Here is a 57,671-nt window from a genome sequence, read left to right on the forward strand (position 1 = left end):
GGCCCGAGCCTTGCTCTTCAGCACGCACCGTCTCGCCGATGGATGGCGTGACCGGCTCGCTGCCGTCGATGACGGCTGCGCAAGGCGCTGATCTGGTGATGGCCGTGGCCAGACAGCGGGACAAGGCTGCCTATGCGGCGCTGTACCGCTATTACGCCCCCCGCATCACCTCGTATCTGATGAAGCAGGGGGCGACGCTGAGTGAGGGCGAGGAGATCACGCAGGAAACGTTTTTGGCCGTCTGGAGCAAGGCCGATCAGTTCGATCCGCACAAGGCGGCGGTGTCCACCTGGCTGTTCACCATCGCCCGCAACAAACGGATTGATGCCTTGCGCAGACAGACCCACATCGAGGTCGATGACGCCGACCCGTTGCTGGTCCCCGAGGCTCCCGCCGATGGCCATGATGTTGTTGATGCAAGGGAGCGTCAGGAGGCCGTGGCCGAAGCCCTTGCCGCGCTGCCTGCCGATCAGGCGACCGTGATGCACCTGTCGTTCTATGAAGATAAAACCCATGCCGAGATTGCATCGGCGTTGAACGTGCCGCTTGGAACCATCAAGTCGCGGCTGCGCCTGGCCTTCAAGCGCGTGCGTGCCGAGATCGCCGGGCGGTATGGCTCTGCAGGAAATGCACCATGACCCATGATGCCCGTCACCATATCAGCGACGAACTGATCGTCTCCTATGCCGCCGGGGCCTTGTCCGAGGCGCAATGTCTGGCGATTGCCTCGCATGCCACCTATTGCCGTCAGTGCCGCCGCAGGATCGAAGACGCCGAGGCCCTCGGCGGGGCCTTGCTCGATGCCTTGCCAATGACCCCGGTTCCGCCGCCGGACGTTGATGCCCTGCTGGCCCGGCTGGAGGAGGGGGATGCCCCCCCACCGGAACGGCGTGATCCTCCTGTCTTGCCCACAGCGTTCGCGGGGCTGGTTGCGCCGCGCCCCTTGCAGGCCTTTCTCGCCAATCGTTCGTGGTCCCGGCTGGCTCCGGGGATTGAACAGGTCGTGCTCGGGACGCAGGGACCGGCCTCGGCGCGCCTGATGCGGTTTGCTCCCGGCATTCAGTTGCCTGCCCATGGACACCGGGGGCTGGAACTGACGCTGGTGCTCACCGGCAGCTATCACGACGTGACCGGAACCTATCGGCCGGGTGATCTGGCAGAGCTGGACCAGCGGGCCCATCACCAGCCGGTCATCGGGGCGGATCAGGACTGCATCGCTCTGGTGGTCACTGAAGCCCCGGCCATCTATGACCGGCTGATCTATCGTCTGTTGCAGCCGTTCATCGGGCTGTGAGTCTTGAATGTGACTCCACAGGACACGACAGTTGGGGGTAGTGCCCCCAAGCCCCTATTTTTCTTCAAAAATCAAATCAATGGGGTCCGGGGCCTGAAGGCCCCGGCGAGGTGTGGAGCAGCGCTCCACGTCCTTGCTTCCTTACTGTCGTGTACAGTGGCGTCAAATTTAACGCTCGCGGCTCTAGAGCGTTTTCACACCGAGCGAAAACGCTCTTCCCTTTGAGTGCCGCATTTTCCGAGCCGTTGACCGGAGACGGTCAACTTGAAAATGCTCTAGAACCTCTGCGGCGCAAACGGGGCGAGGGAAATTTCCGGTGTCCGGCCTGCCGCCAGAGCGGCCACCAGCTCCGCCGTTCCAGCCGATTGGGTCAGGCCCAGATGGCCGTGGCCAAAGGCATAGATCACCCGCTCGGCGGTCGGCGAGCGGCCAATCACCGGCAGGCTGTCGGGCAGCGACGGGCGGAAGCCCATCCACTGGGTGCCGCCTTCGGGGTCAAAGCCGGTCAGGAAGCTCTTGGCCTTGCGCAGCAGGATTTCGGCCCGTTTGTAGTTGGGCGGAAGCTGAAGACCACCCAGCTCGACGGCCCCGCCGATCCGCACGCCCTCACCGATTTTGCTGACCACAAAGCCATGACGGCTGAAGGTGACATGGGTGCGCAGGTCAAAATCACACGAGGCGAAGGTGGTGTTATAGCCGCGCTCGGTTTCCAGCGGGATTTTATCCCCCAGCCCACGGGCCAGATGATGGGACCAGGCCCCGGCGGCCACCACCACCTGCCCGGCCCGCAGGCTGCCTGTGCTGGTCACCACCTCAACCCATGACTCACCGGGGGTCAGGGCGCGCACCTCGGCGGTATCGAGGATGCCGCCTTCGGTGACAAACTGGTGCCCCAGATGCCGGGTCCACTGGGCCGGGTCCACCACATTGATCCAGTCGGGGGTAAAGCCCGCATGGGTAAAGCGGGGGCTGAGGCCGGGCTGAATCTCGGCAATGGCCTGTTGGCCTTCGATCAGGTCAAAGCGGATGCCCTGCTGTCGACGGGCCTCCCATGACGGCAGGCTGGCCTCGAATTCGCTTTTTGATTCAAACAGTTGGAGCTGGCCTTCGCGGCGAATGCGTGTTTCGCCGTCCACCGTCGGCAGCAACCGTTCCAGAGCAGCCCGTGATAGGGTCATCAGTGACGATTGCGCCTTGACGCCGCCCTCGTAGCGATCCGGCCAGCTCGCCCGCCAGAACCGCAGCATCCACGGCGCAATGCGTGCGGCATAGGCCGGGCGGATCGCCAGTGGTCCCAACGGATCGAGCAGCCATTTCGGTGCCTTGCGCATGATGCCCGGCGTGGCCAGCGGTTCGATTTCGGTAAAGGCAAAGGCCCCGGCGTTGCCGCTCGATGTCTCGGCGGCAACACCGGTGCGGTCCAGCAGACGGACGCGGTGTCCTGCGCGCAACAGCGCCAGCGCACTGCTCACGCCGATGATTCCGGCGCCAATAACAATGATTTCCGGTGCTTTTGGCTCTGTCATGCGGACCTCGGGGCTTGGAAGAAGGCGCCCGTCGTGCCAAAGCTGACGGGCGGTTCATTTTTTGCTCTAAAGAACAATGCCGCTTTTGAACGGGTCTTGCGGCAGGAAGAACAGTTTGCTCTCGGCCATCACATAGGCTTGTCCGGTGATCGAAGGAATGACGCCCCCGCTCGGGCCGGTGCGATAGGACAGGCGATAGGTGCTGCCAATGACGCTTTCCTGCACAATTTCCTCGCCTTCGGCCAATCGGCCAGCGGCGGCCAGACAGGCAAGGCGGGCCGAGCTGCCGGTCCCGCAGGGCGAGCGGTCATAGGCATTGTCCGGGCACAGGACAAAATTGCGGCTGTGGCCGGTGGGGGTTTCGGCGGGACCATAAAAGATCACGTGATCCACCGTCAGCCCCGCCTCGGCCCCAAATCCTTGCGCGATCACCGCCTGCCGGACGGCAATGGTGACCTCGGTCAACTGGGCGATATTGGCGGCAGATACCGGGATCGGGCTGGGGTCAACGATAAAGAAGGCATTGCCACCATAGGCCAGATCACCGGTAACGGTCCCGATGCCGTCGATATCGACCGACAGCCCGCTGGCGATGCGACGGCTTTCGACGTTGGTGACCGTCACGGTGTTGGCATCTTGCACGTCAACCGTCACCACCCCGACCGGGGTCTCGATCCGGTGGCTGCCCAGCCCGATGCGGCCCATGTGGAACAGCGTCACCGCCAACCCGATGGTGCCATGGCCGCACATGCCCAGCACCGCTTCGGCATCGAAATAGATGACGCCGGTAACACAGGTCTGATCCACCGGCTCGACCAGCAGGGCGCAGACCATGGCGGGCTGCCCACGGGGTTCGAGGATCACCGAGCGGTAAAAATCGCGGTATTCCGTCGCCAAACGCTGTGCCCGCCCGGCCAGCGGCCCGGACCCAAGGTCCGGACCACCATCGAGAATCACCCGCGTCGGCTCGCCGCCTGTGTGGCTATCGATTACATGCATTCAGAAATCACCCCACCTTGCTTCGACCAGTTGGCAAACCATGCCTTGAACTGCGCAAACTGCGCTTCGCAGAATTTGGCCTGGGACGGAGACAGAACGTCGGTTTCGTTGATGTTCAGCTCATAGCCCTGTTCACCATTCAGCACCATCAGGTGCTTGAAGTAGAGCACCAGATCGACGCCCTCGTCAAATTTGGCAAGAACGGCAAAGGCTTCGGCCAGTTCGCGGGCACGCGTGTCGGCTTCGGGGCAGCCAGCGGCGGCGCGCTTGGACAGGGCGACCTGCAACAGGGATTCTTTCGGCAGCACGGTACCAATGCCGGTGATGGTGCCGACGGCGCCACACTTGACGATGCCGTGATAGACCTCGGTATCGACACCAACCATCAGCAGCACGTCATCATCCTGCGAGGTGATGTGCTCGGCGGCATAGCTGAGGTCGGCCTTGCCGCCGAATTCCTTGAAGCCGATCAGGTTGTTGTGCTCGGCGCGCAGGGCAAAGAACAGGTCGGCCTTGGTCGAATAGCCATAATAGGGGCTGTTGTAGATGATCGCCGGCACGTCCGGGGCGGCATCCAGAATCGCCTTGAAGTGGTTGCGCTGGGCCGCCACCGACAGGCTGCGCGACAACAGACGGGGGATCACCATCAAACCGGCGGCACCGACCTTTTGCGCATGGGCGGCATGGGCGACGGCAGATTTGGTGTTGACCGCACCGGTCCCGACGACGACCGGCACCCCGGCTTTGGTCAGGCGCTCGACGCCTTCCATCCGCTGTTCGTCGGTCAGCAGCGGCCAGTCCCCGCACGACCCGCAATAGACCACGCCCGACATCCCGGCGGCGATCAGCTCTTTGCCCTTGCGCACCAGCGCGTCGAAATCGGGCTGACGGTCAGTGGTCAGCGGTGTCAGCAGGGCGGGGATGGTGCCGAAAAACACGTCTTTGTTCATGGGAGGAGGCTCCATAAGGTGGTCACTGGGGGGTAGGGAAAGCCAACCGGTCGGGACAGCCCTCACCGGGCCGCGCGCAGGATCCAGTCTGGCGGAGAAGACGGGGCAAGGCCGGTGCGGGCCGCCTGGGCGCAATCGGCCAGCGAGCCGAACCGCACGGCCCGACCGCTGAGGCCCGGCGCGTAATGGGCATATTTGCCGGAATTGGTCATCAGGACTTTGGCCTGCGGTGGAAAGACAGGTTCCGAGATCGAGCACCAGCAGAGGTCGGAAACAATCGTCACCCCCGCCGCGCTCAGTTGGGCCGCTACGCCGTTCCGCTCGATCTGTTGCCGGGTTCCCCGGCCCACCGTGACGATCACGGATACCGCTGGCGCACGCTGGCTCCCTGCCATCAGGGCTGCAAAGGTGGCGCACTCGGCGGCGGAAAAATGCGGGCTGCCGAGGGCAACCAGATCAATCTGTGCCGCCCCCCGGTTCAGCCTCTGCCAGGCATCGGCAAAGTCCTGCGCGCTCAGGGGGACGGTATCGGCATCGGGGTCCGCCGGGCGCAGTCCTTCGGGGGTGATCCCGGCGATATGCAGCATGGGTGCAGCCGACGTGGTGCCAAAGGCCGCACACAGGGCTTTCAGGTCATCTTCAGAGGGCTGTGTCTGTTCCAGCCCGCAGACCAGCGGAATGCGGTCGGGCGCGGCCTGCCCGACCAGCCAGCCCAGCAGCGGCCAGAACGACTCATCGGCGTCTGTTGGCATGGTGACCCTGATCACCCGCCGGGCGGCGCGGTTTTCGTCAAGATAAACGCCCGAGTACGCCGCCCGCCCGGTCAGGGCAATGCACAAATCCATGAAATCGGCATGTTTGACCGTGCGCGCACCCAGCACGCTGTTGGCATAGATCACCGCATTGCTTTCAGCCCAGGCAATGGCTTCGTTGGCCGCCGGGCGGTCGGCCAGCAGATAGGGGGCACAGGTAAAGCTCGGCTGCGCTCCCATCTCGACATAGGCATCGGCAAGCTGGGCGGCGGCCGTGCCAAAGTCGATGGGGGTGCCTTGCTGTTGCCAGTTTTCCCGGTCAACCGAGATGGCATTGGTGGTCGTCGGGACGCACACCCGTCCGCCCTTGTCGGCCATGGTCCGGGCAAAGGTCAGCAAAGCCGGGCTGGCATAAATGCAGCCGTCGATATGGACGCGGCTGATATCCATCAGGCGAGGTGCGCCCTGCACTGCGGCCATCGCCACGATGATGTCCATTGCCAGCCGGGCTGCTTCGCCATTCCTGCCCGCCAGACAGTCCTGATCGGTCGGACTGAGGGCGATCCCTGCCGAAGACAGCGGTGCGAGCGGCCATGTCAGATCCCCGGCCCGCAGGTGGGTTGGCGAAATTTCGGCGCCGGGCTGCTGTGCCAGCGCGTCATATTCCGCTGCGGTCAGCCGCAGCACCGCAATCGGGCGGTTAAACATGCGGGCGGCGATCAGTGCCCCCAGGGTCAGAATTTCTTCCGACTCCCGGAAAACCAGCGCGCACGGTGCGGTTCCCTTCAGGGCCAGCCCCAACAGAACACCGCTGCCCGTACACGATCCCCGGCTGGTCGGCATCATCACGATCTGGCTCGCCAGCGACGATCCATGCTGCGGGTGGAGGGCGTCAATAATTTCGCCGGTCGCCGGATGGACGCCGCCCCAGACGCTCAGTCCTTCCTCGCACACGAGGATTGGTCCCTGCACAGAGGCAGGTGTAATCAACGTCGCCATGGTTTCCTCGCGGTGTGTCGGGGGCCAACTGCCAGCCCGGCTGCGCACCAAAAGAGCGGATTCAGCAATTTTGGGCTAAAATGGTCTTTCAGAGCTTTTCAGCGCCGCAGTTGCAGCAGAAAATCTTGCGCTGCCTGCTGAAATATGCTTAAACGATCATAACTGGTAAGAAAAGAAAAATATGATGCGAACGGAAAAAAAAGTGCCTCAGACGGCCGAGATCGAGACGGACGCCGACGACTGGGAAGTGGAGCGCCTGCAACTGCGCGAAACCCTCGGGAACCGGATGAAGGCTGTTCGTCTGGCCTGCGGCTTTACACTGGAAGCGGCGGCGCAAAAAGCCGGGCTGGCACTTTCGACCATCCACAAAATCGAAAATGGCCGGGTTTCGCCCAGCTATGAAAACCTGGTCCGCATGGCCCGTGCCTATGACATCGGGATGGAGCGGTTGTTTTCCGCCGATCACGAGGCACAACAGACCACCCGTCTGGCTGTGACGCGGGCCGGTGCGGGCCGCAAGGTCAGTTCCAAGAACTTTGAATACGAGATTTTGTGTAACGAGCTGGCCGAGAAAAAGATCATTCCGCTGGTGACGGTTGTTTCCCACCGGGCTCCGCTGCGCCCCGACGAGCTGGAAGCCCATGACGGAGAAGAGACATTATACGTCCTGTCCGGTCAGGTTGAGCTGGTGGTGGAACATTATCAGCCGGTGCTGATGAATCCCGGTGACTGCGCCTATTTCGACAGCACCATCAAACACGGGCTCCGGGCGATTGGCGAGGAAGAAGCCAGGATTTTCTGGGCCTGTACCTATGTTGACGTGGACAAGTAACCTCTGCGCGAGGCTTGGCCACCCATCCTGTCCGTCAAGGAGACCCTGTACCAATGGCTGAGCCAAATACCATTCCGTTCGATGTGCTGCTGGCACGCGTCGAAAATATCTTTGTCCGTCATGGCGTGCGCCCGGAAAGCGCAAAGGCGGTGGCGCATGTGATCGTGGCGGGCGAGCGTGACAACTGCAAATCTCACGGCATTTACCGGATTGCCGGGTGCCTGCGCGTGCTGGCAGCGGGGAAGGTGGACCCCTTGGCGGTCCCCGAGATCCACGACAATGGCAAGGCGGTGATCGAGGTTGATGCCAAAGGCGGGTTCTCGAACCCGGCGTTTTATGCCGCCAGGGACCTGTTGGTCAGCCGCGCCCGCGAAATGGGGCTGGCTGCGCTGGTGATCCGCGATTGCCTGCATTTCTCGGCGCTGTGGCACGATGTCGAGGCATTGGCCGAAGACGGTCTGGCCGGATTGTCGATGTGCCCCAGCTATTCCTTTGTTGCCCCGACCGGTGGCAAGGAACCGTTGCTGGGAACCAATCCGCTGGCCTTTGGCTGGCCTCGCCCGGACGGAATACCGCCCTATGTGTTTGACTTTGCGACCAGCGTCGCGGCCCGTGGCGAGATCGAGCTGCACCAGCGGGCGGGCAAGCCGATCCCCGAGGGCTGGGCGGTTGACCGGGATGGCAATCCGACCACCGACCCCGATGTGGCGCTGGACGGGGCGATGCTGACCTTTGGCGGTCACAAGGGCTCGGCGATTTCCACCATGATCGAATTGCTCGCCGGGGCGATGCTGGGCGAGTTCATGAGCAAGGAAGCGCGCGAATTCATGGGCGGAACGACCCTGCTGCCCCGCCATGGAGCCTTGATTCTGGCCCTTGATCCCCGGACTTTCGCCGCCCGCAGTGGCCGCGATCCGATTGCCGAGGGCGAAAAGCTGTTGACCGCCATCGGTGCCCAGGGCGCTCGCCTGCCGTCGCAGCGCCGCTTTGAGGCACGGAAAAAGGCCCTGCGTGACGGGATCGTGCTCAGTGATGCCGAACTGGCACAGCTTGACGAGTTCGAGGGTGTTACGGCCTGCTGACGCAGGGACAGTGCCCTGATCGTTGATGCTTAAAGACAATCCCGGGGAGATAAAAGCATCTCCCCGGGATTTTTCTTGCATGATCAACACAATGGGGTCCGGGGCCTCAAGGCCCCGGCGAGGTGTGGAGCAGCGCTCCACGTCTTTCCTTCCTCACTGCTTTACCGCACGCTGGCAAGGAACTTGCGGGTTTCTTCGTGCTGGGGATCACCGAAAATCTGTTCCGGTGCGCCAATTTCGGCCATCACCCCGCGATGGAAATAGGCCACCCGATGCGAAACGTCACGGGCAAAGGCCATTTCGTGGGTCACGCAAATCATCGTCATGCCTTCTTCGGCCAGCATTTTCAGTGTCTCCAGCACTTCGCCGACCAGCTGCGGGTCGAGGGCCGAGGTCACTTCGTCAAACAGCATGTAATCCGGTGACATGGCCAGCGCACGGGCAATCGCCATCCGTTGTTGTTGCCCGCCCGACAGCATCGTCGGATAGGTTGACAGCTTGGCCCCCAGACCAACGTGCGACAGCTGCTTTTCACCAATCGCTTCGGCTTCGGCCTTGCTCAGCCCCAGCACCTTGCGCGGCGCGAGGGTGACGTTTTCCAGCACGGTCAGGTGCGGAAAAGCGTTCCACTGTTGAAAGACAATGCCGATCTTTTGCCGCAGGGTGTTGAGGTTGGTGGATTTGGCGTGGACCTCGATCCCGTCAACGATCACCTTCCCCGAGGCAATCGGTTCCAGCCCGTTGATGCAGGTCAGCAGGGTGGACTTGCCCGACCCCGACCCGCCGATAATGGTCACCACCTCGCCCTTGTTGACCGTCAGGTCAATGCCTTTAAGCACTTCAAGCGGGCCAAAGGATTTGTGCAGGCTCTGGATCTCGATCATTTGGACCACCGTTTTTCAAGATATCCGCCGAAACGCGCAAGGGGGAAGCTGATGAGAAAGTAAAAGGCACCGCAGACCAGCAGCAGGAACAGCGGTTCTTGCAGGCGCGTAATCAGGATTTGCGTTGATTTCAGAAGCTCGGTCACCTGCACCACATAGACCAGCGCGGAATCTTTCATCACGCCGAGCGCAAGACCGATCCAGGACGGCAGGGCAATCCGGGTCGCCAGTGGTGCAACGATATAGCGCATGTCCTGAAACCAGGTCATGCCCAGCGAGCGCGCCGCCCGGCGGGTGGTGGACGGAACGGCCTGAATGCCGCCGCGGACGATTTCGGCGCAGTACGAGGCGGTATACAGCGACAAAACGATGCAGGCGATGGTAAAGCCCGACGTCTCAAGCTGTAGCACCATCCCGACAAAGGCATTGGCCAGCACCAGCTGGATCAGCAACGGGATCGAGCGGAAAATATCGAGGAAAAAGACCAGCGGCATGGCAAGGATCGTGCCGAGCTGGAGCCTTAGAACCCCGAAGATCACCCCCAGCACGGTCCCGGTTGCCACCGAAAGGGCGGTGACCAGAATGGTCATTCCGGCCCCCTGTGCGAGGAAGACCACGTCCGAGAGTGTGAGCGAAGTGGAAAACATCCGTTATCTCCCTCAGTAACGGAACAGCCGCGCCGCCAGAAGCCGTGCTCCCAGGGTGATCAGCTTGGTGATGAGGTAGAAGATGACACCAGCAATCGCGAACAGCTCGAATGTGCGGAAGGTCAGCGCGTTCAGGTCCTGGGTGACACCGTAAAGGTCCGAATTCATCCCGACCGTAACCCCCAGCGAGGTCATCAGCACCGCCCAGACCATCTGGTTGGTCATCGGCAAAAAGGCAACGCGCAGCATTTGCGGCAGGACGATATGGCGGAACGCCTGCATTTCGGACATGCCGAGTGAGCGACCGGCGCGGATTTGTGTGTCGGGGATTGCTTTCAGCGCCCCGCGGAAATTTTCGGCCAGATAGCCCGCGTTGTTAAAGGTGATACCGATCAGCAGCGAGGTGAACGGAGACAAATGAATCCCGAAACTGGCGATGCCAAAATGCGCCATGTAAATCTGGAACAGGGCCGGAGTGTTGCGGGCAATTTCGACCCACGTTCTGGCAATGGCCCGCAGCGGAGCCACCGGGGACCGGCGCAGGACGGTCAGCACAATGGCGAGCACGATGCCAATCAGCATCGACAGGATGGCCACTTCCATTGTGGTGGCGGCACCGTCCAGCATCTGGGGCAGCCGGGCCATCGCCTGGCTCCATTGGAATGTGTAATCAAACATGGTGGCGTGCCTGCTGGAGCAAAATGAAGAAAGCGGCGCGGGGATACCCCACGCCGCAGCTTTATCGTCGCCCGATCAGCGGTAAATACCGTGAATGGTCAGGTCGGCCGGGTCATTTTTGGAAATCCACTTGTGGTAGAGTTCGGCGTAACGGCCGGTGCGGACCTGCTGGTTGATGAACAGGTTCATGTAGTTCAGCAGGCCGTATTCTTCACGCTTGGCGATCAGGGCGACATAATCCGGCACCATCGGGGTCTTGCCGGCCAGCGACAGGCCGGGGAACTTGCCGGTCTTCATGTTGGCTTCGGCGACTTCGGTGGTGGCGACAGTGGCGTCGATCTGCCCCTGGGACAGGGCGAGGAACACGTCAGCCTGCGACTGATAGGGACGGAACGCCCCGACGCCCCAGCCCTTGACCTGCTTTTCGGCCCAGATGGCTTCGTAGGTTCCGGCGGTGGCGCCGATGGTCTTGCCCTTCATGTCTTCCCAGCTCTTGATGCCTGCCTTTTCGTTGGCAACCACCACGTCTTCGAAGGCGTAGTAGGGAATGGTCATGCCGACGGTCTTGGCCCGTTCCAGCGTGTCCGAGGTCGAGGCAACGCCGACGTCCACCTTGTTGGCCATCAGCGCCGGAATACGTTCCGGGAAGGTCGTTTCCACGATCTTCGCTTCGACGCCCAGCGCCTTGGCCAGATCCTTGCAGTAGTCAACGTCAAAGCCCTGGGGTTCGTTCTTGTCGTCACGCATCCCCATCGGCGGGAAGTCGAGCACGACCGCGCAGCGCAGCTTGCCCGAGGCGATAATGTCGTCGAGCTTGTCGGCCTGAGCGGTGCCGGAAGCGCAGACGGTCGCGATGAACGCAGTGGTCAGAAGGAATTTTTTCATGTCAGGTGCCACTCCTTGGGGTCTTTGGTCAGGATGGATAAATTTTCTCTATAACGCAATAAATTTTCACAAAAGAAAAACTCTGGCGCAATGGGAAAATTTTGTCTAATTGTTACAGGCACTCTTGACACGCGTCCCCGGCGCGTTACCGCATGACACCCTTCGCAGGCCACACGGTGGTTTGCGAACAGAGAATGGGAACAGCACCATGACCTTCGTCCCCCATGGCAAACACCTCATTGCCGGGAACTGGATTCGCACTGGCCAGACCTTCCTGTCCCGTCCGGCCCATGGGCCGGCGCATACCGTTTCGGTTGGAACGGCCGACCTGGTTGATCAGGCGGTGTGCGCTGCCGAAGAGGCCTTTTGGGGTTACAGCGCGCTGACCCGAGCGGAGCGGGCAGCGTTTCTGGAGGCGATTGCCGACGAAATCGAAGCCCGCGCCGCTGACCTGACCGCCATCGGAACGCAGGAAACCGGCCTCCCCGAAGCCCGCCTGAACGGGGAACGCGGGCGGACCACCGGCCAGCTTCGCCTGTTTGCAGAACACATTCGGCAGGGCGATTACCTCGATCGCCGCCATGATCCCGCGCTGCCCCAACGTCAGCCCTTGCCGCGCCCGGACCTGCGGATGATACAGCGCCCGCTTGGCCCGGTGGCGGTGTTCGGGGCATCGAACTTCCCGCTGGCCTTTTCGACGGCGGGCGGTGATACCGCTTCGGCGCTGGCGGCGGGCTGTCCGGTGGTGGTCAAGGGCCACGAAGCCCACCCCGGCACCAGTGAACTGGTTGCCGAAGCAATCCACGCCGCCATTCTCCGCTGCGGGATGCCGCACGGGGTGTTTTCGCTGGTGCAGGGCGGAGCGATCGAGGTCGGGCAGGCGCTGGTTCAGCATCCGCTGATTCAGGCGGTGGGCTTTACCGGCTCCCTGGCTGGCGGGCGGGCGCTGTTTGACCTGTGCGCGCAACGGCCCGAGCCGATTCCGTTCTTTGGTGAACTGGGGGCGGTCAACCCGATGTTCATGCTGCCGTCGGCGGTGGCCACGCGCGGGATCGAGCTGGGCAAGGGCTGGGCTGGCTCGTTGACCATGGGGGCCGGGCAGTTCTGCACCAATCCGGGGATTGCCGTGGTGCTGGACAGCCCCGAGGCGGATGCCTTCGTTGAGTCCGCGCGCGCGGCGCTGGCGGAAATGGCGGCTCAGGTGATGTTGACCGATGGCATCGCGGCGGCCTATCGCGCTGGTGCCGAGGCGATCAGCCAGCAGAGCGGTGTAGACAGCCTGGTGACCTCTGTCGCCGAACCGCGACAGGCAAAGCCGTTCCTGTTCAAGGTCAGCGCCAGCGACTGGCTGAACAACCATATGCTGTCCGAAGAAGTCTTTGGGCCGCTGGGGATCGTGGTGGTCGCCGGTGATGCCGGGCAAATGGAGGAGATTGCCCGCAGCCTTGCCGGGCAGTTGACCGCCACCCTGCACATGGATGACGCCGATGCCGTGCAGGCCCGGCGCCTGATGCCGATCCTGGAGCGCAAGGCAGGGCGGGTTCTGGCCAACGGCTTCCCCACCGGCGTCGAGGTCTGTGACAGCATGGTTCACGGGGGGCCCTATCCGGCCTCGACCAACTTCGGCGCGACCTCGGTCGGGACGATGGCCATCCGCCGCTTTGTGCGTCCGGTTTGCTATCAGAACATCCCGCTGGCGCTTCTTCCCGCCGATCTGCGGGATTGAGCGGTGATGGCCTGCATCCCTGTGGGTGCAGGCCGCTTTTTCTCCTCTGGGACAGGACGTTTTCGCATGCGCTCACGCATCAACATCAGCGTTGTCGGCTGCCATGCCGAAGGTGAAATTGGCGATGTGATTGTCGGCGGGGTGTTGCCGCCCGCCGGGAAGACCATGATGGAACGGATGATCGCGATGGAGCGTGATCACGACCATATCCGTCAACTGCTGATCTGCGAGCCGCGCGGGTCCGTCGCCCGCCATGTCAACCTGATCGTCCCGGCCATCTCGCCCGACTGTGCCGCCGGGGCGATCATCATGGAGCCGACGGAATACGTCCCCATGTCAGGCTCGAACACCATCTGCGTTGCCACCGTGTTGCTGGAAACCGGCATGGTGCCGATGCAAGAGCCGGTCACCCGTTTCAAACTGGATATGCCCGGCGGCATTATCGAGGTCACCGCCCACTGTCAGGACGGCAAATGCCAGTCGGTCACCTTCCGCAACGCCCCTGCCTTTGCGGCTGTTCTGGACGGCGTGCTGGAGGTCGCGGGACACGGGACCATGGCCCTTGATATTGCCTATGGCGGGATGTTCTTTGGCATCGTTGACGCCAAGGCACTGGGCTTTCAGGTGACGGCGGACGAAGCGCGCGATCTGGCCGTTCTGGGGGAAAAGATCAGGAAGGCCGCGCGCGAGCAATTCCCGGTCACCCACCCGGACTTCCCCAATGTGCGCGGGGTGTCGATCGTACAGTTTGCCATGCCGTTCGAAGGCAGCGGCACGGTGACCCGCAACACCTGCATTGTGGCTCCGGGGCGGTCGGACCGCTCGCCGACCGGAACCGGCACCTCGGCCCGGATGGCCGTGCTGCATGCCCGTGGCCAGATGGCTGTCGGGGATGAGCTGATCCACAGCTCGATCATCGGCTCGCGCTTTGTCGGTAAAATCCTCAGCGCGGACCAAACCAATGGCCGGGCGACCATCATTCCCCAAATCACCGGTCGCGCCTGGATTACCGGCACCCATAACTACATGCTCGACCCCGACGACCCGTGGCAGGCGGGCTATATGCTGTCCGACACCTGGGGGGTGACGCCGACCCTGAAGCAATAGGGCAGGGGACACGACACGCAGAAAACGGGTGGATGCGGGCCAGTTTCTCTTCCACCGAAGTCTTGTCTGGAGTGGTTACACCTGACCACGCCAACAGAACGTCTCGCCTGAGAGCATCCGGGCCTGCCGCCCTACTCCCCCAGCGGCTCCAGCCGATAGCGCCCCAGTCCCTGGGCGGAGTGGCTGCCTGCGTGGCACGATTGCCCGGCCAGCAGCAACGGCCAGAACGGGGCCAGATCGCCTGCGATGACCATCGGGCCGACCAGTCCATCCATCTGGATCGGGGTATTGCCCTGTCGGCGGGACCAGCGTTGCCAGCTGACCATCTGTAAATGCCCGTTGTCGATGCTCAGGCTGGCGGCCCGGGCACGCAGTTCGTCCCGGTCGATGGTCACCGCACAGTCCAGCCAGCGGGCCATGCCGCACACCCGGCTGCTCAGGCTGGAAAACAGCGAGGTGATGTCGCTGTGGACCACACCACCCCGGCGCAGGTTGAGTGGGGTGACAAAGCGCAGGATGGCCGCAGGGGGGACCGCTGGCTGGGGCAGGTGCTCGCGGACGGTCAGGCGGCGGTCGATTGGTTCCAGCGCTGCCTGTAGCCCGTCAGGCATGCCGACCCCGTTGCGCAGGCCCTGGGTCCAGGCTTCGGCGGCGTTTTCCAGCCAGTCGGTGGCAAAACCGAACAGGGTCAGGCGCAGGGCGACCGTTCCGTCGGGGCCGGGATCGACGGCGATGGTATAGGGCTTGGGGAATTCCAGTCCACCACGCGGCGGACGTTCGCGGAACAAGGGATCATAGGGGCAGGGCGGAGACCACGGGCAGGGTTCCCCCCGCTGGGCGGGCAGCGAGGCCATGCGCAACAACTGCTGCCCCCAGGCACCGCGCAGCCTGCCGGGCAGGGCAAAGTCCTTCGCCAGATCGGCGGCGGTCCAGCCGCGCGGCGGCTGGCACAGGGTCACAACATCGGCATGGAACCACGAGGCCAGCAGCTCGTCCATGGTTGCCGCGTCGGTAGGGGTCGCCAGACGGTCGAGGACCGGATCGGGGAGGGTGGGGGTCTGGTGGGCGGGCGTGTCGCGCATAACGATTTTACTTCATATGGGTACGTGCATGACGGGTGGTGCCGGAAACTATGCCACAGCAGGGGGCACGAGGCGACGGTGAAAATACGCCAGCCCGGCATACAGGATGGCCCTGTCTGTTTGTCCCTTTTGAGCGTTGATATTTTCCGCCCGCTTGTCGGTCCGTTATGCGTATCACATTCACGACAGGTTTGTTGGGTATGGGTCTATTCTGGAGGGAAAATGGACGTCTTTATTTTCGGGATGCTGCGGTCCGGCACGACGATGCTGACCAATTTGTTGACCAACGCCCCGGAGCAAATTGTTTTGATCGAGCCCGGCATTACCCGTGGCGATATGGGGCTGCATGTTAAAAAGCAAATTGAACGGCTGGGGCCGACCTGTTCCGATCAGGAATGGCTGGCGGTCAGCAATCCGCTGAAACGCTTCCAGCGTCACGCCGTGCCACATCTTCAGGGAGCCAAATGGGGGGTGAAGGAAGTCAATCCCTATGGTATCCCCGAATTGCTGCAAAAATATCCCCCGCGCAAGGTATTGCTGGTTGTCCGTGACATCCGCGACATCGTCGCCAGTGCGGTGGAAAAAGACGAGCGCCTGAACAGCAACATCAGTGACGACTGGATTCTGAAGCGGGCGCGGGATACCTATGACTGCCTGTTGATGCTGGAACGGACCATTCCGTCTTTCATGCTGCGGGTTCTGCATTACGAGCGTTTTGTGCAGGATGCCGACTATCGGCAGGAGCTGTCTGACTGGGTGGGCTTTTCCTTTTCGGGCGATCTGGCCCAGCGGCTGGACATTTATGGCCGCGACTACGAAGCACAGCGGCACGACAGCACCATCGGTGCCCGCAGCCTGCGCCGCTATCAAAAGCCGGGCAGCGAACGGCAGGCGGCGATTGTCGAGACCGCCGCCCGTCTGATGAGCGATTATCAGGCGCATTACGGCTATGGTGGTGACGATGCCGATCAGACCGTCGCGTCGCAGGATGCCGGGCCGGATGCCTTCCTGTCCCAGTTCGGCCTGCGGGCCACCTATACCGACGATGGCCGGGAAACGCGGGTGGTCGGCTTTGTCGGCAACGACGCCTTGGCCGGGCAGTCGGCGCGCTCGGTCCGCGGCACGCTGCCCTCTGGCGGGACCGGCAAATACCGGGTGGTCTGCTTTCACACCACCGACGACCTCTATGCATCGCGCGCGGCCAACCTGATTGCCAGCCTGAACACATATGGCATTGATCACGCGGTGGTGCCGATCGAGGTCTCGGACTCGTGGGAGGCCACCTGCAGCCGCAAGGCAGCCTTTGTGCGCGAACAGTGGGAACAGAGCGATGTGCCGGTGGTCTGGCTGGATGCCGATGCCACCGTCGAGGCCGAACCGTCGCTGTTTGCTGCGCTCGATTGCGACTTTGCGGTGCATAAGGTCAAGGGCTGGGAACTGGCCTCGGGCACGCTGTATTTCGGCAAGACCGAGCTTGCGCGCGCACTGTTGGATCAGTGGGTCACGCGCTGCGACGCCGACCCGCGAGGCTGGGACCAGAACCACCTGCAATCGGCCTGGTGCGATATCAGCGCGACACGCCCGTTGCGCACCATCTGGCTCCCCCAGCCCTATCTGCAAATCTTTGATGCCCCGCGCCGCAAATCGGAAACGCCGGTGATCATGCACTGGCAGGCCTCGCGCGACCTGACCGGCGAGAAGACCAAGGCCACCCCGCTGGAGCTGACCGAGCAGGGCAAGGAACAGCGGCGGGCCAACCATCTGTGGCGGTCCGCCGAAGACCTGTACTGGATCAACAACGGTGGTCGGGCAGAGGACCTGACGCAGCCCTACGCCTTCCCGGAAGGCTTTGATGTCGGTGGCGCACTGGCCGCAGCCATCGACGGCGCTTTTCCGGTGCTGGAGGTCGGCTGTGGCAATGGGCGGATTGCCTCGCTGTTCGAGCCTGACGCCTATCAAGGGGTGGATATCGCTCCGGCAGCGATCAGGGAGGCCCGCCGCCGCTTGCCGGATCATGGTTTCCGCCTGATTGATGACGGCTTTGCCTATCCTGCGGCGGGATGTGTGCTGTTTTATGAGACGCTGCAGCATCTGGACGGCGCCGATGCAGTCAAGGTGCTGGAAACAGCCTGCGCCAGTGCCAAGCGGGTGGTGATCGCCGAAGTGATGGATTCCCGCTGGCGGCGGGGCGGGCTGCCTGCCTTCTTCAACCGCGACCCCGAGCTGTACATTCTGGCAATGCAGAGCTTTGGCCTCCGGCTGGTGAATGCCGCCAAGTATATCCACGCCCGCTACGACAGCCTGCAATGGCGCAATGGCTGTGACTCCCGGATCAGCTTTTTGACCTTTGACCGGGGGTAAGGAGAAGCGCAGGAGATCAGAACAACAGCCGGACCGCCTCCTTGCGCTCGGCGGCGGTCAGCGTGCGGTTGCCGGAGGTCGTCGGGCCATATCCCAGCAGGTAATCAACGGCGCGATAGCCTTTGGTGTCGGCCTGATAGGGGTCGGCTCCGGCTTCCAGCAGCCTTTTGATGGTGGTGAGCGACCCTGATGTTGCGGCATACATCAGCGGCGTGCGGGCATCATGGCCAATGTGCAGGGGCGCGAAGTCGGAAGGATCGAGGGGTTCGTCGGTAATGGCATTGACCTGCGCATGCCGTTGCAGCAACAGCCTGAGGCTGTCTTGCTGGTCGAGTTGGGCGGCAACCATCAGTGGCGTTTTGCCAAAGCTGTTGCCCTGTTCGACATTGCCCCCCTGAGCCAGCAGGGCGGCGAGGGCGGCGGGATGGCCGACCGCCACATGCAGCAGCGGGTCAAGCGGTGCTGTTGCCCCGCAGGCCAGCACCTCGGGGGCTTCTCCCTGATCGGGCAAGGCGAGGGCGGCCTTGATGCTTGCCATCGGGGCCTTGTGGAGCAGCAGGGCGCGGATGGACTGCCGGGGCACCGCCTCGCCGCAGGTGGCGCCATAGGCCAGATTGAACAACCCGATCTTCGCGGCCTCTTCGGCCTCCTGTTGCGACAGGCCGTGGCGAAGGGCGTAGGCGGTCAGCGCCTGATGGGCCTTTTGGTACAGGCGGCGGATCGTCTGGCTGGTCTGGTAGGCGGTGATGCCGGTCATCGCCCATGTTTGATAGGGGTAAGCCATCGCCGGACGGTCGGACGTCAGCAGGCCGCGCGGGTCAACGCGCAGACGGTCAATCTGCCATGATTGCCGCTTCAATGCGCCGAAAACCGCGCTGCCCTGCATGGTGTCGATGAAATTGCCGTCGGCCTTGGTGGTGGCCCGGATGTAGTCTTCCACAATCATGTCGGGGAAAACGGTGATTTCACCCGGCCCCGAGGCGCATCCCGAGTTGGGAAGGGCGTCATCCTTTCTGCTGCCATAGTAACTTCTGGTTGCCTCCAGTAACGCCGGGCGGGCCAGCAGGGCGGCGCAGGGGATGGTGTAGGCACCGGCAATCCCTTGCACCGACACCTGACGCAGGAACGGAACGAGCGAGGCATCACTGCCATCATAGGGGTCTAGCTGTTCGTTATCCTGATCACCTGCACGGGCCTGATCGAGCAGCGGAGCCAGCAGCGCAGCAATCTCGGCGGTTCCGGTGGCCGAGACCGGGCGAAAGGCGTGCAGGGCCAGGGCATAGTCCAGCCGCCCGTCTGTACCCTGCTCTGCGGCTTTTTTCAGGATGGGCCAGGATGTCGCCGGGGAACCGGGCAGCGTGATCATGGCCTGTTCCCTCGCGGCGTGCTGTTCATCGACCTTTGTGGGGGGAAGTGGGGCCGCAGGTTTCGTCTCGGGGGGCGTAAAAAGCCGGTAGGGAACAAAGCCGTCCGGCTGCCGGGCCTGAGCCTCCAGCCGGTCAAAGGCGGTTTCCCGGCTTGGGCAGGACAGCAGTGGGCCTGCCAGATCCTTCATCCCGCTCGCCACCTGCGCAAAGGCGGCGCTGCGCTGGATGATTGTCCGGCAGGGCAGGCGCAGCCAACTCTCGTTGATCGGATTATAGTAATAAGGGGTTAGGACCGGCATCAACCGGCTGGACAGGTTGATGTCGCTGTAATCTTCGGCGAGTTCGAGGATCAGCAAGGCGTCAACCCGCCGTAAACCGGCGACCAGACGCTGCAAGGCCAACGGGGACGCGGCCGCCTTGGTCAGGGCGTCAAAGTATTCTGCTTGTGGCGGGGGGGATGTGGTGCTGCCATGGGCCATGCTGGCTTGCCAGTGGGCCAACCGTTTGCCTGTTGTCCCGTTGATGTCGGCCAGCGCGGCATCCATGCCCTTGATGTCGTCGTGCAGGAACGCGGCATAGGCATCAACGATCCGTTCCATGGCGTCAGCCTGCCGGCCTGCGGGCAGGGCCCAGCGTGGCTTGCCGACCGCCACCCGTTCCATGTCCGACTGGATGCGCGCCAGTGTGATGCGGGAATTGTCAAAGCCGCCCGGCCAGCTTTGCCCGGTGGGGGCGGGGTTGGCTGGGGTGGAGGGGATCAGTGCTGCAGCCATCGCATTGTCTTGCACAAAAAGGATACTCAGGACCGCCAGCAGACTGCCACCCCGACGGATTTTTCTGAAAACGCCTGCCATCATGATCCCCGCCAATGCCGTTTGGCCCGTTTTTCTGGCAAGTGGATTTAAAAATCAAGGAATGACTGTGGGTTGTGCCTGTTTTCTGTCAGCATGCCACGCATATCCCCGCGTGGGATAACTGGCACCTCGTGCCGCCTTGTGGCATAACGGGCTCCTCGTGCCACAGGAAGCCAGTGACCCATGATCCGCTTTGACACCATCACCAAAAAGAACGGCCACCAGATTTTGTTCCTCGAAGCCTCGGCGGCGTTGAACCGGGGGGAAAAGATTGGCCTTGTCGGCCCCAACGGAGCGGGGAAATCGACGCTGTTCCGCATGATTGCCGGGGTCGAAACCCCCGATGACGGACAGGTGGTGTCAGAGAAAAACGTCTCGATTGGCTATTTCAATCAGGACGTGGGCGAAATGTCGGGCCGTACCGCTGTGGCCGAGGTGATGAACGGCGCCGGGCCGGTCAGCACCATTGCCGAAGAACTGGCCGCGCTGGAAGCCGCCATGTGCGATCCCGACCGGATGGACGAAATGGACGCGCTGGTCGAACGCTACGGCGAAGTGCAGGCCCGCTTTGAAGAGCTGGGCGGCTATGAGCTGGAAGGCCGGGCGCGTGAAGTGCTGGCGGGCCTGAGTTTCAGTCAGGAGATGATGGATGGCGACGTCGGGGCGCTGTCCGGTGGCTGGAAAATGCGTGTGGCGCTGGCCCGAATCCTGTTGATGCGGCCTGATGCGATGCTGCTCGACGAACCGAGCAACCACCTTGATCTGGAAAGCCTGATCTGGCTGGAAGGCTTCCTGAAGGGCTATGACGGCGCGCTGCTGATGACCTCGCACGACCGCGAGTTCATGAACCGGATTGTCAGCAAGATCATTGAAATTGATGGCGGCTCGCTGACCAGCTACTCCGGCGATTACGAGTTCTATGAACGCCAGCGCGCCCTCAATGAACAGCAGCAACAGGCCCAGTTTGAACGCCAACAGGCGATGCTGGCCAAGGAACTGAAGTTCATCGAACGGTTCAAGGCCCGCGCCTCGCACGCCAGTCAGGTGCAGAGCCGGGTGAAAAAGCTCGACAAGATCGAACGCTTTGAACCGCCCAAGCGCCGTCAGGTGGTGTCGTTCGACTTCCCGCAGGCACCACGCTCGGGTGATGACGTGGTGGTGATGAAAAACCTGCACAAGGCCTATGGCAGCAAGGTGATTTATCAGGGCCTGGACCTGACCATCCGCCGCAAGGAACGCTGGTGCATCATGGGGGTCAACGGCGCGGGCAAGTCCACGCTGCTGAAACTGGTGGCCGGGACCACCGAGCCGGACAGCGGCTCGGTGGTGGTCGGGGCCAGCGTCAGGATGGGCTATTTCTCGCAGCACGCGATGGAAATTCTCGATGGCGAAAACACTGTGCTTGAGGCTCTGGAAGCCGCTCATCCGCGCGCCAATCAGGGCGGGCTGCGCACGCTGGCGGGCTGTTTCGGCTTTTCCGGCGATGACGTGGAAAAGCGCTGCCATGTGCTGTCCGGCGGGGAAAAGGCCCGGCTGGTGATGGCCTCGATGATGTACAATCCGCCGAATTTTCTGGTGCTCGACGAACCGACCAACCACCTTGACCTCGACACCAAGGAAATGTTGATCAAGGCACTGGCGTCCTATGAAGGCACCATGCTGTTCGTTTCCCACGATCGCCACTTCCTTTCCACCCTGTCCAACCGGGTGCTGGAACTGACGCCCGAGGGAGTCCACCAGTATGGCGGCGGTTATACCGAATACGTCGCCAGCACCGGTCAGGAAGCGCCGGGGTTGCACTGAGCGGTTGCCCCTGCGGGTTCGGCGGGCTGAAAAACCGGGGCATGTTTCCTTTGGCCGCCACGACAGGCTATCGTGGCGGTTGAAAGCATTGTCTGATAAGATCATATGGGCCGCATCATCCGGACAGAACCCGAGCAGGGAGAAAAGGTATGACTGCGATACCAGACAAGGAGCTGCGTCAGCTGCTCAGGAAGAAGTTCCCGTTGTTCACTGTGCTGCGCACCAAGCGCCACCTGCGGATTTCCAATCCGGCCACGGGAGGATTCGTTATAGCCCCGATTTCAGGCTCGGACTGGCGGGGTCTCCGCAATCTGGAACGCGATCTTCGCCGACTGGAAGAAGGCTGCGGGTACGGCGTGCAGTACCACTAGAGCATTGTGCGAAAAGTGGGAACCGGTTTTCGCATAAACAATGCGACAGAACAAAAGCTTAGACCAGCGTGCGTTAACTGTGACGCCACAGTACACGACAGTTGGTGGAAAAGAATGGGCTATCGCCCAAACCCATTCGGGGCCTGAGGCCCCGAACCCCCATTTTCTCTTTTATGATCAAAGGAATGGGGTCTGGGGCCGACTGGCCCCAGCGAGGTGTGGAGCAGCGCTCCACGTCTTTGTTCCCGGACGGTCGTGTACCGTGATGTGACGCAGGCACGCTGGTCTGACCTTTTGTTCTATAGCATTGTTGTTGCGAAAACCGGTTCCCGCTTTTTGCAACAACGCCGGGTCTTTCATGCCGCATTGTTTTTGCGAAAACCGGTGCCCACTTTTCGCACAATGCCGGGTCTTTTATGCCGCATTGTTTTTGCGAAAACCGGTGCCCACTTTTCGCACAATGCTCGAACACCGTAAAACCTCCTCCGCCCCGTTCTGGACGGGATGGGGCGGAGAGGTCTGCCGCGAAAAATAGATTGCATATCATCTATTGGCATGCCATCTATTTTCCATCATGACAGATTCCCCTCCTTTCCGCTTTGACTCCGCTGACGGTGATTTCCGTCAGGAACTGGGGTTTCATCTGGTGCTGCTCGCCCGTCACTGGCGGCAGACCGTTGACCATCACTTGCACGATGCCGGACTGAGTGATGCCACGTGGCGTCCGCTGGTCTACCTGCACCGGCTGGGCGACGGCGTGCGGCAGAAGGATCTGGCGGCGGCGATGGGCATGGATGCCTCCAGTGTGGTGCGCCTGCTGGATATCCTGATCCGGCGCGGGCTGGTGCGGCGCAGCGATGATCCGGTTGATGGCCGGGTCAAACGGCTGTCGCTCAGTTCCGAAGGCCGCACGGTGCTGGCGGAGGTTCAGCGTCTGCTGCTCGCGGTCGAGCATGATCTACTGGCCGACTGTGATGAAGACGACATCACCCGGATGATGAGCATCATGGCTAAAATCGCCAAAAGACTTTCTGACGGGGGGCGCGATGACGCTGGGGTTTGATCGTGCCCGCCTGCCGTTTACCCTGCGCACGGCGCTGGCCAGTTCGCTGGCGCTGCTGGTGGCGACGCTGTTGCATCTCGACAGCCCGCAGTGGGCGGCGATGACCGTCTGGCTGGTGGCCCAGCCAACCCGTGGCCTGTTGCTGGAAAAAAGCCTCTACCGTGCTGCCGGGTCGGTGGTCGGGTCGGCGGTCGGGGTCGGGCTGGTGCTGCTGACCCACGGCCATGTCGGGGCTTTGGTCGTCGGGCTGGTTCTGTGGGTTGGCCTGTGTGCCGGGGTCGGCAACGTGTTGCGCCACTTCCGCGCCTATGGCGTGCTGCTGGCGGGCTATACGGCGGCGCTGGTGGTGCTGGTGGACTTGCCGCATCCCGATCACATCGTCGGCATTGCCGGTGAACGGGTGCTGGCGGTGCTGATCGGGGTGGCAGTGTCGGCGCTGGTCAGCGGTCTGCTGGTCCCCAATGCCAACGAAGACGACATTCGCGCCCGGTTGCGCCAGATCACCAGCGATACCTTGCGCTGGAGTGCGGCTGTGCTGGCCTCGGCCCTGAAGGTGCAAGACGAGCGCTCAGGGCTGACAGAGCAACGGCGGCTGTTGTCCGAACTGGCGATTCTGGAAGAAATGCTTGATCCGCAAACGGCAGGCAAGATCAACAGCCGGATTTCCCTGCGCACCGTGCGGGCGCTGATTGCCGCCCTGCTGTCGCTGATTGCGGCAACCCTCAGCGCCGCCGGACGGGTCCGGCGCGGGGCACGCCATGATCAGGCGGTGCTGCAAACACTGGCGACTGACCTGTCGGTGATTGCCGACCGTCTGGAGGATGCCGATGTGGCGCAATCCCTTGTGCGGTTGCGGGTGGCGCTGGCAGGGAGTGGCGGGGCGGTGCATGTGGCACTGGAGGCCTTGTTGCAGGCGGTCGAAGCTCTGGTCAGCCGCAAAGACACCCCGGCGAGGCATGCGCGCTTTGCTCTGGTGTTTCATCGTGACTGGGTGGGGGCGCGGGCGGCGGCGGTACGGTCGATGGTGGCGGTAGGGGCCGTTGGTGCCCTGTGGTGGCTGACCGGCTGGCCCTATGCGCCGTTCATGATGATCGGCACGGCGGTGATGTCGTCGCTGTTTTCCAGCTTTGATGATCCGTTGAAGATTTTGCGCTTTGTGCTGATTGGCTCCAGCGCCGGGGCGGCGTCGGCGGCGATCTGCCATCTGTGGCTGATCCCGCTGGCCAGTAGCAATGTGCAGGCGGCGTTGCTGGTGGTGCCGTTCCTGCTGCTGACCGGGGTGGCGATGGCCCATCCGCGCACCACCGCGCCGTCACTGGATTATGCGATGGCCTTTTTGCTGCTGGTGGTGCCGGTGGTGCCGGTCCATGGGACGCCGGTGCAGATTGTCAGTGGATCGGTGGCGGCGGTGGCCGGGATTGCGGTGGCGATGCTGGCGTTCCGCTTTGTGCTGCCGGTGGACAGCGCCCAACGGCTGCGCACCCTGATGGAAATGACCATCAACGAACTGGAAGCCCTCGCCGGGCAGGACAGCTTTCCCCATCCGACCCGCTGGCGGGCGCGGCTGTACCATCGCATTCTGCGGCTGGTCCGGCGTCTTGATCTGGTGCAGGGGCAGGGGGTGGCCCAGCCGGTGACGGCAATCGGCGGCGGGGTGGCAACCTTGCCGGTGGGTGAGGCCATCTTGCGGTTGCGGCATCTGTCGGTGCGGCCTGACCTGCCGCGCACCGTCCGGCGGCGGGTGGAGGTCGGGCTGAAACGGCTGTCCATGCTGTCATCCCGCCCGCTGGCGGCGGCGGTGGCGCTGGAAAAGGCAGCGGCCAGTCTGATGCTGGCTGAAGGTGGTGCAACGCTGGACAGTGAAGTCCTGCGCGACGGCGCCGAAGCCCTGCGCGAGCACCAGAGCTTTTTCCATCTGGCACAGCGGTAAACAAGGAAAACGGCGGAGCAGGAGGTGATCCTGTTCCGCCGTTTCAGGCTGATGGTGTTTTACGCAGCCGGACTCAGCGGCTCCGACGGGAAGCTGGGCGGCTGGCTGCTTTCGATGGCCTGGCAGATTTGCATCACCAGCGCATCGTTATATTTGTCAGCCACCACATGCACCCCGGCGGGCAGCCCGGCGGAGGTCAGGCCGCAGGGCACCGAGGCGGCCGGTTGCTGGGTCAGGTTAAACGGGTAGGAGAATGGCGTCCAGTTCATCCAGTGTTCCAGCCCCGAGCCGGGCGGCACGTTGTGACCGGCTTCAAAGGCGACCAGCGGCAGGGTGGGGGTGATCAGGGCATCATAGCGGGCATGGAATTCGGCCATCTGCTGGCCCAGCGCGGCGCGGGCATCCTGTGCTTTCATGTACTCGACGATGCCAATCCGGCTGCCCTGTTCGGCAATCGCCAGAAAGCCGGGATCGACCATCGCCCGCTGGTCCGGGCTGAGCAGGGCGACCACTTTGGCGGCTCCGGCAAACCACAGGGTATTGAACATCTCCAGCGGGTCGCTGAAACCGGGATCGACTTCTTCGATGATGGCCCCCATATCGGCCAGCCGGTTGACCGCCTGCCGGACCAGCGCGGCAATTTCCGGATCAACCGAAACATAGCCCAGCGTCGGGCTGTAGGCGATTTTCAAGCCCTTGACGCCGCGCTCCAGATCCTGCTGCCAATCCCGTTCGGTGATGGCGGCGGCGTACCAGTCGCGCTGGTCGGGGGCCGAGGTAACGGTCATCATCAGCGCCGAATCCCGCACGGTGCGGGTCATCGGCCCCAGATGCGACAGGGTGGTCATGGCGCTGGCCGGCCACTGCGGCACCAGCCCAAAGGTGGACTTCAGCCCGAAGGTGCCGGTAAAGCCACAGGGAATGCGGATCGAGCCACCGGCATCGCTGCCCTGATGCAGCACCCCCATGTTCAGGGCGGCGGCGGCTCCGGCGCCCCCCGACGAGCCGCCCGCCGTGCAGCGGGTGTTCCACGGATTGCGGGTGATGCCATACAGCGGGTTGTCGGTCACACCCTTCCAGCCGAATTCCGGCGAGGTGGTCTTGCCCAGCAGGACCGCCCCGGCAGCCCGCATGCGGGCGCTGTAGGGGGCATCGACATCCCACGGGCCGCTGGCGCTGGTGGTGCGTGATCCCTTGCGGGTCGGCATGCCGATGGTCAGGGTCAAATCCTTGATCGACGACGGCACGCCATCCAGCGGGCCAACCGGCTGGCCTTGCTGCCAGCGCTGTTCCGACTGGCGGGCACTGGCAAGGGCTCCCTGATGGTCGACATGGCAATAGGCGTTCACTGCCGGGTTGAAGCGGTCGATGCGGTCGAGGGCGGCCTGAGTGGCTTCGACTGGCGAGGCCTTGCCGCTGGCATACAGGGCCAACAGCTCGGTGGCGGTGGCTTGCCCCAGATCGGTGACTTTGGTGCAGACAGTCATGATGACAGGTTCCGTGCTCTGGAGGATATCAGGCCGCCGTGGACGAGGCGACGCCCGCCTGAGCGACCATTGCCGACAGCAGGACGCTGGCCCCGGCGGCAAGGTCATCGGGGGCGGCGTTTTCGATTTCGTTATGGCTGATGCCGTTTTCGCACGGCACAAAGATCATCGCCGCCGGAGCCACTTCGGCGAGGAAAATGGCATCGTGACCGGCACCGCTGACGATATCCATGTGCGGCGCTCCCAGCGCGGCGGCTCCGTTGCGGACGGCCTCGACCAGATGCGGCGCAAAGGCCAGCGGCGGGAAGTCGGCGGTCGGCACCATTTCGGACTGCAAGCCGTGTTTGGCGGCGGCGGCGTCAACGGCGGCGCGGACATCGGCAACCATCTGGTCCAGAACTTCGGCGTGCAGGTGGCGCAGATCGACCGAGAATTTCACCTGTCCGGGAATGACGTTGCGCGAATTCGGCGCGACGGTGACAAAGCCGACCGTGCCGCAGGCATAGGGCAGGTGGCCCAGCGCGGTGGCGTTGACCGCCTGAATGACCTCGGCGGCCCCCAGCAGGGCATCGTTGCGCCGCTCCATCGGGGTCGGCCCGGCGTGGGCTTCGACGCCGGTCAGGGTGACGTCAAACCATTTTTGCCCCAGCGCGCCGATCACCACCCCGACCGTTTTCTGTTCGGCTTCGAGGATCGGGCCTTGCTCAATGTGGGCTTCAAAATAGGCCCCGACGGCGTGGCCGGGGACCGGGCGATCACCGGCATAGCCGATGGCGGTCAGCGCCGTGCCGACGGTGGTGCCATGTTCGTCGGTTTTGGCCAGCGTTTCCTCCAGCCCCAGACGGCCGATGAACACGCCCGACCCCATCATGCAGGGGGCAAAGCGCGAGCCTTCTTCGTTGGTCCAGGCGACCACTTCGATCGGGGCCTCGGTTTCGATACCCAGATCGTTGAGCGAGCGCAGCACCTCCAGCCCGGCCATCACGCCAAAACAGCCATCAAACTTGCCGCCGGTCGGCTGGGTGTCGATATGGCTGCCGGTCATGATCGGCGGCAGGTCGGGATTGCGGCCGGGACGGCGGGCAAAGATGTTGCCGATCTGGTCAACGCTGACCGAACAACCCGCGTCCTTGGCCCACGAAATGAACAGGTCGCGGGCCTGCCGGTCGAGGTCGGTCAGCGCCAGACGGCAGACGCCGCCCTTGGGGGTGGCCCCGATCTGGGCCAGATCCATCAGCGACTGCCACAGGCGGTCACCGTTAACGCGCAGGTTGGCGGGAGAAGCAGGGAGAGACATGACAGGAAACCTTTCCGCACTGGGGGGATGCGTAAAAGAAGAAAAGTGTGGGAATTAGGCGCTGAGGGCCAGATAGCGGTCCCGGATGGTCGGGTCGGCATCGAACTCGGCGGCGGTGCCGTGATAGACCACCTGACCCTGTTCCAGCACATAGTGCCGGTCGGCCAGCTTGCGACAGACGTTCAGGTTCTGCTCGACCAGCAACACCGGCACGCCGCTGCGCTTGATCTCGCGCAGGATGTTGACCAGCTCGTCCACGATCACCGGCGCCAGACCTTCGGTTGGCTCGTCCAGCAACAGGATGCGCGGGCCGTTGACCAGCGCGCGGGCAATCGCCAGCATCTGCTGTTCACCACCCGACAGGGCGTTGCCGCCATTCTTGCGCCGTTCCCACAGGCGGGGGAACAGGCCATAGACATCGGCGAGGCTCCACTGGCTGCCGGAGCGGACGGCGATTTCCAGATTTTCGGCCACCGTCAGCATGCGGAAAATGCCGCGATGTTCGGGCACCAGCGCGATGCCCCGGCGGGCAATCTCGAAGGTCTCCATGCCGACCGTTTCGCTGCCGTCAAAGGTGATCGAGCCCTGGCGCGGGGAGACAATGCCGACGATGCTGCGCAGGGTGGTGGTCTTCCCGGCCCCGTTGCGGCCCAGCAGAGTGACCAGCTCGCCCTTGTTGACGGTCAGCGAGACGCCTTCGAGGACGTGGCTCTTGCCATAGTAGGAATGGATGTCGGTAACAGTCAGCATCAGCCTTCCTCCCCCAGATAGGCGGATCGCACCCGCTCGTCCTGCCGGACCACTGCCGGTGGGCCTTCGACCAGAATCTGGCCCCGGCTCATCACGGTGATGGTGTCGCTGATCGACATCACGATGCTCATGTTGTGTTCAATCAGCATGACGGTGTGCTCCTTGCCCAGTTCGGCAATCAGCGAGGTCATCAGCGGGATGTCATCAATGCCCATGCCCGAGGTCGGCTCGTCCAGCAACAGCAGTTTGGGCTTGCCGCACAGGGCCATGCCGACTTCCAGCACCCGCTGAAGACCGTGCGACAGGTCGCCTGCCGGGGTGTTGGCGCGGGCGGTCATGTTCAGGCGTTCGAGAATCTGGTCGGCGATTTCCAGATGCTGGCGGCGGGCTTCGGTCGGGCGCCAGAAGGTCAGGGCGCGGGCGCCGTCGCGGCCCTGTGCCGCCAGCCGCAGGTTTTCGCGCACGCTCAATTCCTGGAACAGGCTGGTGATCTGGAACGACCGCGCCATGCCGATGGAAACCCGCTTGTGCGCCGGGCGGTGGGTGATGTCCTGACCGTCGAACAGGATTTTCCCGCTGGTCGGGCGGCGTTCGCCGGTCAGGCAGTGGAACAGGGTGGTCTTTCCGGCGCCGTTCGGCCCGATCACGGTGTGGATGGTGCCTGCGCGAACGCACAGGTCAACGCCATTGACCGCGTGGAAATTGCCATAGGCTTTGCCGAGGCCGGAGGTTTGCAAAAGAACGGTGCTCATTGGGCGGCATCCTTCTGTCGGGTGTCCGGCTGTGGTGGTTCAGGCGAGCGGATCAGACGGTTTTTCAGGTCCAGCAGGCCGCCCCACAGGCCGCCGCGCAGGAACATCACCACCGCAATCAGCGCCAGCCCCAACAGCATCGGCCAGCGCGGCCACAGGGCGGACAGCACGTCACCCAGCAGCACGATCGAGCCAGCCCCCAGCAGCGAACCGAGCAACGAGCCGGTGCCGCCGATGATGGTCATGATCAGGATGTGTTCCGAGGTCGCCAGTTCGATGTTCGACAGCGGGACAAAGTTCAGCAGCAGGGCATAGAGGGCTCCGGCCAGACCGGTGATCGCCCCGGACAGGACAAAGGCGAGAACCTTGAACTGGCGGGTGTCATAGCCGACCGCCGAGGCGCGGTTTTCGTTTTCGCGGATGGCGACCAGCGTGCTGCCAAAGGGCGAATGGATCACCCGGCGGGCGGCGACAAACACCGCGAGGAACAGCAGGGCGACAAAGCCGTAAAACACCAGTGGCGAGGCCAGCGACAGCAGTTCAAAGCCCAGCACCGACACCGGCGGACGCGGCACGTTCAGCAGGCCGTTGTCACCGCCGGTGACGCTGCTCATGGTATAGGCGACGAAGTAGGCCATCTGGCTGAACGACAGGGTCAGCATGACGAAGTAAATGCCGGTGCGGCGAATGGCCAGCGCCCCGATGACAAAGGCGGTCAAGGCTCCGGCCAGAATGCCGACCAGCAGGGCGGGGAACAGGCCGAAATGCCAGTGGATCATCACCAGCGCCGAGCAATAGGAGCCCGCGCCAAAGAACACGCCCTGCCCAAAGGACAGCAGCCCGGTGTAGCCCAGCAGAAGGTTGGAGGCCAGTGCCGCTAGCGCAAAGATCAGGATTTCGGTCGCCAGTGTCGGCGACGGCAGGATCACCGGCATCAGCACGACAGCGGCAACGGCCAGCAGGGTGGTGCCGCGCCAGATGGAGGAGGTGGGGGTGGTGCTCATCGCGTCAGGACCTCCCGAACAGACCATAGGGGCGCAGCATGATCACTGCTGCCATCGCGCCGTAAATCATCAGGCTGGCACCTTGCGGCCAGATGGTGGTCATCAGGCTTTGCACCAGCCCGACCAGCAGGCCACCGACCAGCGCGCCGGTAAACGACCCCATGCCGCCGATCACCACCACCACAAAGGCGATGCCAAGGACTTCTTCGCCCAGGAACGGGTGCGCGCCACGGATCGGGGCCGACAGCACTCCGGCCACCCCAGCCAGACCGACGCCCAGCGCAAAGGTCAGCGAGAACAGCTTGAAAATGTTGGTGCCGAGCAGGGAAACGGTCTCGGTGTCTTCGCTGCCCGCCCGCACCAGAGCGCCAAAGCGGGTGCGTTCCAGCAGGAACCACAGCAGCAGGCCGATGACGGCGGCAAAGACGATCATGAACAGGCGGTATTCGGGATAGGCAAACGACCCGAGGCGGAACACGCCGTCCAGACCGGCCGGAGTGGGCACCGACTTGCCGATCGGCCCCCAGATCATGATGCTGGCTTCGCGGATGATCAGCGCCATCCCCAGCGTGATCAGGATTTGAAAGGTGTGGGGCAGGTGATAGGCGCGCTTGATCAGCACCTGTTCGGTGATCCACGCCAGCAGCGCCACCCCCAGCGGAGCGACAAACAGCGACAGCCAGAAATTTCCGGTCAGGGTAACGACGGTGTAGCAGAGATAGGACCCCAGCAGGAAAAAGGCGCCGTGGGCAAAATTCACAAAGTTGAGCAGGCCGAAAATGATGGTCAGGCCGACGGAGATCAGAAAATAGATCATCCCTAGGCCCAGCCCGTTGAGCACCTGAAACAGGTACACGTTCAGCATGGCGAGATCTCCTGCAGGACGGAGCCGCGTGCGACAAAACGACAGAAAAGGACGGAGAGGGGGAGGAAAGGCCGGACCCGCTCAGGCCCGGCCTGTGACCCGGGCGTTAGCCCATCTTGCAGCCAACGGCGTCTTCGCTGGGGAACGACCGGCCCGAGCTGATGATCTCGGCCAGATCATCGGCGTCTTTCATCGCCGATGCCGCCTTGCCCTTCAGCAGGTAATAGCTTTTCAGCACCTGATGGTCACCCTTGCGGATGGTTTCGGTGCCGGTCGGGCCTTCATAGGTCAGGCCTTCCAGCGCGCTGATGGTCTTTTCCGACACGCCGCCGCTGGTCTTGACCGCATCCAGCATCACCTTGGTCATGATGTAATCGGCGGCCAGCGGATAGTTCGGGGTGATGCCATAGGCATCCTTGACCGCCTTCACCAGTTCCTTGTTCATCGGGGTGTCAACCTGATGCCAGTACTGCGCCCCCAGATAGACGCCTTCGATCACGTCGGACCCCAGCGTCTGGAACTGGTCCAGACCGGCCGACCATGCCACCAGAATGGTCATCTGCTTGTGCAGGCCAAAGTTGACCGCCTGCCGCAGGGTGCTGGTGCTCTGGCCGCCAAAGTTCAGGATCAGCAGCACATCGGGCTGGGCTGCCATCGCATTGGTCAGATAGCCGGAGAATTCCTGTTCCTGCAGCGAGTGATAGCTGTTGCCGACGTGTTCGATGCCCTTTTCGTCGAAAATGGCCTGGGCATTCGACAGCAGGGCATCACCGAACACATACTGCGGGGTGATGGTGTACCAGCGTTTGGCCTTCGGCAGCAGCTCGATCAGCGGGCGGACGGTCTGGTTGATTGCGCCATAGGTCGCCGCCGACCAGCGGAAGGTCGAGCGGTTGCATTCAACCCCGGTCAGTTCGTCCGCCCCGGCGGGGGTCATGAACACGCCGTTGACCTTGGCGACTTCCTTGCCGACGGCCAGTGCCGACGACGACAGGGTACAGCCCTGAAACAGGCGGGCATTGTCCTGCTGAATGGCTTCCTGCACCTTGCGTACCGCCTTGCCGGCGTTGCCTTCGGTGTCGATGGTGGTATAGCGCACCGGGGCACCCAAAAGGTTCCCGTACTGCTTGATCGCCAGTTCAGACCCCATGTTGGCAAATTTGCCATAGCTGGCAAAGGCCCCGGACATGGATTTCACCCCGTACAGGCTGACGGCATCGGCCGCCCAGGCATTACGGACAAGGGCCGGAGCAGCCAGCAGGGACGAGGAAGCGGCGAGGCTGGCTTTCAGGAAGGTACGACGGTCCATGGAAAACGCTCCTGTTGTGGCGCTGTGGGGTTGTGCGCCTGTTGCCTGACATGTGTTTTTCTGGTCGTGAGCGGATGTGCTTTCTTGGGATGCTTTTGTTATGGGGCGTGGTTTGGTGGGGTGCGGCTGGAACAAAGGCAACAAAGCCCCGTTGGCGGAACGGGCCTGTCCGGCCAGCTGCACCGTGTTACGTGAATAAAAGGCAAAAAAGTCCTGTCTTCTGCCAGCCAGCCCGGTGGGGCGGCCCGCAAAAGGGAAGCAGTCAAAAGAGAGAAAAGGCAGGATCAGTCGTGCGGAAAATCCAGCAGGAATTTCTGTGCGACTTCACCTTCCAAAGCAACCATGTGACTTTCGGCGTCCTGCATGTGCTCGGCCATCAGACTGCGCACCGCCCCGGCATCCTGGCGGCGGAAGGCCTCCATCAGCTGGCGGTGATAGGCCACGTTGGCGTCGCCAAATTGATGGCGTTCGGGGACATAGGCTTTCTTCAGCACCACCAGATCACGCAGGAGGTCATTCAGAAACCGGCCCATGAACGCCAGCAACGGGTTACTGCAGGCATCAGCAAGGATGTTGTGGAACTCCAGTTCGGCGATGCGCTGGTCACGCTGTTCGCTTTCGCTGGTCGGGATTTTGGCGCAAAAGGCAATGTTGTCCTCCAGCGCCTGCAACTGCACCGTGGTCAGCGAGGCCATGGCGGTCACCGCCAGTTCAACCTCGATCACCTTGCGCAACTGGTACACCTGCGCCCCGTCCAGATGGCGGAAATGCAGGAAATTGCGCAACGCCCGCGAGGCGGGCTCGACACTGGCCTCCACCAGATAGGCCCCACCACCGGGGCCGGTCCGTGTGCACACCAGTCCTTCGACCTCCAGCGCCTTCAGGGCCTCGCGCACGGTGCCCTTGGAACACTGGTACAGGTCGATCAGGTCCTTTTCATTCGGCAGCCGGTCCCCGGGCTTCATCTGCTCGGTGACGATGGAACGCTTGACGTCCTCGACGATCACATCGGACAGCTTGGTCCGTTTGCGGCGTGCGGGCTTCAGGGTCATCGGCGGGCTCCGCTGGCTGTGCCCGGCCTGTGGACGAGTGTCCGGCGGGCGAGCCAATTTATCTGGATTAATTGGATAGATTGGGCCACATGCTCAAAATGAAGTCAATGTGATTCTTTGCCCTATTTATCGCCTTATTTTCGTAGGGGTAAGCGCGGATTGGTTGTTAATGCATTGCGGCATAAGGGTTTTTGCTGCGGTGCGGGAAGGGGGTGGGTGGGGCGCTTGACGTTTCGGATAATAGTTGTATTGTACAACTGTATTTCGGGAGATTAGTCATGACAGCCGTATCCTTGATCCAGCAAATCAGGTCAGCATCCCGCACTATGGTTCGTGAATTGGGATTTATGGAGTCAACTCTTGCGGGAACGAACTATTCACCTTCTGCGGTGCATGCTTTGCTTGAGATTGAGGCCTCTGGATCAATGACCTCAGCAAAACTCGTTCAAATCCTGGGTCTGGAGAAATCATCTGTTAGCCGGTTGGTCAATAAATTGATTGATGCGGGTGAAATTTCTGAGATTTCAGATAGTCAAGATGGTCGTGTCAAAAATCTAATATTGACGGAAAATGGAAAAAAGACTGTAGGTGAAATTAATGTTTATGGGGAATTGCAGGTTGAATCTGCATTAAAATATCTCAGTTACACCCAGCAGAAATCAGTAGCGCAAGGTATTGCATATTATGCTCAAGCCCTTAAGAGAAGACGCTTGTGTTGTGATGATGTAAATAAGGATGATATTTACATTGTTGCAGGATATGTTCCCGGGATCGTTGGCAGTGTAACAGAAATGCATGCCAGATTTTACTCTAACCATTCTAATTTCGGTCAGTTTTTTGAGAGTCAGGTTGCCCGTGGCTTGGCTGAATTTGTGGGGCGTTTGAATAATCCATGCAATAATATTTTTTCTGCATTAAAAAGTGACAGGATTGTTGGATCCATATCCGTAGATGGCGAAAATTTGGGAGATGGAAAGGCCCATCTCCGGTGGTTTATCTTGGATGATGGTTGCCGTGGCGGTGGAATTGGTCGCCAATTATTAAGGAGTGCATTGGAGTTTGTAGATAAGAATGGCTTTGATTCTACTCAGCTTTGGACATTCAAAGGATTGGATGTAGCAAGGCGGTTATATGAGTCATCTGGTTTCGTGCTTGTTAATGAACAGCATGGTGATCAATGGGGGAGTCCTGTTGTAGAGCAACACTTTAAAAGAGAATGTTCTGAATCATTTTTGTATTGAGCGAAAACGCTTTGGTTCCGCCTGTCGCGTACCGTGAAGCCTTTCCCGGTCAGATAAGGAAGGCATTCATGGTCTTGCATGAAAACTGCAATCACCCGGATGGAAGTCAATTCCGTTCCTTCATGTGTTCCTCAGCAATAAGGTTGTATAGTTCAAAGAGCTTGCTGAATGCCTCATTTGCAAGTTTGAAACGATCAAAATTCTGATAAATAGAAGGGTGACCCATCAATTCTCTGTCAATAGATTGAAAGAGAAAAGATGTCATATGCAGAGCCTCGTGGTCATGAAACTCTGTCGTTTCAATAATGCCATATTCTTTTTTGCATATTTTCTGCATTTCCAGAATTGCATCTTCATTTTCATTCATGAATATAATTCCTCATGGGAAGCGCACGGATCATTCCGGCCGAAAATACGGCATGCACCACGAACAGGATACGTTTTTTGGTATCTGGGGATGATCTTTTGTCAGGGGGCTAGCCGCTCTGAGTACACGCTGACGCTGTCTCCTTTCCCTGCCATAGTCCGTGCCAACGAGTCAATCTGCTCCGATATGGCAATCTCCCCCCCCCGCAAAAAAAAACGCAAAACTCCCCCCCCGTTCCTGCCGGCATTGGAACCACGCCAATGACCAACGCCAGCGGAACAGAGGGGGAGCTGCTCTGTCCCCGGTGGTGGCACGGGGGACAGGAAAGGCTCAGGCAACCGGGGCTCAGGTCGGGAAGGCGAACGATGCCCCCGAGCGGATGCCGGTCGGCCAGCGCGAGGTAACGGTTTTCAGCTTGGTGTAGAACGCCACGCCTTCGGGTCCATAGATGCCGTGGGCCCCAAACGACGAGCGTTTCCAGCCGCCAAAGCTGTGGAAGGCCACCGGCACCGGGATCGGCACGTTGATGCCGACCATCCCGACGTTAACGTTGGCAGCGAAGTCGCGGGCGCAGTCACCGTCACGGGTGAAGATGGCGGTGCCGTTGCCGTATTCGTGGTCGCGCACCAGCTTCAGGGCGGTGGCATAGTCAGAGGCACGCACCACCGACAGCACCGGGCCGAAGATTTCTTCCTTGTAGATGCTCATGTCGGGGGTGACGTTGTCGAACAGCGTCCCGCCAAGGAAATAGCCGTTTTCGTAGCCCTGCAACGAGAATCCGCGGCCATCGACCACCAGCGACGCGCCTTCGGCAACGCCCGCGTTGATGTAGCCCGCCACCTTGTCCATGTGCTGGCGGGTGACCAGCGGACCCATTTCGGCGTCGGCATCGGTGTGCGGGCCGATCTTCAGGGCGCGGACACGCGGTTCCAGCGCGGCAACCAGACGGTCGGCGGTGTCCTTGCCCACCGGCACGGCGACCGAAACGGCCATGCAGCGTTCACCGGCCGCGCCGTAACCCGCGCCCATCAGGGCATCGGCGGCCTGATCGATGTCGGCGTCGGGCATGATCACCATGTGGTTCTTGGCCCCGCCCAGTGCCTGCACCCGCTTGCCGTGGGCGGTGCCGGTGGCATAGACGTATTCGGCGATCGGGGTCGAGCCAACGAAGGAAATCGCCACCACGTCGGGGTTGGTCAGCAGGGCGTCAACGGCATCCTTGCCGCCATGGACCACCACCAGCGCATCCTTGGGCACCCCGGCTTCGTGGGCCAGCTCGACGATCAGGTTCGAGGCCGACGGGTCACGCTCGGACGGCTTCAGCACAAAGGTGTTGCCGCAGGCCAGCGCCACCGGGAACATCCACAGCGGGACCATCGCCGGGAAGTTGAACGGGGTGATCCCGGCGCACACGCCAAGCGATTCCCGCGACGAGAAGGTATCAATCGCCGGGCCGACATCGCGGGAATAGTCGCCTTTCAGCAGCGACGGAGTGCCGCAGACGAATTCCACCACTTCCAGACCGCGCTGGACTTCACCGAGGGCGTCGGGGTGGGTCTTGCCGTGTTCGCGGCTGATGGTCGAGGCGATCAGGTCGGCATTCTTCATCAGCAGGTCGCGATAGCGGTACATCACCGCTGCCCGCTTGGCCGGGGTCAGGCTGCTCCAGGCCGGATAGGCGGCCTTGGCAATCGCCACCGCTTCGGCGACGGTCGCGGCGCTGGCCGAGCCAACGGTGGCGATCTGTTCGCCGGTGGCGGGGTTGAACACCGGGCTCTTGGCCTCGTCGGCGGGTGGGGTCAGGCCGGGGACGAGGTGGGGAATGTGGCTCATGGGGGCGATCCTCATGGTCGGGAGAGCGGGCAGAAAAAAAAGCGGGGGCAAGCCATTGGGACCTGCTTGCCCCCGCCGGAGGGCTCCCTGCCGGAGGGGGAGCGCGGTCAGGGAGTCTGGTCTGTGGTCCGGGGCATGAAAAATGCCCGCAGAGGATCAGGCGATGGTCGGCAGAACCTCGGCCAGGGTGTTGAAAATCTGGTCGATGTGTTCTTTTTCGATGATCAGCGGCGGCGACAGGGCGATGATGTCGCCGGTGGTGCGGATCATCACACCCTTGTCATAGCACTTCAGGAAGGCTTCGAATGCGCGTTCACCGATGGCACCGGGGCGCGAGGACAGCTCGATACCGGCAATCAGGCCCATGGTGCGGATATCGACCACGTTGCTGATGCCCTTCAGCGAGAAGGCGGCATCTTCCCAGTACTGGGCGAGGCTGTCGGCACGCTCGAACAGCTTGTCATCGCGATAGATGTCAAGCGTGGCCAGCGCCGCCGCACAGGCCAGCGGGTGAGCGGAGTAGGTGTAGCCGTGGAACAGCTCGATGGCGTTCGGCGCACCGTGCATGAAGGCGTCATAGATGCCATCGCGGGCAAATACCGCCCCCATCGGCACCGTGCCGCTGGTGATGCCCTTGGCGGTGGTCACCAGATCGGGGATCACCCCAAAGCGTTCAACGGCGAACGACGAGCCCAGACGGCCAAAGCCGGTGATCACTTCGTCGAAAATCAGCAGGATGCCGTACTTGTCACAAATGCTGCGCAGACGTTCCAGATAGCCCTTCGGCGGCATCAGCACGCCGGTGGAGCCCGCCATCGGCTCGACGATCACCGCCGCGATGGTTTCGGCACCATGCAGGGCGACAATCCGTTCCAGATCGTCGGCCAGTTCGGCGCCATGTTCCGGCTGACCACGGGTAAAGGCGTTCAGCTCGGGTTGATGGGTGTGGCGCATGTGATCAACGCCGTTCAGCAGCGAGCCGAAGAAGCGGCGGTTGTTGACGATGCCGCCAACCGAAATGCCACCGAAACCGACGCCATGATAGCCACGCTCGCGGCCAATCAGACGGGTGCGGGTGGCTTCCCCGCGGACACGATGATAGGCCAGCGCGATTTTCAGCGCGGTATCAACGCTTTCCGAGCCCGAATTGGTGAAGAACACCCGGTTCAGGTCGCCCGGCATCAACTGGGCCAGACGCGAGGCCAGGGTAAAGGCCAGCGGGTGGCCCATCTGGAACGCCGGGGCATAATCCAGCTCGGCAGCCTGGTTCTGGATGGCGCTGACGATGCGCGGGTCGCCGTGACCGGCGTTGCAGCACCACAGACCGGCGGTGCCGTCAAGGACCGGGCGGCCTTCGGAGGTTTCGTAGAACATGCCCTTGGCGCGCGTCAGCATGCGCGGCGCCGACTTGAATTGCCGGTTGGCGGTGAACGGCATCCAGAACGAGGACAGGTCGTTGGTGGCAGTGGCAGAAGCGGTGGTATCGACGCTCATGGAACCTCCTGAATGCTGGCGTCCGGCGATGGGTTCATGATGCTGTTTCGTTGTATCCTCAACAAGACGTTTTCTTGATGCATGATAACATGTTGAAAAGAATGAAAAGTATGTGCAGAGTGTTAAGGATGTCGAAACATTCTTAACAGAAAGGCTCGGGTATGGGGCTGAACATCGGGGCACGTCTGAAAGCCGTTCGCCAGAGCAACGGCCTGTCACAACGCCAGCTCGCCAAGCGGGCGGGGGTGACCAATGCCACCATCTCGCTGATTGAATCCAACCGCCTCAATCCTTCGGTCGGCTCGCTGAAACGGGTGCTGGACGGGGTGCCGATCTCGCTGGCCGATTTCTTTGCGCTGGAGGTCGGCGAGGAGGATTCCCGCCCGCCGGTGTTCTTTACCGCCAACGAGCTGGTGGAAATCGGCCGTGGCGGTATCTCTTACCGGCAGGTGGGGGCCGATTTGACCGGCAAGGCGTTGCAGATGATGTCGGAACGTTATGCGCCGGGGGCGGATACTGGCCGCATCCCGCTGCGCCACGAGGGTGAAGAGGCCGGTCTGATCCTGTCCGGGCGGCTGGAAGTCACCGTCGGCGACCAGATGCAAATCCTCGGGCCGGGCGATGCCTATGCCTTTGACAGCAGCCAGCCGCACCGCTTCCGCACGGTGGGGGACGAGGACTGTGTGGTGGTCAGCGCCTGTACACCGCCCAGTTTCTGAACAAATCCCCCTGAATATTCTTTTTTATTTTTCTGTCAGGGCGAAAACCATCTTTCTCTCATGGAATAGCAGGCGGCGGCATAGTATCCTCGGTTTATAATAAAATATCTCAGGTACACCTGTTCGCGAAACAACATGAGTGCTGTGCCCTGCGGGAACAGGGTCAAAACCGCGAACAGGCTCACCTGCAGGATGTAAGGCAAGGGAGAATGACCATGGCGACACGCGCAGCGTCTCAAGGGGGAGCCGCGTCTCAGGGGGGACTCGGGGCCCGCCTGACCGGAAACATCAAGGTGGCGTCCAAGTTCCGCCTGATGGTGGGGATTACCCTGATCGGACTGGGGTTGTTGGCGGCGCTGAATCTGGTGACGCTGCACACCTCGCTGAAGGATGCCCATGCCCTGCAAACCCGCAGCGTGGTCGAGGCCGCGCAGTCGGTGGTCAGCCATTTCGACGAGATGGCCAAAAAGGGCGAAATCTCGCAGGACGAAGCGCAGAAACGGGCGCTGGAAACCTTGCGTGACATGCGGTTCGCCAACAACGAATACCTGTGGGTCAACGACATGACCGGCGTGATGCTGATGCATCCGATCAAACCGGCGATGAACAACACCAACACCGGCGGCCTGAAAGACCCCACCGGCAAGCTGTTCTTTGCCGAAATGATCCAGGTGGTCAAAGAGAAAAAGGCCGGATACGTCAGCTATATGTGGCCGAAGCCGGGCCATGAACAGCCCGTTGACAAGATTTCCTATGTCAGCGGCTATGCGCCGTGGAACTGGGTGATTGGCTCGGGCGTCTACCTTGATGACGTTGAGTCTGCCTTTTACGCGGCGGCGTCTTCGACCGCGCTGGTGGCGGTGCTGGTGCTGGTGGTGGTGATCGGGGTGTCGATCCTGATGGCCACCGGCATGAGCGGCCCGCTGGCCTCGCTGGTGGCCGGGATTGATGCTCTGGCAGCGGGCGACAGCGACATCACTGTCGGGCACCAGCATCGCAAGGACGAACTGGGGGTGATGGCGCAGCGGCTGGCGGTGCTGCGCGAGGCGGTCGATCAGGCATTCCGCCTGCGCCAGATGGTCGATGTCCAACCGGCGCGGGTGATGATGTGCGACCCGGAAACGCTGAAGATCACCTATATCAATCAGGCAGCGAAGGAGGTGATTCGCCGGATGAATCACCCGATTGCGGCGCAGGTTGATACGCTGGTCGGAACGTCGGTATCCTCGTTCCACAAAAAGCCTGAAATGGTCGAACGTCTGCTGAAAGACCCGAAAAACCTGCCCTATGTCGGCAAGTTCAGCATGGGTGGGCTGACCATCGAGAACTATGTCAACGCCATCTATGACCGCAAGGGCCGCTACATCGGCCCGATGCTGAACTGGGAAGACGTCACCAAATACGTCCAGATGGCCGACCAGTTTGAAAAGAAAGTCCGTTCGGTCAGCCAGCACGTCGGGGCCGGGGCCCGCAAGATGGAAGAGCTGGCGACGATGATGCAAAGCTCGGCGGATGAAACCAGCGCCCGCTCGGGGACAGTCAGCAGTGCAGCAGACATGGCGGCGGGCAGCGTGCAGACGGTGGCCTCGGCAGCCGAGCAACTGGCGGCCTCGATTGCCGAAATCAGCCGTCAGGTCAGCGACGCCACCGCCATCGCCCGCGAGGCGGTGCAGGAGGCCCGGCAGACCAACGAAACGATGAGCGGTCTGGCCGACGCCACCAGCCGGATTGGCGAAGTGGTCAGCCTGATCACCGACATTGCCAACCAGACCAACCTGCTGGCGCTGAATGCCACCATCGAGGCCGCTCGTGCCGGGGATGCGGGCAAGGGCTTTGCGGTGGTGGCCAACGAAGTCAAGACGCTGGCCAACCAGACCGCCAAGGCCACCGAAGACATCAGCCGTCAGATCCAGAACGTTCAGGCGGTATCAGTGCGGGCGGTCGATGCCATCGACATGATTTCCCGCACCATTGGCCGCATTGACCAGATTGCCGCCAGCATTGCAGAATCGGTGGAACAACAGGGCAGTGCGACGCAGGAAATCACCCGCAGCGTTACGCAGGCGGCCACCAGCACGCAGGATGTGACCGACAACATTCTGGCGGTGGCCGACGTTGCCCGCCGTACCGAAGACAGCGCGGAATCGGTGCTGGAGGCGGCGCGTGACCTGAGCATGCAGGCGGAAACGCTGGGGACCGAGGTTGATGGTTTCCTGAAGCAGATGCAGGCGTGATGCGTTTGGAATCATGCGCGTTGCCGCCATCCTGAATGGCAGGTGAAGCCATTGCGGCAACGCGTTTTATCCCGCCTACAAATGACCTTGCTTTTGCCATAATTTCTCCCTGTCTTCACCACACCTCACAGGCACAAAGGGATCAGCACAGAAACAGTTGATCCCGGAGATGCCACCATGTCCCTGAACGCCGCGTCCTTCCCCTTCGATCCTCCGGCTGAGACCGCTGCCCGGGTGCGGCGGTTGTCCAGCCTGCACCGGGTGGTTCTGTTGTCGGCTGGTATCTTTCTGGGACTGGCGGCGGTGTTGTCGGCTCCGCTGCCGGTGCCGCTGGAAATGCCGCTGGCCGGTGGGTCGGCGATGCTGATCCTCAAGGCGTCGCCGCGGGCACGCCGGTTGTACGTCAAGGGCAGCCGCCGCTGGCCGAAGACCTTCAAGGTTTCCGACCGCCTGTTGCGGCGGCGGAAAAAGGCTGAACCCTCGGATGCTGCGGAGGCTTGATGAACAGGCTGCTGGCCTTGTCTTTGGGGGGAGCCTTGATGCTGACCGGGGCAATCCTGGCTCCTCTCCCCGGTCCTCTGGGGACACCGTTCACCTTGGGCGGTCTTGTGCTGCTGCTCAGAAACAGCCTGTGGGTGCGCAAAACCTATGTGCGCTGTGGTCGTCGCTGGCCGTGGGGGAAATCGTTTGTCGATCGTCTGTTGCGGCGGCGGCGGGAAAAGGTCGCAAAAAAAGAGGAATAAAAACCTCTGGACAGACCAAACGTTTCGGCGCACGCTCGCCTCCATGAAAACACAGCAAACGCATATTGGCCTGCGAGGCCTTTGGTGGCGCCGCTCCTGACTGGGCGGCAAAGGCGTTTGACATCCTCGTGACAGACACTTGCAACACCGCCCGGAGCCAGTCGGCCCCCGGTGCGTTTTTGCGTTTGCATCTGATGTGTGGGTCGGCTCTGGGGTCCGGGTAACGGAGCACAAGACAGATGACCCGTATTTCTCCCCGTGACCTTTCCCCGGTTCTGCCCTTTTCCCAACCTGATCGCTGCTTTGAGCTGGCCTGCGGCCTGCGGGTGCAAGCCGCGATCCGCCCCTGTCCGCCAGAGCGGCTCGACCGCCTGATCCCGCAGCTTGATCATCAGCGCGGGGTGCTGTTCTCGTGCGGCGTCGATGCCCCCGGCCGCTATCGGCGGCAACGGCTGGCGATGATCAATCCGCCGCTGATGGTGGTGATCCGCCAGCGGGCGGTCGAGATCAAGGCCCTGAACCAGCGGGGGGAAATCATTCTCTCCGCTTTGCGCCTGGCCTTCCCCGAGGCGGTGGCCGACGCGCAGCAGATTGCCCTGATTGCCCCGCAGCAGGACCATCTGGGCAGCGAAGAAACCCGCACCCGCCGTCCGTCGGTCTTTACCGTCCTGCGGCGGCTGATGGCGGCGCTGGCCAGCCCGCACGATCCGTTGCTCGGGCTGTACGGAGCCTTTGGCTATGACCTGACCTTTGCCCTCGAAGACATCCCCCGTCACTTGCCCCGCCCCCATGATCAGCGCGATCTGGTGCTGTATCTGCCTGACCGCCTGTTGCGTCATGATCCGGCCAGCGGCCTGGCGGAAGAAGTTTGTTACGAGTTTGCCTTTGGTGCCGGGCAGGACGAGCGACAGACCGATGGCCTGCCGCGCAATGGCGCCTTTTTTGCCCTGCCGGACTCTGACCGCTCGGTGATCCGGGCCGACCATGGGCAAGGCGACTATGCCGGACAGGTGGCGCGGGCGCAGGAGCTGTTTGCCCGTGGCGACCTGTTCGAGCTGGTCCTCAGCCAGACCTTCAGCCGCCCGACCCGCCTGCGGCCTTCGGAGGTTTATCAACGGCTGACCCGGGCCAACCCGGCCCCCTACGAAGCCCTGATCAGTCTGGGCGAAGGTGAACATCTGGTGTCGGCATCGCCGGAAATGTTTGTTCGTGTCCGGCAGGATGGCCCGCAACAGGTGGTGGAAACCTGCCCGATTTCCGGCACCATCCGGCGCGGGGCGGATGCGCTGGGCGATGCCGACCAGTGCCTGACCCTGCTCAATTCGGCCAAGGATCACGCCGAACTGACCATGTGCACCGATGTTGATCGCAACGACAAGGCGCGCGTCTGCCAGCCAGGCAGCGTGCGCGTCACCGGACGACGGATGATCGAGCTGTACTCGCGGCTGATTCACACGGTGGACCATGTGCAGGGGGTGTTGCGGCCCGACATGGATGCGCTGGATGCCTTTTTGACCCACACATGGGCGGTGACGGTCACCGGGGCCCCCAAGCTGCACGCCATGCGGCAGGTCGAGGCGATGGAGCGCAGTTCCCGCCGGTGGTACGGCGGGGCCTTTGGGGTTTTGCGTTGTGATGGCAGTCTGGAAACCGGCCTGACCCTGCGCACCGTGCGTCTGGCCGCCGGGGTGGCCGAGGTGCGGGTGGGGGCAACGCTGCTGTATGATTCCGACCCGCAAGCCGAGCAGGACGAGTGCGTGTTGAAGGCCTCGGCGCTGATGGCGATCCTTGACCAGCCCTCTGCCGAGGCGCAAACGGGAACTGCCCCCGCTCCGCTACCGGGGCAGGGACGGCGGCTGTTGCTGGTCGATCATGAAGACAGCTTTGTGCTGACGCTGGCCGACTACCTGCGCCAGAGTGGGGCCGAGGTGGTGACGCTGCGCCCGGACCCGGCGCGGCAGGCATTGCGCGACACGCCGCAGGCCTATGATCTGGTGGTGCTGTCACCCGGACCGGGCAAGCCGTCGGATTTCGGGCTGTCGGCAACGCTGGCGCTGGCCGAGCAGGCGGGGTTGCCGCTGTTCGGGGTCTGCCTCGGGTTGCAGGGGATGGTGGAATATTACGGCGGCAGCCTGCGCCAGTTGGCAGTGCCGATGCACGGCAAGGCCAGCCTGATTCATCATCATGGCGAGGCACTGTTCGCCGGTCTGCCGCAGCCGTTGGCGGTGGGCCGCTATCATTCGCTGGCCGCCGACCACCTGCCGGATGTCCTGACGGCGATTGCCCACAGTGACGACGGGACGGTGATGGCCATTGCCCACCGCACCCGGCCACTGTGGGCGGTGCAGTTCCACCCGGAAAGCATCCTGACCGCGCAGGAGGACCACGGCTTGCAGATGATCCGCACGCTGTGGGAGCTGGTGGCTGCCCACAGCGGCGCGGAGAGTCTGGTTAGAGCAAATCCCGAGCAGATGGGTCCATCTGCGACGACGTATTTGCCTAAAATACAAGACGTTAGAGCATTTGAAGTGATCTAGAGAGAACGGAAAATGCTCTAACGTTCGGCGCTGATGGCGGCGACGGTCTGGCGGAACAGGGCGCTGTCGGCCAGACCGTTCAGGCTGACGGTCAGGCGGCGGCGCCAGTTGGGGTATTCGCTGACCGTGCCGGGCACGTTGACCTGGGTGACTTCGCCGCACAGGTCATCGAGGTTGGCGAGCATCACCAGTGCCGGAGAACGGGCAAGGAAGCGGTGGAAGGCGGCAATCAGTTCTGCTTCCTGTGCCGGGTTGCCGGTTGGCTCCTGCGGGAAATCCGCCGGAATCAATCCCTGATCAACCAGCGCCGACTGTAACAGGTGGCGGTCCTCCTGACGGCGAGCCTCGTCAGCGGCGCGGTCGGGGGTGTCGCCACACAGGCCCAGATCGTGGCGCAGGGCAATGTCCCAGCCACGCCAGTGGCCGACGATGGTCGCCAGATCGTGCGAGGTCGGGGTGGCCAGCGCCAGCGGCGGATAGGTATCGGGGCGCTTGAACAAGCCCGACTCATAGCGTTCAAAGTAGGACAGGCGATAGGACAGCAGGTTTTCTTCCGCCATCCGCTCACGGAAACCAGCAGGGACCGTGCCGAGGTCTTCGCCGATGATCATACAACGGGCGCGGTGGCTTTCCAGCGCCAGCACTCCCAGCAGATCGTCGAACGGATAGGACATATACAGACCGTCGCGGGCGGTCAGTCCGGGCGGGATCCAGAACAGCCGCAGCAACGACATCGCATGGTCAATGCGCAGGGCGCCGGCATGGCGCATGTTGGCGCGCACCATGTCGATGAACGGGCCATAGCCCATCGCCCGCAGGGCGACCGGGTTAAAGGGCGGCAAGCCCCAATCCTGCCCCAACGGGCCGAGCGCATCCGGCGGTGCACCAAAGCGGGCCCCGCGCACATAGGCCGCCGGGTCCATCCACACATCGGCCCCGTCCGGCGAGGCCCCCACCGCGAGGTCACGGTATAGACCCAGTGAGCCGCCAGCCACCCGCAGGGCCTCGGCGGCATCGGCAAGCTGGCGGTCGGTTTCAAATTGCAGCCACAGCTGGAACTGCACCGCTTCGGCCTGCTGCTCTGCTACCGCTGCCACCTGTGGGCTGTGCGGGGAATGGTAGTCTTCCGGCCAGCACGGCCATGGATCGCTGCCGAAGCGGTCTTGCAGGGTCTGGAAGATGGCGAACAGGCGCAGGCGCTCGCCGCCGGTCTGGACAAAGGCGCGGAACGCCTGCTGGCGGGCGTGGTCGGCGGGCAGGGCGGCAAAGCGGGCAAACAGGTCGCGCAGGACCGCCAGCTTGACCGTTGCCACCGCCGGATAGTCCACATGGTCAGCCTGCTGCGCCACGCTCAGGGCCTTGGCAATCGCCGGGTCTTGCAGGCGTTTTTGCGCTGCCGGGCAGTCGGCGTATTCCGGCACCGCGTCCAGCGCGATGTACAGCGGATTGAGGAACAGGCGCGAATTGGGGGAATAGGGGCTGGCATCCTGCGGCTTGGGCAGGAACAGGGCATGGATCGGGTTCAGCCCGACCACCGCGCCACCGGCGTTTCCGGTCATCTGGCACAGACTGCGCAGGTCGGCCAGATCGCCCATCCCCCAGTTGCGTTCCGACCGCAGGGAATAGAGCTGTGCCCCCACGCCCCACAGGCGCGGCGTTGTCCCATCGGCGCTGCCCGGTACCCAGCAGCGGGCCGGGGCGACGATCAGGCGACTGTCTTCGCTGATCGCGCCATCAGCACTGCGCAACGACAGGGCATGGTAGCCATCGGGCAGGGCGACTGCCAGTGGCAGGCCAACCAGCGACCCCGCACGGGTGGCCGCCGTCTGCCCCTGATGCGTCTGGCCATCTTCGGTGGTGATGGTCCAGCTCAGGGGAGCGGTCAAGCCATCGCTTGCCAGCGGCAACAGCCATGAGCCCTGATCGTCCGACTGGCGGCGCAGCACCACCACCGGCCCGACCACCTCGGCAGCCTGTCGGGCCTGCCAGGCGGCGGTGGCGGCCTGCACATCGGCCAGTGTGTCAACCGTCACCCCCAGAGCCTGCAACACCGCCGCCTTGGCGCTGGTCGAGGCGATGTGATGCTGGCCGCTGACGTCGTAATAGGACGGCTCAACCCCTGCCAGAGCGGCCAGATGGTCAATGGCCGACTGATAGGCCGGAGAAGACGGCGCACTGCCAAGGGTAACGCTGTCACCAGCGCAATCGGCAGGGGCTCGCAACAGGACAGGGGCCGACAGGGTGGGGGTAATCACGGAAAGTCTCCTCGACATCTGCCAACCGGCCAAGCGCCTGTGGCAGAGGATTTTTTGTTACCAACGAGAATAGGCGCTGTTGCAGGGATTTTGATATATGAAAAAGTGTGCATGCGTCGGCAGCGGGCCGTTTACGAGCGGGCAAGGCCGCTGCGTTCGACCAGCAACACCAGACTGCGGCCTTGCAGGGGATAGGCATGGCCAGACGACAACCATTGGTTGGGGCGGGGATACGAGGCATCAACGGCGGCCTGCGCGTCGTGGGCGGTGTCCAGTGCCACCCGCCATTCCCGCCCATAGGCCTGGCCGGGGAGGATGAAGGCCATCGCATCCGGCTGGGCATTCATCAGAATGATCATCCGGTCGTCTTCGCGGCCCGGCTCGGCACCGTCCATGTGATAGCCGAAACAGCGCAGGTTGGCGTCATTCCAGTCGCCATCGGTCATCTCGCTGCCGCGCGGGTGCAGCCAGGTGATATCCTTGACCGGCGCAAAGCCTTCGCTGGCGCGCGGCAGGTCGCCGGTGGGCATCGAGCCGCGCGGCTTGGGGCCACCGCGAAAGAAACGCCGCCGGTGCAGGGCCGGATGCATCTGGCGCAGGCGGATCAGGCGGGCGGTGTAATCAAGAAAGGCGGCGTCTTCGGGGTCGCCGGGGGCGTCCCAGTTCAGCCACGAAATCGGCGTGTCCTGACAATAGGCATTGTTGTTGCCGTCCTGCGTCCGTCCCAGCTCGTCGCCGCCGAGGATCATCGGCACGCCCTGACTGAGCAGCAGGGTGGCCATCAGGTTGCGCTTTTGCCGTCGCCGCAGGGTGCGCACCGCCGTGTCGGTGGTCGGGCCTTCGGCCCCGCAATTCCATGACAGGTTATGATCGGTGCCATCCTGATTGTTTTCCAGATTGGCGTCATTGTGCTTGTGATTGTAGGAAACCAGATCGTGCAGGGTAAAGCCGTCATGGGCGGCAATGAAATTGACCGAGGCCAGCGGTGACCGCCGCCAGAAGATATCCGACGAGCCGGAAACGCGGGTGGCCATCGCGCCGTTCATCCCCGGATCACCGCGCCAGAACGAGCGGACGCCGTTGCGGAAGGCGTCGTTCCATTCGCTCCAGCCGGTCGGAAACTCGCCGGTGCGATAGCCGGACGGGCCGATATCCCACGGCTCGGCAATCAGTTTGACGGTGTTCAGCACCGGGTCCTGCCGAATGGCAGCGAGGAAAATGGCATTCGGCTCAAAGCCGCGCGGGCTGCGGGCCATCACCGGCGCCAGATCGAATCGGAAGCCATCGACATGCATTTCCTGCACCCAGTAGCGCAGGGCATCCATCGCCATCTGCATCACCCGGGGGTGCCACAGGTTCAGCGCATTCCCGCAGCCGGAATAGTTATGATAATAGCGCTGGTCTTCGTTCAACAGGTGGTAATAGCTTTTGTTGTCGATGCCGCGCAGGCTGATGGTCGGGCCGAAATGGTTGCCTTCGCAGGTGTGGTTGAACACTACGTCGAGGATCACCTCCAGCCCGGCTTCGTGGAAGCGGGCGACCATCGCCTTGAACTCGTCGGGGCCGGGCTGGGTCAGATAGCGCGGCTCGGGGGCAAAGAACGACAGCGGGTTATAGCCCCAGTAGTTGGTCATGCCCTTTTCGGCCAGATGCGTCTCGTCCAGAAAGCTGAACACCGGCAGCAGCTCGACCGAGGTGATCCCCAGTCGGCGCAGGTGGTCAATCACGGCGGGCGATGACAGACCGGCAAAGGTGCCGCGCAGCTCCAGCGGGACCTGTGGATGCAGGGCGGTCATGCCCTTGACGTGGCATTCATAGAGGATGGTATGTTCCAGTGACCGGTCCGGGCGGCGGTCGGTCCCCCATGGATATTCGGTTTTCACCACCATCCCCTTGGGGATGTAGCGGGCGCTGTCGCGGCGGTCAAAGGACAGGTCGCCTTTCGGGTGGCCGATGCGATAGCCGTAACAGGCCGGGTGCCAGATCACCTGTCCCACCACCGCCTTGGCATAGGGGTCCACCAGCAGCTTGTTATGGTTGAAGCGGTGCCCGGCGGGCGGGTCATAGGGACCGTAAACGCGATAGCCGTACAGGTGTCCCGGTTGCAGGTCGGGGACAAAGCCATGCCAGACATGATCACTGACGATCGGCAGCGGGATGCGGTCGGTTTCCTTGCGCCCGTTGGCGTCGAACAGGCACAAGTCGACCTTTTCGGCATGTTCGGAAAACAGCGCGAAATTGACGCCGCGCCCGGTCCAGGTGGCCCCCAGAGGATAGGGTTTGCCCGGGGTTGCGATGCGTTGGGAATAGACCATGAACCAGCAGCCTGCTAATGAAAACCGTACACGCCCGCAGCATGGGGCGACAGACTTGTACCTTACTCTGCCAAAGACGGTAAGGCTTTGTAAAAATACAGCGGACAGGGACGCCGGTTACGGCATGCTGCGGGAGGTGGCATGATGCACCCGTGTCAGGTTGGCGACGCCGGGGATGTCGTTGCTGATCCCTTTTTCCGCGGCGGGTTTTTTGGCTTGGCAGCGGCTTTTTTGCGTGGAGAGGCCGCCTTGACCGGAGCCTTGGCCGGGGAGTGTTCGGCGCGGAGTTCGGCCTCGGCACGCAGCCAGTAGCGCAGGTCATCGCCCGGCTGGCAGCCTTCGGCCTGCCACAGGTGATAGGCGCGTTCGGAAACCTGATGATGGGGAAGGGTGCTCATGGTGTTCCTCGTCTTCTCGTGATGGTGAGTGCAAACGGATCCATGCCCGGACGGTCGTGCCGTCTGTGTGTCAAGAGTACAGAAACCCTGCTCAAGTGGTAGGGGTATTCTGTGCCGCGCCCTCAGGTATCAGGGAACTGTCATGGTTTTGCCTTTTCCCGGGCAAAAGAAAACGCCAGCTCCGGGGAAGGGAGCTGGCGGTCTTTTTGTCACATCAGACCAGCGTGCGTTCAATGTGACGCTACAGTACACGACAGTTAGGCAAGAAAGTGCAGGCTGCCGCCTGAAACCGCTCGGGGCCTGAGGCCCCGAGCCCCCATTTTTTCTTTAAAATCAAGTCAATGGGGTCTGGGGCCTCAAGGCCCCGGCGAGGTTTGGAGCAGCGCTCCATGATCTTTTTGTTTTTTGTCGTGTACCGTGATGTGACGCGGACACGCTGGTCTAATCTTTTGTTCTGTCGCATTGTTGTTGCGAGAACCGGTTTCCACTTTTCGCACAATGCTCTAGTAACGAGGTAAACAGCTTACTTCAGGGTGCCGAGGTAGGCGATGACGTTGGCGCGGTCATCGGCCGATGGCAGCTTGAAGGTCATCTTGGAACGCACTTCGGCTTCGCCGGACTTGGCGCGCAGGAAGGCGGTCGGGTCTTCGAGGTACTGCATCAGGTTGGCTTCATCCCAGGTGAACTTGGCCGCAGCATCGACAAAGCCCTTGGAATAGCTGTAACCGGCAGCCTTGGCCGCACCACGGGTGGTCACCCCGAACAGGTTCGGGCCAACCTTGTTGGCGCCGCCGGTTTCAAAGGTATGGCAGGCGACACATTTCGCCTTGGCGATCTTTTCACCGGCAGCGGCATCGCCAGCGGCAAACGCGGCAGTGCTGGTGATCGACAGGGCGGCGACAGTGCTCAGGGCAATAAACAGTGATTTCATCCCGGATTCCCTTGGATTGTCAGACTCCGGCAGCAGCATGGGCATGTCAGGGCTGCCCCGGAGTGTATGTTTGCTCGCTTCAGGCCGGTCGGGTTGCGGGCGGCCCGTTGTCAGGCATGCGGATTTTTCACACGCATGACGGCAACCCGGCCCCAATCTTTGGCGGCGGAATTATGGACAAACTTTAATCTTTTGTCTTGCCTAAAAACCATATTTTTTATAAAAGAAACCACCGCCCAAGCAGACTCGGGCAGTGGTTCCTTGGGATTGTCATCCTGTGAACGCTGAAAAGCCGATGATGGCTTATTTCAGGGTTTCCAGATAGGCGATGACGTTGGCGCGGTCGTCGGCGGACGGCAGCTTGAAGGTCATCTTGGACGCGCCCTTGGCTTCGCCGGCCTTCTCGGTCAGGGTCTTGGTCGGGTCGGTCAGGTAAGCGTCCAGCGACGCGGCATCCCACGACGCCATCTTGGCAGCGGCGGCGGTGTACAGCGGCGAGTAGGCGAAGTTGGCAGCCTTGCCGGTGCCACGGGTGGTCACGCCGAACAGGTTCGGGCCGACCTTGTTGGCCCCGCCGGTTTCGAAGGTGTGGCAGGCGGCGCACTTGGTCTTGGCGATCTTTTCGCCGGCAGCGGCATCGCCAGCGGCGAAAGCAGCGTTGCTGGCCAGGGTAGCAATGGCAACAGCGCTCAGCGCCATCACAAACTTCTTCATCCCAAACTCCTCTTGTATTCGATCTGTGTCGATTTGTTTCGCACTCACCCTTTTGGGGGATCTGAAGAGCGAAAGGCAGCGGACTATACCGGCTCCGCAATCACTGCACAAGCGAAGGACAGGCCAAATCCCGTATTATAAATATGGTTTTGGCTCCCAACCTTACAGACTGGAAAGGCTTTTTGCGGCCTTTGCTGCGGTCCTCCGGCGGGATAACGGCGGATAAGGAAGACTGCCTCAGGAATACGGCAGGTTTGCGGTTGGCGGCAATGATACTTTTGTCATGATTGCGTCAGGACAGTGGCTGTGCTGTGGCAGGGGTCCGGGTGTCGATGACAGGGGGCTTGAGAGCCGTTGCCCTCAGGCCCCGTGGCATGCGCGACATATCAGAATGTGCTGTGCGTTTTGGTCAGCGTCGTCGTGCTCACCTTCCCGGAGGCGTCGTATTCGACATTCAGCATCTGCATGTCGACAAAACGGCGCGAATACGAGGTAAAGGTGTGGCTGTAGACATGAGCGGTCTTGCCGTTGGACAGGGCCGATGTCGACAGCGGAGCCCCCAGCATCTGGACGACTCGTTCTTTTGGCGTTCCAACCGGGATCAGCGCCTTGATGCTGGTTTCGTCAACATTGGCCAGCATTGCCGGACCTTCATCCTTGTCGGCCAAAGCACCACCGGCGGCGTAGGGATTGGCATAGTAGGGATCGTAAGGCATACAGCCCGATGTCGCCAGAGCCAGGCCAAGCGCAGACAACGAGAGTGCTTTCACAGACAGGTTCCGCAACATGGTATGCATTCTTCTCTCCTGTACGGGCATTGATGAATACGTTGAGTATCAAGGTGTCCCGAGTTCAATTCTTGAACGTATTAAACGAAATCCAGGATATGCTTACGCTTGGTAGCGTACGCTGATCTGATCTGGACAAGGGTATGATATCATGGGGCTAAAGATATAATAGTTTCTTTTGAATGTATTGATGATCACTGTTCATTTATTGTGGTGTGATATATTCATCCCGGTTGTGATGGATAGTTATTTGAGATTGTTGTGTTTTCTTGTTCTCGATTCGGTCGGGCTGCATTTTTTATGGAGAACTTGACGGCCATCACAGACGGACATGTGCTGCGGGTGTAACAAGGACGTGAGACGTTGAATTTAATCTTGACTAAAATAGTCCTGATTATAAACTGGAATGGTTATAAAAAGTCACGCTTTGCTCTAAAGATGCTGAAATATGGCGAATTTTAGGCAGGCGGATTGCCTTGAAAAAGACACTCTTTACCGACACTCTCAAAAACGTACCAAGCAGTACAACCCGAAGCAGAGCCATCGTCACCGCGTCTGTCAGGGGCTTGAGAAAACCACCGGGGTCCTCCCCGTCTGGCAGAGGTAATGGGGAAACGCGGTCCTGGAACGGCCTGGAAGTTAGGAGAAACCCGCATGGCAAAGATCAATGTGTCGGTCCCGAGTGTCGCAGCAGAAGGCGGCCTGAGCCAGTACATGGAAGCCATCAAGCGCTATCCTTTGCTGCAGCCAAGCGAAGAGCTTGAGCTGGCCTTTCAGTATCGTGACCATGGCAGCGAAGCAGCCGGCGTCCGGCTGATTACCAGCCATCTGCGACTGGTGGCCAAAATAGCCATGGGGTACCGCTATTACGGCCTGCCGGTGGCTGACCTGATTTCCGAAGGGAATCTGGGCCTGCTGCGCGCCGTGCAGAAATTCGAGCCGGAAAAGGGCTTCCGTCTGGCCACCTATGCCATGTGGTGGATCAAGGCCTCGATCAACGAATACGTCCTGAATTCGTGGTCGCTGGTCAAGGTCGGTACCGTCGCGGCACAGAAGAAGCTGTTCTTCAACCTGCGCAAGATGAAGGCCCGGCTGGGCGTCTATGAAGACAGCGAGCTGACGCCGGAACAGGCCACATGGATTGCCACCGAACTGTCGGTGCCGGTCGAGGAAGTCCATGCGATGAACCGCCGCCTGTCGCGGCAGGATGCCTCGCTGGATGTGCCGGTCAGCGAAGATGGTGAACTCAGCCGGATGGACATGCTGGTTGATGACCGGGCCAGCCAGGAAGACGAACTGGCCTCGAAGCAGGAACGTCATCTGGGCTCGCAACTGCTGAAAGACGCACTGGAAACCCTGAACGACCGGGAACGCCATATCCTGACCGAACGCCGTCTGCGCTCGGCTCCGATCACGCTGGAGGATCTGGGCAAGGAATACGGCATTTCGCGCGAACGGGTGCGCCAGATCGAAAACCGCGCTTTTGAAAAGCTGCAAACCGCCGTGCGCAAGGCGGCGGCGGCGCTGGAAAGTCCGGGCCGTCGGGCCATCGGGGCGCTGCGCTCGCTGTCGTCGTCGATGTCGTAACCGACCCTGTTTCCGGGGTGATGCTGCGGGCTCCTTTGCGCTGTGCAAAGGGGCCTGTTTGCTTTACAGAGGCAGTCCTTCTGCGTCCTGCTGTGGCTGCCTGTCCTGATGCGCCTGATCATTGCTGAAAAACCTCAAGTGGCGTCGGCAATTGCTGGTGCCTTTGCCGGGCCGGGCCATCCCGATGGAGCCAGCTTTCGCCTGTTGAATGGCGATCAGGTGACCTGGCTGTTCGGTCATGTCCTGCGGCTGGGCGACCCGGAAGACCATGACCCGGCGGTGGAACGCTGGTCGTGGGCGACGCTGCCGTTATCGTGGCCGGTCAGCCATCACCTTGTGCCGCAGTATGCCGACCATGTGCAGGCGGTGGTGGCGTTGGCCCGACAGGCCGAGGCCCTGATCCATGCCGGAGACCCCGATGCCGAAGGGCAACGGGTGGTTGACGAGCTGATTGACTGGGCCGGGCTGGAGCACCTGCCATGCTGGCGGGTGATGATCAACGACCTGACCCCCCAGCCGGTTCGTCAGGCGTTTGAACAGATGCAGGACAACCGCCTGTATCGACCGCTGTCGCGCTCGGTGCTGGTGCGGGCGGTGTGTGACCAGCGCTATGGCTATAACCTGACCCGCGCCTATACGCTGGCCGGACGGCAGCGCGGGGAGGGCGGGGTGCTGTCGGTTGGCCGGGTTCAGACGCCGATGCTGGGGTTGGTGGTCGCCCGCGACAGGGCCCATGAACAGCATCGTCCGCATACCGTCCATCACCTGCAGGCGTTGCTGTCCCTGCCGGGGGTGAGCGAACCGCTGTGGGCAGACTGGCTGCCGCTGGAAGACGATGGTCTGGATGATGACGGGCGGGTGGTGGACCCGGAGGTGGCCCGGCGGGCGGCGGAACAGGTGCGGGCTCCCGGTGCGCTGGTCCAGTCGGTGACGCAGGAGGATTTGGCCGCCGAGGTGCCGTTGCCCTATAACCTGCTGACCCTGCAGGCGGATGCGGCGGCGCTGCATGGCCTGTTGCCATGGCAGGTCAGCGACGCCACCCAACGGCTGCGCGATCACCACAACGCCATTACCTATAACCGTTCCGATTGCCGCTATCTGCACCCGCCCCGGCCCGAGGAGGCCGCTGCGGTGCTGGCATCGCTGGTGCCGTGGATGGAACAGGCCCGGCAGGCGGACGCCCATCATCGGGGCGCGGCGTTCGACAGTGCGCAGGTGGGGGCGCATCATGCGATTATCCCGACTGGCCGTGTTCCGTCACCATCGGCCCTGTCCGAGGCCGAACGGCAGGTTTATGACCTGATTGCCCGCCTGTATGTCGGCCAGTTCTTTCCGGCGCACCAGGGACGGGAAACGCTGGTGACGGTGGTCGCTGGCGGGCATCTGTTGCAGGTGGGGGGGCAAACCGTGCAGAGGTCGGGCTGGCAGGATGTTTTGATCCCCGGTCAGGGCCTCGAACCACAGGAGCGGGCACCGACCATCACCGGCCCGCTGGCCGAGGCTTTGGGCGCGGTGCGTCGTGGGCAACAGGCGACGGTCGTCGATGTGCGCGTTACACCGCGCCTGACACCGCCACCGCCGCGATACCGGGTGCAGACACTGTTGCTTGATCTGGCGCAGGTGGCCAGATATGTGCGTGACCCGGCGATCCGGCGGCTGTTGCTGGACAAGGACCGGGGCAAGGCGCATGAGCGCGGTGGGCTGGGAACGCCAGCAACGCGGGATGCGCTGTTACAGACGCTGATCCGGCGTGGATTGCTGGAGATCAACGGTCAGGAGGTCCGCTCGACCATGCGTGGCAAGGCGCTGTGTGCGGCCCTGCCACCGCTGGCAACCGGCCCCGATCTGACGGCGTTGTGGCACCACCTGTTCCGCCAGATTGCCGACGGCACCCGTACCGAGGACAGCGTTCTGGCCGAAATTGACGCCTTCATCGCTGACGAGGTGGCACGGGTGCGGCGAGCATCTCCAGCTCAGGCTACCTGACGAGCGGCAAAGGCGGCGGTGGCCGAGTCCATGGTGTTGCGGTGCAGGATGAACCATTGCGGCACCTGATCGCCGACATAGGCGCGGGCAAAGGCGATGTTGCCCTTGTCGACATGGGCGCGGAAGCGGCGCATTTCGGCCAGTACGCGGCCATGTTCGCCCTTGTGGCAATCGATGGCGAAAAAGCCGGTCTGCTCCATCAGGGCTTCTTCGCGGGCGAAGTGGGCCACGGTGTGATCATACAGACGATCAAACAGGGCGGGCAGGTCGGCATCACTGGCCGCGACGCAGGCATTGACCAGCGCCAGAAACTCTTCGTGGTCGTGGTCCATGAAATCGACGCCGACCGACAGATCGGGGGTCCAAGTCAGGGTGCTCATGATGGCTCTCCGAAAGGCTGTGTGCGATGACTGTTTGTCTCACAGGGGCGGGGGGAGCATCCTTGACCATAATCAAATTAAGGTCATTTTGCACGCGTGCTTGTTACGGGGCGAGCAGCGACCGCACACGGTCGGCGGTGGCCAGCGGGCGGGCCAGCAGGCGCGCGACCTCGGCTAGCCGCTGCAACGGCTCGGCGGGGGAGGCGGCAAGGCTGCCATCGGGACGCCACAGGTTGTTTTCAAAGCCCACCCGCGGGTGGCCTCCCAGACAGAGGGCGGCTGCGGCGCTGGCCGATTCTTCCGGGCCAAAGGCGCACAGGCTCCACGGGCGCGGGAACAGGCTGCTGCTTTGGGTGGCTTGCCAGCGGTCGATGAAACAGGCTGCATCGGTCGGGGTGGACCGCTGGCCGTCGGCATAGCGGCCCAGGACGAACAACGGGAACAGCGGACCATCGGGGATCAGGCCCCGGCGGAGCAGATCACCCAGCCAGATCACCTCGGCTGGAGCATAGAGAATCGGCTGGATCAGGCACCCTTGCTGATGCAGGTCTGCAAACAGCTCGGCGGCAGCACTTTCGTGGCTGCGGTCGGGGATGAATTCGCGCAGGGCAATCGAAACCGCTTCCGGGCGGGTGGCCCGGACGACAGCGCGCTGTTCTGCCGGACTGTAACGGCCAACGGCTTCAGTGGTGATCTGGATCACCAGCCGCTCCCCCACCTGCTGCCGGATGGCGGCGATGGCGTCGCGGTAGGCGTCGGCATCCAGCAGGTGGGTTCCGTCAGCGGCGCGAACGTGCAGATGCAGAATTGACGCCCCAGCCTCCAGACAGTTGGCAGCACAGCGGGCCAGTTCGGCGCTGGTCAGCGGGATGGCCGGATGGTCGGCGTGGGTGCGGCGGGCTCCGTTGGGGGCCGAGATCAGGATCACCGGATCGGGTGCCAGGGACAACGGAGCCGTGCTCATCGGAGGAGTCCTTTGTTGCGGGTGGCGTCAGACCCGGCGCTTGCGCTTGGGTTCCTGCCAATAGGCTTCAACTTGCCGCAATTGTTGTTCGCGGTCACGCAATGTTTCCACCGCGCCTTCGCCTGCGATGCAGGTCAGGGCACCGAGCACCTGTTGCAGCAGAGCCTGCGGGGCGACCAGCGAATGGAAAAAATTCGGGCTGGAGGTTTCGGCAATCAGCAGGTGGCGGGCATCATGGGCAATCGGCGCCGTCGGGCTGTCGGTGATGGCAATGACGGCGGCTCCGGCGCTGTGGGCCAGCTCGACCAGTTCGACGGTATCATGGGCATAGGGGCGGACGCTGAACACCACCAGACAATCCTGCGGCGCAATGCCGCGCAGGCCGTCAAGATAGGTGCCGCCCGCACCATCGACCAGCCGACAGTCCTCGCGCAGCATCGAACAGCCATAGTGAAAGGAATAGGCCAGCGAAAAACA

49 protein-coding genes (1 of these 49 only partly in view) are annotated in these 57,671 nt (G+C 62.2%); 19 read left to right on the forward strand and 30 right to left on the reverse strand.

The annotated features are described in order from the left end of the window. Window positions 1-47: 47 nt before the first annotated feature. Together BW995_RS00495 and BW995_RS00500 are read left to right on the forward strand one after the other, a co-directional pair. On the forward strand, window positions 48-638 hold the full coding sequence (locus BW995_RS00495; RefSeq protein WP_245821190.1) for a sigma-70 family RNA polymerase sigma factor: 591 nt from the start codon (window positions 48-50) through the stop codon (window positions 636-638). Further along, window positions 635-1,294, forward strand: a complete 660-nt coding sequence (locus BW995_RS00500) for a ChrR family anti-sigma-E factor (RefSeq protein ID WP_076397992.1) — start codon at window positions 635-637, stop codon at window positions 1,292-1,294. The genes BW995_RS00495 and BW995_RS00500 overlap by 4 nt, the downstream gene beginning before the upstream one ends. Window positions 1,295-1,569: 275 nt before the next feature. On the opposite strand, the gene BW995_RS00505 is transcribed toward BW995_RS00500, so the two are convergent. The 4 genes from BW995_RS00505 to lhpI form a co-directional block, all read right to left on the reverse strand. Next, entirely contained in the window at window positions 1,570-2,820 is a 1,251-nt protein-coding gene (locus BW995_RS00505) for an NAD(P)/FAD-dependent oxidoreductase (RefSeq protein ID WP_076397993.1), read from the reverse strand. 66 nt (window positions 2,821-2,886) lie between these two features. Beyond that, window positions 2,887-3,819 (reverse strand): 4-hydroxyproline epimerase, encoded by a 933-nt coding sequence (locus BW995_RS00510; protein ID WP_076397995.1) that lies wholly within the window; start codon window positions 3,817-3,819, stop codon window positions 2,887-2,889. Beyond that, a complete protein-coding gene (locus BW995_RS00515; protein ID WP_076397996.1) occupies window positions 3,810-4,769 on the reverse strand; it encodes a dihydrodipicolinate synthase family protein in 960 nt (319 codons plus the stop codon). Before BW995_RS00515 ends, BW995_RS00510 begins: the two co-directional genes overlap by 10 nt. Before the next feature lie 62 nt (window positions 4,770-4,831). Continuing rightward, complete coding sequence (lhpI, locus tag BW995_RS00520; RefSeq protein ID WP_076397998.1) at window positions 4,832-6,520, reverse strand: cis-3-hydroxy-L-proline dehydratase; 1,689 nt, start codon at window positions 6,518-6,520, stop codon at window positions 4,832-4,834. Between the two features lie 202 nt (window positions 6,521-6,722). On the opposite strand from lhpI, the gene BW995_RS00525 reads away from it, so the two are divergent. Next, window positions 6,723-7,352 (forward strand): helix-turn-helix domain-containing protein, encoded by a 630-nt coding sequence (locus BW995_RS00525; protein WP_217696030.1) that lies wholly within the window; start codon window positions 6,723-6,725, stop codon window positions 7,350-7,352. A 53-nt stretch (window positions 7,353-7,405) separates the two neighbouring features. Continuing rightward, entirely contained in the window at window positions 7,406-8,434 is a 1,029-nt protein-coding gene (locus BW995_RS00530) for an Ldh family oxidoreductase (protein WP_076398001.1), read from the forward strand. A 161-nt stretch (window positions 8,435-8,595) separates the two neighbouring features. On the opposite strand, the gene BW995_RS00535 is transcribed toward BW995_RS00530, so the two are convergent. The 4 genes from BW995_RS00535 to BW995_RS00550 form a co-directional block, all read right to left on the reverse strand. Next, window positions 8,596-9,318 (reverse strand): amino acid ABC transporter ATP-binding protein, encoded by a 723-nt coding sequence (locus BW995_RS00535; protein WP_076398002.1) that lies wholly within the window; start codon window positions 9,316-9,318, stop codon window positions 8,596-8,598. Further along, window positions 9,315-9,965, reverse strand: a complete 651-nt coding sequence (locus tag BW995_RS00540; RefSeq protein WP_076398004.1) for an amino acid ABC transporter permease — start codon at window positions 9,963-9,965, stop codon at window positions 9,315-9,317. The genes BW995_RS00535 and BW995_RS00540 overlap by 4 nt, the downstream gene beginning before the upstream one ends. Window positions 9,966-9,977: 12 nt before the next feature. Further along, window positions 9,978-10,610, reverse strand: a complete 633-nt coding sequence (locus BW995_RS00545) for an amino acid ABC transporter permease (RefSeq protein WP_245821192.1) — start codon at window positions 10,608-10,610, stop codon at window positions 9,978-9,980. 108 nt (window positions 10,611-10,718) lie between these two features. After that, on the reverse strand, window positions 10,719-11,528 hold the full coding sequence (locus BW995_RS00550) for an ABC transporter substrate-binding protein (RefSeq protein ID WP_076398007.1): 810 nt from the start codon (window positions 11,526-11,528) through the stop codon (window positions 10,719-10,721). A 208-nt stretch (window positions 11,529-11,736) separates the two neighbouring features. Between BW995_RS00550 and BW995_RS00555 the strand changes: the two genes are divergently transcribed. Beyond that, window positions 11,737-13,254, forward strand: coding sequence for an aldehyde dehydrogenase (NADP(+)) (locus tag BW995_RS00555; RefSeq protein WP_076398009.1), 1,518 nt, complete (start codon window positions 11,737-11,739; stop codon window positions 13,252-13,254). Window positions 13,255-13,320: 66 nt separating this feature from the next. Further along, window positions 13,321-14,361 carry a proline racemase family protein gene (locus BW995_RS00560; protein WP_076398011.1) on the forward strand — a complete coding sequence of 347 codons (1,041 nt, stop codon included), beginning with the start codon at window positions 13,321-13,323 and terminating at the stop codon, window positions 14,359-14,361. Window positions 14,362-14,492: 131 nt separating this feature from the next. On the opposite strand, the gene cas6 is transcribed toward BW995_RS00560, so the two are convergent. Then, window positions 14,493-15,443 carry a CRISPR system precrRNA processing endoribonuclease RAMP protein Cas6 gene (gene cas6 / locus BW995_RS00565; protein WP_076398012.1) on the reverse strand — a complete coding sequence of 317 codons (951 nt, stop codon included), beginning with the start codon at window positions 15,441-15,443 and terminating at the stop codon, window positions 14,493-14,495. Between the two features lie 222 nt (window positions 15,444-15,665). Between cas6 and BW995_RS00570 the strand changes: the two genes are divergently transcribed. Further along, window positions 15,666-17,804 (forward strand): sulfotransferase, encoded by a 2,139-nt coding sequence (locus BW995_RS00570; protein WP_076398014.1) that lies wholly within the window; start codon window positions 15,666-15,668, stop codon window positions 17,802-17,804. A 16-nt stretch (window positions 17,805-17,820) separates the two neighbouring features. On the opposite strand, the gene BW995_RS21305 is transcribed toward BW995_RS00570, so the two are convergent. Continuing rightward, window positions 17,821-19,944: an ankyrin repeat domain-containing protein gene (locus tag BW995_RS21305; protein WP_175616940.1), complete on the reverse strand. Its 2,124-nt coding sequence runs from the start codon at window positions 19,942-19,944 to the stop codon at window positions 17,821-17,823. A gap of 264 nt (window positions 19,945-20,208) precedes the next feature. Between BW995_RS21305 and BW995_RS00580 the strand changes: the two genes are divergently transcribed. From BW995_RS00580 to BW995_RS00595, 4 genes are all read left to right on the forward strand, one after another. Next, window positions 20,209-21,828, forward strand: coding sequence for an ABC-F family ATP-binding cassette domain-containing protein (locus BW995_RS00580; RefSeq protein ID WP_076398017.1), 1,620 nt, complete (start codon window positions 20,209-20,211; stop codon window positions 21,826-21,828). A 149-nt stretch (window positions 21,829-21,977) separates the two neighbouring features. Continuing rightward, a complete protein-coding gene (locus BW995_RS00585) occupies window positions 21,978-22,199 on the forward strand; it encodes a hypothetical protein (RefSeq protein ID WP_076398018.1) in 222 nt (73 codons plus the stop codon). Between the two features lie 574 nt (window positions 22,200-22,773). Beyond that, window positions 22,774-23,262 carry a MarR family winged helix-turn-helix transcriptional regulator gene (locus BW995_RS00590; protein WP_076398020.1) on the forward strand — a complete coding sequence of 163 codons (489 nt, stop codon included), beginning with the start codon at window positions 22,774-22,776 and terminating at the stop codon, window positions 23,260-23,262. Then, a complete protein-coding gene (locus BW995_RS00595; protein WP_076398022.1) occupies window positions 23,246-25,192 on the forward strand; it encodes an FUSC family protein in 1,947 nt (648 codons plus the stop codon). The genes BW995_RS00590 and BW995_RS00595 overlap by 17 nt, the downstream gene beginning before the upstream one ends. A 59-nt stretch (window positions 25,193-25,251) precedes the next feature. Here BW995_RS00595 and BW995_RS00600 read toward each other — a convergent pair whose 3' ends face one another. The 8 genes from BW995_RS00600 to BW995_RS00635 form a co-directional block, all read right to left on the reverse strand. Further along, window positions 25,252-26,679, reverse strand: a complete 1,428-nt coding sequence (locus tag BW995_RS00600) for an amidase (RefSeq protein WP_076398023.1) — start codon at window positions 26,677-26,679, stop codon at window positions 25,252-25,254. Window positions 26,680-26,707: 28 nt separating this feature from the next. Then, window positions 26,708-27,976 carry a Zn-dependent hydrolase gene (locus BW995_RS00605; protein ID WP_076398025.1) on the reverse strand — a complete coding sequence of 423 codons (1,269 nt, stop codon included), beginning with the start codon at window positions 27,974-27,976 and terminating at the stop codon, window positions 26,708-26,710. 54 nt (window positions 27,977-28,030) lie between these two features. Further along, window positions 28,031-28,726 carry an ABC transporter ATP-binding protein gene (locus tag BW995_RS00610; protein ID WP_076398027.1) on the reverse strand — a complete coding sequence of 232 codons (696 nt, stop codon included), beginning with the start codon at window positions 28,724-28,726 and terminating at the stop codon, window positions 28,031-28,033. Beyond that, the gene (locus tag BW995_RS00615) at window positions 28,726-29,478 is read right to left on the reverse strand and encodes an ABC transporter ATP-binding protein (RefSeq protein WP_076398028.1); all 753 of its coding nucleotides are present in this window, start codon (window positions 29,476-29,478) and stop codon (window positions 28,726-28,728) included. The genes BW995_RS00610 and BW995_RS00615 overlap by 1 nt, the downstream gene beginning before the upstream one ends. Next, a complete protein-coding gene (locus BW995_RS00620) occupies window positions 29,475-30,482 on the reverse strand; it encodes a branched-chain amino acid ABC transporter permease (RefSeq protein ID WP_076398030.1) in 1,008 nt (335 codons plus the stop codon). Before BW995_RS00620 ends, BW995_RS00615 begins: the two co-directional genes overlap by 4 nt. Window positions 30,483-30,486: 4 nt before the next feature. Then, window positions 30,487-31,347 carry a branched-chain amino acid ABC transporter permease gene (locus BW995_RS00625; protein ID WP_076398031.1) on the reverse strand — a complete coding sequence of 287 codons (861 nt, stop codon included), beginning with the start codon at window positions 31,345-31,347 and terminating at the stop codon, window positions 30,487-30,489. A gap of 106 nt (window positions 31,348-31,453) precedes the next feature. Continuing rightward, window positions 31,454-32,656: an ABC transporter substrate-binding protein gene (locus BW995_RS00630; RefSeq protein WP_076398033.1), complete on the reverse strand. Its 1,203-nt coding sequence runs from the start codon at window positions 32,654-32,656 to the stop codon at window positions 31,454-31,456. 284 nt (window positions 32,657-32,940) lie between these two features. Beyond that, window positions 32,941-33,708: a FadR/GntR family transcriptional regulator gene (locus tag BW995_RS00635; protein WP_076398034.1), complete on the reverse strand. Its 768-nt coding sequence runs from the start codon at window positions 33,706-33,708 to the stop codon at window positions 32,941-32,943. A gap of 278 nt (window positions 33,709-33,986) precedes the next feature. Between BW995_RS00635 and BW995_RS00640 the strand changes: the two genes are divergently transcribed. Further along, the gene (locus BW995_RS00640) at window positions 33,987-34,949 is read left to right on the forward strand and encodes a helix-turn-helix domain-containing GNAT family N-acetyltransferase (protein WP_076398036.1); all 963 of its coding nucleotides are present in this window, start codon (window positions 33,987-33,989) and stop codon (window positions 34,947-34,949) included. Window positions 34,950-35,055: 106 nt separating this feature from the next. Here the strand turns inward: BW995_RS00640 and BW995_RS00645 are convergent, their stop codons facing one another. The 3 genes from BW995_RS00645 to BW995_RS00655 form a co-directional block, all read right to left on the reverse strand. Next, on the reverse strand, window positions 35,056-35,316 hold the full coding sequence (locus tag BW995_RS00645; RefSeq protein WP_076398037.1) for a hypothetical protein: 261 nt from the start codon (window positions 35,314-35,316) through the stop codon (window positions 35,056-35,058). Window positions 35,317-35,661: 345 nt separating this feature from the next. After that, window positions 35,662-37,149 carry a CoA-acylating methylmalonate-semialdehyde dehydrogenase gene (locus tag BW995_RS00650; RefSeq protein ID WP_076398039.1) on the reverse strand — a complete coding sequence of 496 codons (1,488 nt, stop codon included), beginning with the start codon at window positions 37,147-37,149 and terminating at the stop codon, window positions 35,662-35,664. Between the two features lie 156 nt (window positions 37,150-37,305). After that, window positions 37,306-38,643, reverse strand: a complete 1,338-nt coding sequence (locus tag BW995_RS00655; protein ID WP_076398040.1) for an aspartate aminotransferase family protein — start codon at window positions 38,641-38,643, stop codon at window positions 37,306-37,308. 161 nt (window positions 38,644-38,804) lie between these two features. Here BW995_RS00655 and BW995_RS00660 point away from each other — a divergent pair, with 161 nt between their 5' ends. From BW995_RS00660 to BW995_RS00680, 5 genes are all read left to right on the forward strand, one after another. Further along, on the forward strand, window positions 38,805-39,362 hold the full coding sequence (locus BW995_RS00660) for a cupin domain-containing protein (protein WP_076398042.1): 558 nt from the start codon (window positions 38,805-38,807) through the stop codon (window positions 39,360-39,362). Window positions 39,363-39,577: 215 nt separating this feature from the next. After that, complete coding sequence (locus tag BW995_RS00665; RefSeq protein ID WP_175616941.1) at window positions 39,578-41,596, forward strand: methyl-accepting chemotaxis protein; 2,019 nt, start codon at window positions 39,578-39,580, stop codon at window positions 41,594-41,596. 177 nt (window positions 41,597-41,773) lie between these two features. Then, a complete protein-coding gene (locus BW995_RS00670) occupies window positions 41,774-42,097 on the forward strand; it encodes a hypothetical protein (protein ID WP_076398045.1) in 324 nt (107 codons plus the stop codon). Continuing rightward, window positions 42,097-42,339 (forward strand): hypothetical protein, encoded by a 243-nt coding sequence (locus BW995_RS00675; RefSeq protein ID WP_076398046.1) that lies wholly within the window; start codon window positions 42,097-42,099, stop codon window positions 42,337-42,339. The genes BW995_RS00670 and BW995_RS00675 overlap by 1 nt, the downstream gene beginning before the upstream one ends. Before the next feature lie 239 nt (window positions 42,340-42,578). Beyond that, complete coding sequence (locus tag BW995_RS00680) at window positions 42,579-44,876, forward strand: anthranilate synthase component I (protein WP_076398048.1); 2,298 nt, start codon at window positions 42,579-42,581, stop codon at window positions 44,874-44,876. Window positions 44,877-44,893: 17 nt separating this feature from the next. Here the strand turns inward: BW995_RS00680 and malQ are convergent, their stop codons facing one another. The 6 genes from malQ to BW995_RS00710 all read right to left on the reverse strand — a co-directional run bounded on the left by malQ (window position 44,894) and on the right by BW995_RS00710 (window position 52,205). Next, the gene (gene malQ, locus BW995_RS00685; RefSeq protein ID WP_175616942.1) at window positions 44,894-47,131 is read right to left on the reverse strand and encodes a 4-alpha-glucanotransferase; all 2,238 of its coding nucleotides are present in this window, start codon (window positions 47,129-47,131) and stop codon (window positions 44,894-44,896) included. Between the two features lie 131 nt (window positions 47,132-47,262). After that, window positions 47,263-49,446, reverse strand: a complete 2,184-nt coding sequence (gene glgX, locus BW995_RS00690) for a glycogen debranching protein GlgX (protein ID WP_076398049.1) — start codon at window positions 49,444-49,446, stop codon at window positions 47,263-47,265. A 155-nt stretch (window positions 49,447-49,601) separates the two neighbouring features. After that, window positions 49,602-49,844, reverse strand: a complete 243-nt coding sequence (locus BW995_RS00695) for a DUF2934 domain-containing protein (protein ID WP_076398051.1) — start codon at window positions 49,842-49,844, stop codon at window positions 49,602-49,604. 523 nt (window positions 49,845-50,367) lie between these two features. After that, complete coding sequence (locus BW995_RS00700; RefSeq protein ID WP_076398052.1) at window positions 50,368-50,775, reverse strand: c-type cytochrome; 408 nt, start codon at window positions 50,773-50,775, stop codon at window positions 50,368-50,370. Between the two features lie 303 nt (window positions 50,776-51,078). After that, window positions 51,079-51,489 (reverse strand): c-type cytochrome, encoded by a 411-nt coding sequence (locus BW995_RS00705; RefSeq protein WP_076398054.1) that lies wholly within the window; start codon window positions 51,487-51,489, stop codon window positions 51,079-51,081. A gap of 386 nt (window positions 51,490-51,875) precedes the next feature. After that, complete coding sequence (locus tag BW995_RS00710) at window positions 51,876-52,205, reverse strand: hypothetical protein (RefSeq protein ID WP_139332703.1); 330 nt, start codon at window positions 52,203-52,205, stop codon at window positions 51,876-51,878. 726 nt (window positions 52,206-52,931) lie between these two features. On the opposite strand from BW995_RS00710, the gene rpoH reads away from it, so the two are divergent. After that, the gene (gene rpoH, locus BW995_RS00715; protein WP_076398057.1) at window positions 52,932-53,864 is read left to right on the forward strand and encodes an RNA polymerase sigma factor RpoH; all 933 of its coding nucleotides are present in this window, start codon (window positions 52,932-52,934) and stop codon (window positions 53,862-53,864) included. A gap of 108 nt (window positions 53,865-53,972) precedes the next feature. After that, window positions 53,973-55,850, forward strand: coding sequence for a DNA topoisomerase (locus BW995_RS00720; protein WP_076398058.1), 1,878 nt, complete (start codon window positions 53,973-53,975; stop codon window positions 55,848-55,850). Here the strand turns inward: BW995_RS00720 and BW995_RS00725 are convergent. From BW995_RS00725 to BW995_RS00735, 3 genes are all read right to left on the reverse strand, one after another. Beyond that, window positions 55,838-56,230 carry a bacteriohemerythrin gene (locus tag BW995_RS00725; protein ID WP_076398060.1) on the reverse strand — a complete coding sequence of 131 codons (393 nt, stop codon included), beginning with the start codon at window positions 56,228-56,230 and terminating at the stop codon, window positions 55,838-55,840. The genes BW995_RS00720 and BW995_RS00725 overlap by 13 nt on opposite strands. Window positions 56,231-56,333: 103 nt before the next feature. Further along, on the reverse strand, window positions 56,334-57,194 hold the full coding sequence (locus tag BW995_RS00730) for a BKACE family enzyme (RefSeq protein WP_076398061.1): 861 nt from the start codon (window positions 57,192-57,194) through the stop codon (window positions 56,334-56,336). 27 nt (window positions 57,195-57,221) lie between these two features. Then, a protein-coding gene (locus BW995_RS00735) for a MurR/RpiR family transcriptional regulator (protein ID WP_084194467.1) crosses the window boundary here: on the reverse strand, window positions 57,222-57,671 show its 3' portion. It continues 447 nt past the right edge of the window; the window shows 450 of its 897 coding nt (coding positions 448-897); its start codon lies off the right edge, out of view — the gene reads right to left on this strand; the stop codon is at window positions 57,222-57,224.

Source organism: Insolitispirillum peregrinum (genome assembly GCF_900156605.1).
GTDB lineage: Bacteria > Pseudomonadota > Alphaproteobacteria > Rhodospirillales > Rhodospirillaceae > Insolitispirillum > Insolitispirillum peregrinum.

Coding starts and splice junctions, on each gene's coding strand:
- BW995_RS00555 (WP_076398009.1), top strand. CDS start 11,737: ATGACCTTCGTCCCCCATGGCAAACACCTCATTGCCGGGAACTGGATT.
- BW995_RS00725 (WP_076398060.1), bottom strand. CDS start 56,230: ATGAGCACCCTGACTTGGACCCCCGATCTGTCGGTCGGCGTCGATTTC.
- BW995_RS00580 (WP_076398017.1), top strand. CDS start 20,209: ATGATCCGCTTTGACACCATCACCAAAAAGAACGGCCACCAGATTTTG.
- BW995_RS00655 (WP_076398040.1), bottom strand. CDS start 38,643: ATGAGCGTCGATACCACCGCTTCTGCCACTGCCACCAACGACCTGTCC.
- BW995_RS00650 (WP_076398039.1), bottom strand. CDS start 37,149: ATGAGCCACATTCCCCACCTCGTCCCCGGCCTGACCCCACCCGCCGAC.
- BW995_RS00660 (WP_076398042.1), top strand. CDS start 38,805: ATGGGGCTGAACATCGGGGCACGTCTGAAAGCCGTTCGCCAGAGCAAC.
- BW995_RS00705 (WP_076398054.1), bottom strand. CDS start 51,489: ATGAAGAAGTTTGTGATGGCGCTGAGCGCTGTTGCCATTGCTACCCTG.
- BW995_RS00630 (WP_076398033.1), bottom strand. CDS start 32,656: ATGGACCGTCGTACCTTCCTGAAAGCCAGCCTCGCCGCTTCCTCGTCC.
- BW995_RS00530 (WP_076398001.1), top strand. CDS start 7,406: ATGGCTGAGCCAAATACCATTCCGTTCGATGTGCTGCTGGCACGCGTC.
- BW995_RS00670 (WP_076398045.1), top strand. CDS start 41,774: ATGTCCCTGAACGCCGCGTCCTTCCCCTTCGATCCTCCGGCTGAGACC.
- BW995_RS00615 (WP_076398028.1), bottom strand. CDS start 29,478: ATGAGCACCGTTCTTTTGCAAACCTCCGGCCTCGGCAAAGCCTATGGC.
- BW995_RS00610 (WP_076398027.1), bottom strand. CDS start 28,726: ATGCTGACTGTTACCGACATCCATTCCTACTATGGCAAGAGCCACGTC.
- BW995_RS00515 (WP_076397996.1), bottom strand. CDS start 4,769: ATGAACAAAGACGTGTTTTTCGGCACCATCCCCGCCCTGCTGACACCG.
- BW995_RS00645 (WP_076398037.1), bottom strand. CDS start 35,316: ATGAATGAAAATGAAGATGCAATTCTGGAAATGCAGAAAATATGCAAA.
- BW995_RS00635 (WP_076398034.1), bottom strand. CDS start 33,708: ATGACCCTGAAGCCCGCACGCCGCAAACGGACCAAGCTGTCCGATGTG.
- lhpI (WP_076397998.1), bottom strand. CDS start 6,520: ATGGCGACGTTGATTACACCTGCCTCTGTGCAGGGACCAATCCTCGTG.
- BW995_RS00590 (WP_076398020.1), top strand. CDS start 22,774: ATGACAGATTCCCCTCCTTTCCGCTTTGACTCCGCTGACGGTGATTTC.
- BW995_RS00680 (WP_076398048.1), top strand. CDS start 42,579: ATGACCCGTATTTCTCCCCGTGACCTTTCCCCGGTTCTGCCCTTTTCC.
- BW995_RS00665 (WP_175616941.1), top strand. CDS start 39,578: ATGGCGACACGCGCAGCGTCTCAAGGGGGAGCCGCGTCTCAGGGGGGA.
- BW995_RS00570 (WP_076398014.1), top strand. CDS start 15,666: ATGGACGTCTTTATTTTCGGGATGCTGCGGTCCGGCACGACGATGCTG.
- BW995_RS00545 (WP_245821192.1), bottom strand. CDS start 10,610: ATGGCCCGGCTGCCCCAGATGCTGGACGGTGCCGCCACCACAATGGAA.
- BW995_RS00560 (WP_076398011.1), top strand. CDS start 13,321: ATGCGCTCACGCATCAACATCAGCGTTGTCGGCTGCCATGCCGAAGGT.
- BW995_RS00535 (WP_076398002.1), bottom strand. CDS start 9,318: ATGATCGAGATCCAGAGCCTGCACAAATCCTTTGGCCCGCTTGAAGTG.
- BW995_RS00600 (WP_076398023.1), bottom strand. CDS start 26,679: ATGACTGTCTGCACCAAAGTCACCGATCTGGGGCAAGCCACCGCCACC.
- BW995_RS00675 (WP_076398046.1), top strand. CDS start 42,097: ATGAACAGGCTGCTGGCCTTGTCTTTGGGGGGAGCCTTGATGCTGACC.
- BW995_RS21305 (WP_175616940.1), bottom strand. CDS start 19,944: ATGGCTGCAGCACTGATCCCCTCCACCCCAGCCAACCCCGCCCCCACC.
- BW995_RS00720 (WP_076398058.1), top strand. CDS start 53,973: ATGCGCCTGATCATTGCTGAAAAACCTCAAGTGGCGTCGGCAATTGCT.
- BW995_RS00730 (WP_076398061.1), bottom strand. CDS start 57,194: ATGAGCACGGCTCCGTTGTCCCTGGCACCCGATCCGGTGATCCTGATC.
- BW995_RS00700 (WP_076398052.1), bottom strand. CDS start 50,775: ATGAAATCACTGTTTATTGCCCTGAGCACTGTCGCCGCCCTGTCGATC.
- BW995_RS00710 (WP_139332703.1), bottom strand. CDS start 52,205: ATGCCTTACGATCCCTACTATGCCAATCCCTACGCCGCCGGTGGTGCT.
- glgX (WP_076398049.1), bottom strand. CDS start 49,446: ATGGTCTATTCCCAACGCATCGCAACCCCGGGCAAACCCTATCCTCTG.
- cas6 (WP_076398012.1), bottom strand. CDS start 15,443: ATGCGCGACACGCCCGCCCACCAGACCCCCACCCTCCCCGATCCGGTC.
- BW995_RS00585 (WP_076398018.1), top strand. CDS start 21,978: ATGACTGCGATACCAGACAAGGAGCTGCGTCAGCTGCTCAGGAAGAAG.
- BW995_RS00605 (WP_076398025.1), bottom strand. CDS start 27,976: ATGTCTCTCCCTGCTTCTCCCGCCAACCTGCGCGTTAACGGTGACCGC.
- BW995_RS00625 (WP_076398031.1), bottom strand. CDS start 31,347: ATGCTGAACGTGTACCTGTTTCAGGTGCTCAACGGGCTGGGCCTAGGG.
- rpoH (WP_076398057.1), top strand. CDS start 52,932: ATGGCAAAGATCAATGTGTCGGTCCCGAGTGTCGCAGCAGAAGGCGGC.
- BW995_RS00595 (WP_076398022.1), top strand. CDS start 23,246: ATGACGCTGGGGTTTGATCGTGCCCGCCTGCCGTTTACCCTGCGCACG.
- BW995_RS00695 (WP_076398051.1), bottom strand. CDS start 49,844: ATGAGCACCCTTCCCCATCATCAGGTTTCCGAACGCGCCTATCACCTG.
- BW995_RS00640 (WP_076398036.1), top strand. CDS start 33,987: ATGACAGCCGTATCCTTGATCCAGCAAATCAGGTCAGCATCCCGCACT.
- BW995_RS00620 (WP_076398030.1), bottom strand. CDS start 30,482: ATGAGCACCACCCCCACCTCCTCCATCTGGCGCGGCACCACCCTGCTG.
- BW995_RS00500 (WP_076397992.1), top strand. CDS start 635: ATGACCCATGATGCCCGTCACCATATCAGCGACGAACTGATCGTCTCC.
- BW995_RS00510 (WP_076397995.1), bottom strand. CDS start 3,819: ATGCATGTAATCGATAGCCACACAGGCGGCGAGCCGACGCGGGTGATT.
- BW995_RS00540 (WP_076398004.1), bottom strand. CDS start 9,965: ATGTTTTCCACTTCGCTCACACTCTCGGACGTGGTCTTCCTCGCACAG.
- BW995_RS00505 (WP_076397993.1), bottom strand. CDS start 2,820: ATGACAGAGCCAAAAGCACCGGAAATCATTGTTATTGGCGCCGGAATC.
- BW995_RS00550 (WP_076398007.1), bottom strand. CDS start 11,528: ATGAAAAAATTCCTTCTGACCACTGCGTTCATCGCGACCGTCTGCGCT.